Annotated in this window: 65 protein-coding genes and 3 tRNA genes (1 of these 68 running past the window's edge); 49 read left to right on the top strand and 19 right to left on the bottom strand. The window is 63.9% G+C overall.

Going from position 1 to position 53,252, the window contains the following annotated elements; translation table 11 throughout:
• On the top strand, positions 1-1,562 hold the 3' portion of the coding sequence (gene ppc, locus KBZ14_RS00345; protein ID WP_399219569.1) for a phosphoenolpyruvate carboxylase. Its footprint begins 1,369 nt before the window's first position; the window shows 1,562 of its 2,931 coding nt (coding positions 1,370-2,931); its start codon lies beyond the left edge, outside the window; its stop codon occupies positions 1,560-1,562.
• A gap of 16 nt (positions 1,563-1,578) precedes the next feature.
• Entirely contained in the window at positions 1,579-2,049 is a 471-nt protein-coding gene (locus KBZ14_RS00340) for an N-acetyltransferase (protein ID WP_255116297.1), read from the top strand.
• A gap of 62 nt (positions 2,050-2,111) precedes the next feature.
• Here the strand turns inward: KBZ14_RS00340 and KBZ14_RS00335 are convergent.
• Positions 2,112-2,185, bottom strand: a tRNA-Arg gene (locus tag KBZ14_RS00335).
• A 58-nt stretch (positions 2,186-2,243) separates the two neighbouring features.
• On the opposite strand from KBZ14_RS00335, the gene recF reads away from it, so the two are divergent.
• On the top strand, positions 2,244-3,353 hold the full coding sequence (gene recF / locus KBZ14_RS00330; protein ID WP_255116575.1) for a DNA replication/repair protein RecF: 1,110 nt from the start codon (positions 2,244-2,246) through the stop codon (positions 3,351-3,353).
• A gap of 26 nt (positions 3,354-3,379) precedes the next feature.
• Complete coding sequence (speD, locus tag KBZ14_RS00325; RefSeq protein ID WP_255116296.1) at positions 3,380-3,859, top strand: adenosylmethionine decarboxylase; 480 nt, start codon at positions 3,380-3,382, stop codon at positions 3,857-3,859.
• 56 nt (positions 3,860-3,915) lie between these two features.
• Here the strand turns inward: speD and larE are convergent, their stop codons facing one another.
• Positions 3,916-4,767, bottom strand: coding sequence for an ATP-dependent sacrificial sulfur transferase LarE (larE, locus tag KBZ14_RS00320; RefSeq protein ID WP_255116295.1), 852 nt, complete (start codon positions 4,765-4,767; stop codon positions 3,916-3,918).
• A gap of 75 nt (positions 4,768-4,842) precedes the next feature.
• On the opposite strand from larE, the gene KBZ14_RS00315 reads away from it, so the two are divergent.
• Positions 4,843-6,045 carry a cob(I)yrinic acid a,c-diamide adenosyltransferase gene (locus KBZ14_RS00315; RefSeq protein ID WP_255116294.1) on the top strand — a complete coding sequence of 401 codons (1,203 nt, stop codon included), beginning with the start codon at positions 4,843-4,845 and terminating at the stop codon, positions 6,043-6,045.
• Positions 6,046-6,057: 12 nt separating this feature from the next.
• Here KBZ14_RS00315 and moeB read toward each other — a convergent pair whose 3' ends face one another.
• Both moeB and KBZ14_RS00305 read right to left on the bottom strand, forming a co-directional pair.
• Entirely contained in the window at positions 6,058-7,230 is a 1,173-nt protein-coding gene (moeB, locus tag KBZ14_RS00310; protein ID WP_255116293.1) for a molybdopterin-synthase adenylyltransferase MoeB, read from the bottom strand.
• Positions 7,231-7,281: 51 nt separating this feature from the next.
• Positions 7,282-7,749, bottom strand: a complete 468-nt coding sequence (locus KBZ14_RS00305) for a M67 family metallopeptidase (protein WP_255116292.1) — start codon at positions 7,747-7,749, stop codon at positions 7,282-7,284.
• Positions 7,750-7,792: 43 nt separating this feature from the next.
• On the opposite strand from KBZ14_RS00305, the gene KBZ14_RS00300 reads away from it, so the two are divergent.
• A complete protein-coding gene (locus tag KBZ14_RS00300; RefSeq protein ID WP_255116291.1) occupies positions 7,793-8,158 on the top strand; it encodes a CAAD domain-containing protein in 366 nt (121 codons plus the stop codon).
• A gap of 43 nt (positions 8,159-8,201) precedes the next feature.
• On the opposite strand, the gene KBZ14_RS00295 is transcribed toward KBZ14_RS00300, so the two are convergent.
• Positions 8,202-9,086, bottom strand: a complete 885-nt coding sequence (locus tag KBZ14_RS00295) for a fructosamine kinase family protein (protein WP_255116290.1) — start codon at positions 9,084-9,086, stop codon at positions 8,202-8,204.
• A gap of 79 nt (positions 9,087-9,165) precedes the next feature.
• Between KBZ14_RS00295 and crtD the strand changes: the two genes are divergently transcribed.
• Positions 9,166-10,671: a C-3',4' desaturase CrtD gene (gene crtD, locus KBZ14_RS00290; RefSeq protein WP_255116289.1), complete on the top strand. Its 1,506-nt coding sequence runs from the start codon at positions 9,166-9,168 to the stop codon at positions 10,669-10,671.
• Here the strand turns inward: crtD and KBZ14_RS00285 are convergent.
• A complete protein-coding gene (locus KBZ14_RS00285; RefSeq protein WP_255116288.1) occupies positions 10,668-11,525 on the bottom strand; it encodes a prephenate/arogenate dehydrogenase in 858 nt (285 codons plus the stop codon). The genes crtD and KBZ14_RS00285 overlap by 4 nt on opposite strands.
• A gap of 41 nt (positions 11,526-11,566) precedes the next feature.
• Between KBZ14_RS00285 and KBZ14_RS00280 the strand changes: the two genes are divergently transcribed.
• The 3 genes from KBZ14_RS00280 to KBZ14_RS00270 all read left to right on the top strand — a co-directional run bounded on the left by KBZ14_RS00280 (position 11,567) and on the right by KBZ14_RS00270 (position 13,770).
• Positions 11,567-13,000, top strand: a complete 1,434-nt coding sequence (locus KBZ14_RS00280; RefSeq protein WP_255116287.1) for a helicase — start codon at positions 11,567-11,569, stop codon at positions 12,998-13,000.
• Positions 13,001-13,054: 54 nt separating this feature from the next.
• Positions 13,055-13,324, top strand: coding sequence for a DUF2839 domain-containing protein (locus KBZ14_RS00275; protein ID WP_255116286.1), 270 nt, complete (start codon positions 13,055-13,057; stop codon positions 13,322-13,324).
• Between the two features lie 104 nt (positions 13,325-13,428).
• Positions 13,429-13,770 (top strand): DUF1815 family protein, encoded by a 342-nt coding sequence (locus KBZ14_RS00270; protein ID WP_255116285.1) that lies wholly within the window; start codon positions 13,429-13,431, stop codon positions 13,768-13,770.
• A 102-nt stretch (positions 13,771-13,872) separates the two neighbouring features.
• Here KBZ14_RS00270 and recA read toward each other — a convergent pair whose 3' ends face one another.
• The 6 genes from recA to KBZ14_RS00240 all read right to left on the bottom strand — a co-directional run bounded on the left by recA (position 13,873) and on the right by KBZ14_RS00240 (position 19,392).
• A complete protein-coding gene (gene recA, locus KBZ14_RS00265; protein ID WP_255116284.1) occupies positions 13,873-15,072 on the bottom strand; it encodes a recombinase RecA in 1,200 nt (399 codons plus the stop codon).
• 158 nt (positions 15,073-15,230) lie between these two features.
• Positions 15,231-15,983 carry an HAD family hydrolase gene (locus tag KBZ14_RS00260; protein WP_255116283.1) on the bottom strand — a complete coding sequence of 251 codons (753 nt, stop codon included), beginning with the start codon at positions 15,981-15,983 and terminating at the stop codon, positions 15,231-15,233.
• 17 nt (positions 15,984-16,000) lie between these two features.
• Positions 16,001-16,072 (bottom strand) — tRNA-Gln (locus KBZ14_RS00255).
• Positions 16,073-16,194: 122 nt separating this feature from the next.
• Positions 16,195-17,916, bottom strand: a complete 1,722-nt coding sequence (locus KBZ14_RS00250; RefSeq protein WP_255116282.1) for an AAA family ATPase — start codon at positions 17,914-17,916, stop codon at positions 16,195-16,197.
• On the bottom strand, positions 17,916-18,944 hold the full coding sequence (locus KBZ14_RS00245; RefSeq protein WP_255116574.1) for a Light dependent period protein LdpA domain-containing protein: 1,029 nt from the start codon (positions 18,942-18,944) through the stop codon (positions 17,916-17,918). The genes KBZ14_RS00250 and KBZ14_RS00245 overlap by 1 nt, the downstream gene beginning before the upstream one ends.
• Positions 18,934-19,392, bottom strand: a complete 459-nt coding sequence (locus KBZ14_RS00240) for an NAD(P)H-quinone oxidoreductase subunit N (RefSeq protein WP_255116281.1) — start codon at positions 19,390-19,392, stop codon at positions 18,934-18,936. The genes KBZ14_RS00245 and KBZ14_RS00240 overlap by 11 nt, the downstream gene beginning before the upstream one ends.
• Before the next feature lie 408 nt (positions 19,393-19,800).
• On the opposite strand from KBZ14_RS00240, the gene rplC reads away from it, so the two are divergent.
• From rplC to prfA, 30 genes are all read left to right on the top strand, one after another.
• Positions 19,801-20,448 carry a 50S ribosomal protein L3 gene (gene rplC, locus KBZ14_RS00235; RefSeq protein WP_255116280.1) on the top strand — a complete coding sequence of 216 codons (648 nt, stop codon included), beginning with the start codon at positions 19,801-19,803 and terminating at the stop codon, positions 20,446-20,448.
• Positions 20,449-20,459: 11 nt separating this feature from the next.
• Positions 20,460-21,095 (top strand): 50S ribosomal protein L4, encoded by a 636-nt coding sequence (gene rplD / locus KBZ14_RS00230; protein ID WP_255116279.1) that lies wholly within the window; start codon positions 20,460-20,462, stop codon positions 21,093-21,095.
• Complete coding sequence (locus tag KBZ14_RS00225; RefSeq protein WP_255116278.1) at positions 21,088-21,390, top strand: 50S ribosomal protein L23; 303 nt, start codon at positions 21,088-21,090, stop codon at positions 21,388-21,390. Before rplD ends, KBZ14_RS00225 begins: the two co-directional genes overlap by 8 nt.
• 15 nt (positions 21,391-21,405) lie before the next feature.
• On the top strand, positions 21,406-22,269 hold the full coding sequence (rplB, locus tag KBZ14_RS00220; RefSeq protein WP_255116277.1) for a 50S ribosomal protein L2: 864 nt from the start codon (positions 21,406-21,408) through the stop codon (positions 22,267-22,269).
• A 35-nt stretch (positions 22,270-22,304) separates the two neighbouring features.
• Entirely contained in the window at positions 22,305-22,580 is a 276-nt protein-coding gene (gene rpsS, locus KBZ14_RS00215; RefSeq protein ID WP_094589712.1) for a 30S ribosomal protein S19, read from the top strand.
• 4 nt (positions 22,581-22,584) lie between these two features.
• Positions 22,585-22,944, top strand: a complete 360-nt coding sequence (gene rplV / locus KBZ14_RS00210) for a 50S ribosomal protein L22 (RefSeq protein WP_255116276.1) — start codon at positions 22,585-22,587, stop codon at positions 22,942-22,944.
• A gap of 19 nt (positions 22,945-22,963) precedes the next feature.
• Positions 22,964-23,692 carry a 30S ribosomal protein S3 gene (gene rpsC / locus KBZ14_RS00205; protein ID WP_255116275.1) on the top strand — a complete coding sequence of 243 codons (729 nt, stop codon included), beginning with the start codon at positions 22,964-22,966 and terminating at the stop codon, positions 23,690-23,692.
• 16 nt (positions 23,693-23,708) lie between these two features.
• Positions 23,709-24,149 (top strand): 50S ribosomal protein L16, encoded by a 441-nt coding sequence (gene rplP, locus KBZ14_RS00200; protein ID WP_255116274.1) that lies wholly within the window; start codon positions 23,709-23,711, stop codon positions 24,147-24,149.
• Positions 24,150-24,152: 3 nt separating this feature from the next.
• Positions 24,153-24,362 carry a 50S ribosomal protein L29 gene (gene rpmC, locus KBZ14_RS00195; protein WP_255116273.1) on the top strand — a complete coding sequence of 70 codons (210 nt, stop codon included), beginning with the start codon at positions 24,153-24,155 and terminating at the stop codon, positions 24,360-24,362.
• Between the two features lie 20 nt (positions 24,363-24,382).
• A complete protein-coding gene (rpsQ, locus tag KBZ14_RS00190) occupies positions 24,383-24,634 on the top strand; it encodes a 30S ribosomal protein S17 (RefSeq protein WP_255116272.1) in 252 nt (83 codons plus the stop codon).
• Positions 24,635-24,646: 12 nt separating this feature from the next.
• Positions 24,647-25,012, top strand: a complete 366-nt coding sequence (gene rplN, locus KBZ14_RS00185; RefSeq protein WP_048018117.1) for a 50S ribosomal protein L14 — start codon at positions 24,647-24,649, stop codon at positions 25,010-25,012.
• Position 25,013: 1 nt separating this feature from the next.
• Positions 25,014-25,370, top strand: coding sequence for a 50S ribosomal protein L24 (gene rplX / locus KBZ14_RS00180; protein WP_255116271.1), 357 nt, complete (start codon positions 25,014-25,016; stop codon positions 25,368-25,370).
• A 120-nt stretch (positions 25,371-25,490) separates the two neighbouring features.
• Positions 25,491-26,030 (top strand): 50S ribosomal protein L5, encoded by a 540-nt coding sequence (gene rplE, locus KBZ14_RS00175; protein ID WP_255116270.1) that lies wholly within the window; start codon positions 25,491-25,493, stop codon positions 26,028-26,030.
• 19 nt (positions 26,031-26,049) lie between these two features.
• On the top strand, positions 26,050-26,451 hold the full coding sequence (gene rpsH / locus KBZ14_RS00170; RefSeq protein WP_255116269.1) for a 30S ribosomal protein S8: 402 nt from the start codon (positions 26,050-26,052) through the stop codon (positions 26,449-26,451).
• 16 nt (positions 26,452-26,467) lie between these two features.
• Positions 26,468-27,007, top strand: coding sequence for a 50S ribosomal protein L6 (gene rplF / locus KBZ14_RS00165; protein ID WP_255116268.1), 540 nt, complete (start codon positions 26,468-26,470; stop codon positions 27,005-27,007).
• Between the two features lie 32 nt (positions 27,008-27,039).
• Positions 27,040-27,405, top strand: a complete 366-nt coding sequence (rplR, locus tag KBZ14_RS00160; RefSeq protein WP_255116267.1) for a 50S ribosomal protein L18 — start codon at positions 27,040-27,042, stop codon at positions 27,403-27,405.
• 14 nt (positions 27,406-27,419) lie between these two features.
• Positions 27,420-28,073, top strand: coding sequence for a 30S ribosomal protein S5 (rpsE, locus tag KBZ14_RS00155; RefSeq protein WP_255116266.1), 654 nt, complete (start codon positions 27,420-27,422; stop codon positions 28,071-28,073).
• Between the two features lie 8 nt (positions 28,074-28,081).
• Positions 28,082-28,534: a 50S ribosomal protein L15 gene (rplO, locus tag KBZ14_RS00150; protein WP_255116265.1), complete on the top strand. Its 453-nt coding sequence runs from the start codon at positions 28,082-28,084 to the stop codon at positions 28,532-28,534.
• Positions 28,535-28,653: 119 nt separating this feature from the next.
• Complete coding sequence (gene secY, locus KBZ14_RS00145) at positions 28,654-29,970, top strand: preprotein translocase subunit SecY (RefSeq protein ID WP_255116264.1); 1,317 nt, start codon at positions 28,654-28,656, stop codon at positions 29,968-29,970.
• Positions 29,971-30,044: 74 nt separating this feature from the next.
• On the top strand, positions 30,045-30,593 hold the full coding sequence (locus KBZ14_RS00140) for an adenylate kinase (protein WP_255116263.1): 549 nt from the start codon (positions 30,045-30,047) through the stop codon (positions 30,591-30,593).
• Positions 30,594-30,639: 46 nt separating this feature from the next.
• Positions 30,640-30,753, top strand: coding sequence for a 50S ribosomal protein L36 (gene rpmJ / locus KBZ14_RS00135; RefSeq protein WP_071800924.1), 114 nt, complete (start codon positions 30,640-30,642; stop codon positions 30,751-30,753).
• A 95-nt stretch (positions 30,754-30,848) separates the two neighbouring features.
• Positions 30,849-31,214 (top strand): 30S ribosomal protein S13, encoded by a 366-nt coding sequence (gene rpsM / locus KBZ14_RS00130; RefSeq protein WP_255116262.1) that lies wholly within the window; start codon positions 30,849-30,851, stop codon positions 31,212-31,214.
• Between the two features lie 132 nt (positions 31,215-31,346).
• Positions 31,347-31,739, top strand: coding sequence for a 30S ribosomal protein S11 (rpsK, locus tag KBZ14_RS00125; RefSeq protein WP_010311626.1), 393 nt, complete (start codon positions 31,347-31,349; stop codon positions 31,737-31,739).
• Between the two features lie 56 nt (positions 31,740-31,795).
• Entirely contained in the window at positions 31,796-32,734 is a 939-nt protein-coding gene (locus tag KBZ14_RS00120) for a DNA-directed RNA polymerase subunit alpha (protein ID WP_255116261.1), read from the top strand.
• Positions 32,735-32,789: 55 nt separating this feature from the next.
• Positions 32,790-33,140, top strand: a complete 351-nt coding sequence (rplQ, locus tag KBZ14_RS00115; protein ID WP_255116260.1) for a 50S ribosomal protein L17 — start codon at positions 32,790-32,792, stop codon at positions 33,138-33,140.
• A 71-nt stretch (positions 33,141-33,211) separates the two neighbouring features.
• Entirely contained in the window at positions 33,212-34,093 is an 882-nt protein-coding gene (gene truA / locus KBZ14_RS00110; RefSeq protein ID WP_255116259.1) for a tRNA pseudouridine(38-40) synthase TruA, read from the top strand.
• A 296-nt stretch (positions 34,094-34,389) separates the two neighbouring features.
• Entirely contained in the window at positions 34,390-34,842 is a 453-nt protein-coding gene (gene rplM / locus KBZ14_RS00105; RefSeq protein ID WP_255116573.1) for a 50S ribosomal protein L13, read from the top strand.
• Positions 34,839-35,240, top strand: a complete 402-nt coding sequence (rpsI, locus tag KBZ14_RS00100) for a 30S ribosomal protein S9 (protein ID WP_255116258.1) — start codon at positions 34,839-34,841, stop codon at positions 35,238-35,240. Before rplM ends, rpsI begins: the two co-directional genes overlap by 4 nt.
• Before the next feature lie 32 nt (positions 35,241-35,272).
• Positions 35,273-35,542 carry a 50S ribosomal protein L31 gene (gene rpmE / locus KBZ14_RS00095; protein WP_255116257.1) on the top strand — a complete coding sequence of 90 codons (270 nt, stop codon included), beginning with the start codon at positions 35,273-35,275 and terminating at the stop codon, positions 35,540-35,542.
• Between the two features lie 76 nt (positions 35,543-35,618).
• Positions 35,619-36,725: a peptide chain release factor 1 gene (prfA, locus tag KBZ14_RS00090; RefSeq protein ID WP_255116256.1), complete on the top strand. Its 1,107-nt coding sequence runs from the start codon at positions 35,619-35,621 to the stop codon at positions 36,723-36,725.
• On the opposite strand, the gene KBZ14_RS00085 is transcribed toward prfA, so the two are convergent.
• On the bottom strand, positions 36,722-37,231 hold the full coding sequence (locus tag KBZ14_RS00085; RefSeq protein ID WP_255116255.1) for an HNH endonuclease: 510 nt from the start codon (positions 37,229-37,231) through the stop codon (positions 36,722-36,724). The two genes, prfA and KBZ14_RS00085, sit on opposite strands and share 4 nt — an antisense overlap.
• Positions 37,232-37,319: 88 nt before the next feature.
• Here KBZ14_RS00085 and alr point away from each other — a divergent pair, with 88 nt between their 5' ends.
• The 5 genes from alr (at position 37,320) to KBZ14_RS00055 (ending at position 45,702) form a co-directional block, all read left to right on the top strand.
• On the top strand, positions 37,320-38,504 hold the full coding sequence (alr, locus tag KBZ14_RS00080; protein ID WP_255116254.1) for an alanine racemase: 1,185 nt from the start codon (positions 37,320-37,322) through the stop codon (positions 38,502-38,504).
• A gap of 18 nt (positions 38,505-38,522) precedes the next feature.
• A tRNA-Ser gene (locus KBZ14_RS00075) sits at positions 38,523-38,611 on the top strand.
• Positions 38,612-39,351: 740 nt separating this feature from the next.
• Positions 39,352-41,238 (top strand): class I SAM-dependent DNA methyltransferase, encoded by a 1,887-nt coding sequence (locus KBZ14_RS00065; protein ID WP_255116252.1) that lies wholly within the window; start codon positions 39,352-39,354, stop codon positions 41,236-41,238.
• Positions 41,228-42,511 carry a restriction endonuclease subunit S gene (locus tag KBZ14_RS00060; protein ID WP_255116251.1) on the top strand — a complete coding sequence of 428 codons (1,284 nt, stop codon included), beginning with the start codon at positions 41,228-41,230 and terminating at the stop codon, positions 42,509-42,511. Before KBZ14_RS00065 ends, KBZ14_RS00060 begins: the two co-directional genes overlap by 11 nt.
• Positions 42,511-45,702 carry a type I restriction endonuclease subunit R gene (locus KBZ14_RS00055; protein ID WP_255116250.1) on the top strand — a complete coding sequence of 1,064 codons (3,192 nt, stop codon included), beginning with the start codon at positions 42,511-42,513 and terminating at the stop codon, positions 45,700-45,702. Before KBZ14_RS00060 ends, KBZ14_RS00055 begins: the two co-directional genes overlap by 1 nt.
• Before the next feature lie 274 nt (positions 45,703-45,976).
• On the opposite strand, the gene KBZ14_RS15890 is transcribed toward KBZ14_RS00055, so the two are convergent.
• From KBZ14_RS15890 to KBZ14_RS00035, 4 genes are all read right to left on the bottom strand, one after another.
• The gene (locus tag KBZ14_RS15890) at positions 45,977-46,144 is read right to left on the bottom strand and encodes a helix-turn-helix domain-containing protein (RefSeq protein ID WP_399210585.1); all 168 of its coding nucleotides are present in this window, start codon (positions 46,142-46,144) and stop codon (positions 45,977-45,979) included.
• A gap of 1,028 nt (positions 46,145-47,172) precedes the next feature.
• Entirely contained in the window at positions 47,173-47,877 is a 705-nt protein-coding gene (locus KBZ14_RS00045; RefSeq protein WP_255116248.1) for a hypothetical protein, read from the bottom strand.
• A complete protein-coding gene (locus KBZ14_RS00040) occupies positions 47,874-48,125 on the bottom strand; it encodes a helix-turn-helix domain-containing protein (protein WP_255116247.1) in 252 nt (83 codons plus the stop codon). Before KBZ14_RS00040 ends, KBZ14_RS00045 begins: the two co-directional genes overlap by 4 nt.
• Positions 48,126-48,641: 516 nt before the next feature.
• Positions 48,642-49,574: a serine hydrolase gene (locus tag KBZ14_RS00035; RefSeq protein WP_255116246.1), complete on the bottom strand. Its 933-nt coding sequence runs from the start codon at positions 49,572-49,574 to the stop codon at positions 48,642-48,644.
• A 17-nt stretch (positions 49,575-49,591) separates the two neighbouring features.
• Between KBZ14_RS00035 and KBZ14_RS00030 the strand changes: the two genes are divergently transcribed.
• Both KBZ14_RS00030 and KBZ14_RS00025 read left to right on the top strand, forming a co-directional pair.
• Complete coding sequence (locus KBZ14_RS00030) at positions 49,592-50,338, top strand: C40 family peptidase (protein WP_255116245.1); 747 nt, start codon at positions 49,592-49,594, stop codon at positions 50,336-50,338.
• Between the two features lie 24 nt (positions 50,339-50,362).
• On the top strand, positions 50,363-51,334 hold the full coding sequence (locus KBZ14_RS00025; RefSeq protein WP_255116244.1) for a glycosyltransferase family 2 protein: 972 nt from the start codon (positions 50,363-50,365) through the stop codon (positions 51,332-51,334).
• Here the strand turns inward: KBZ14_RS00025 and KBZ14_RS00020 are convergent.
• A complete protein-coding gene (locus tag KBZ14_RS00020; RefSeq protein WP_255116243.1) occupies positions 51,292-51,762 on the bottom strand; it encodes a HEAT repeat domain-containing protein in 471 nt (156 codons plus the stop codon). The two genes, KBZ14_RS00025 and KBZ14_RS00020, sit on opposite strands and share 43 nt — an antisense overlap.
• A 119-nt stretch (positions 51,763-51,881) precedes the next feature.
• On the opposite strand from KBZ14_RS00020, the gene KBZ14_RS00015 reads away from it, so the two are divergent.
• Positions 51,882-51,998 carry a photosystem I reaction center subunit VIII gene (locus KBZ14_RS00015; RefSeq protein WP_010315023.1) on the top strand — a complete coding sequence of 39 codons (117 nt, stop codon included), beginning with the start codon at positions 51,882-51,884 and terminating at the stop codon, positions 51,996-51,998.
• A 42-nt stretch (positions 51,999-52,040) separates the two neighbouring features.
• Positions 52,041-52,532: a photosystem I reaction center subunit XI gene (locus KBZ14_RS00010; protein WP_255116242.1), complete on the top strand. Its 492-nt coding sequence runs from the start codon at positions 52,041-52,043 to the stop codon at positions 52,530-52,532.
• 93 nt (positions 52,533-52,625) lie between these two features.
• On the opposite strand, the gene KBZ14_RS00005 is transcribed toward KBZ14_RS00010, so the two are convergent.
• Positions 52,626-52,901 carry a hypothetical protein gene (locus KBZ14_RS00005; RefSeq protein WP_255116241.1) on the bottom strand — a complete coding sequence of 92 codons (276 nt, stop codon included), beginning with the start codon at positions 52,899-52,901 and terminating at the stop codon, positions 52,626-52,628.
• Between the last annotated feature and the right edge of the window lie 351 nt (positions 52,902-53,252).

Here is a 53,252-nt window from a genome sequence, read left to right as displayed (position 1 = left end):
ATAGTGATGCCCTCGATGAGCTGAGCCGCTATCTGCAGCTGTCCCAGCCCTACTCCGAGATGGATGAGGAGCAGAAGGTGCAGTGGTTGCTCACCGAGCTCAAGACCCGGAGGCCCCTGATTCCCCCTGCAGTGCAGTGGACGCCCGCCACGGCTGAAACCTTCGACGTGCTGCGCATGCTGCATCGCCTGCAGCAGGAGTTCGGAGGCCGCATCTGTCGCACCTATGTGATCTCCATGAGTCACACGGTGTCGGATCTGCTGGAGGTGCTCCTGCTGGCCAAGGAGGCCGGACTGGTGGATCCCATGGCCCAGCGTTCCGACCTACTGGTCGTGCCGTTATTTGAAACGGTGGAAGACCTCAAGGCCGCCCCAGCGGTGATGGAGCGGCTGTTCCAGGAGCCCTTTTACCGCCAGTTGCTGGTGAGCAGCAGCCCCACCAGCCGGCCCCTGCAGGAGCTGATGCTCGGGTACTCCGACAGCAACAAGGATTCCGGCTTCCTCTCCAGTAACTGGGAGATTCACCAGGCTCAGATCGCCCTGCAGCAGCTCGCCACCCGCCACGACGTTGCCCTGCGCATCTTCCACGGCCGTGGCGGTTCCGTGGGGCGTGGCGGTGGGCCTGCCTACCAGGCGATCTTGGCCCAGCCCAGCGGCACCCTCAGCGGTCGCATCAAGATCACGGAGCAGGGTGAGGTGCTGGCGTCCAAATATTCCCTGCCGGAGTTGGCGCTCTATAACCTGGAAACGGTTACCACGGCGGTGCTGCAGAACAGCCTGGTCACCAGCCATGTGGACGACACCCCCAGCTGGAACGAGCTGATGGTGCGGTTGGCGGCCCGCTCCCGCAGCCACTACCGGGCCCTGGTGCACGAGAACCCCGATCTGGTGGCCTTCTTCCAGCAGGTCACCCCGATTGAGGAGATCAGCAAGTTGCAGATCTCCAGCCGCCCGGCCAGGCGCAAGAGTGGCGCCAAGGATCTCTCCAGCCTGCGGGCGATTCCCTGGGTCTTCGGCTGGACCCAGAGCCGCTTCCTGTTGCCCAGCTGGTTCGGAGTGGGAGCCGCCCTGCAGGAAGAGGTGGACGCCGACCCCGGCCAACTGGAGCTGTTCCAGCGCTTGTACCAGCGCTGGCCCTTCTTCCGCATGCTCATCTCCAAGGTGGAGATGACCCTCTCCAAAGTGGATCTGGACCTGGCCCACCATTACGTGCAGTCGTTGGGACGGGCTGAATCGCGCGAGGCCTTTGAGCAGATCTTCGAGGTGATCGCCAAGGAGTTTGTGCTCACCCGTGATCTGGTGCTGGCGATCACCGGCCACCAGCGCTTGCTGGATGGTGATCCAGCCCTGCAACTCTCCGTGGAGTTGCGCAATCGCACAATCATTCCCCTGGGCTTCCTGCAGGTGGCTCTGCTGCGGCGCCTGCGGGATCAGAACCGCCAGCCCCCCATGAGTGAGGCCGCCGCCAGCGATGACGGGCGCACCTACAGCCGCAGTGAACTGTTGCGTGGTGCCCTGCTCACCATCAATGGCATTGCAGCCGGCATGCGGAACACGGGTTGAGGAGTTTTCTGGGCCCGTGCTGGATTCGCTCTTGATTCCCTTTCGCAGTCAGCCCCAGCCGCCGGTGTTGCCGGAGGGCTACAGCCTTGAGGCCGGGGCGCCCCCCGCAGCGGCGGAGCTCAATGGTCTGCTCGTGGCCTGCGGTGATCCCTCCCGCGGCTTTGAGCGGTTGGAGAAGGCTCTGGCCCGCAGTGCCTGGCAGCTCACCATGCGCAACAGCGCCGGTGCGTTGGTGGGATTTGTGCGGGCCACCAGTGATCTGGCCCTCAATGCCAACCTCTGGGACCTCAGCGTGCACCCCAGCGAAACCGAGCATGCGCAGCAACTGCTGCTCGTGCTGGTGCATGGTGCCCTCGGGCGTCTGCGGCGGGAGTTGCCCGGGTGCAGCATTTCGGTGGCCGCACCACCGGTGGCTCTGGAGGCCCTGCGGCGCCATGGCTTTGTTGTGGATCCCGGCGGCATCCGTGCCATGGGCCTGCGTCTCTAGTCCAGTGGGCTGGGCCTAGAGATCGGGAGGGTTGGCCTGCACCTTGCAGGACCTGAAGCTAACGAGCATGGAGGGACTCGAACCCCCGACATTCAGAACCGGAATCTGACGCTCTATCCAACTGAGCTACATGCCCGTGCAGGGATCGGATCCCTTCACGGGACTTACCTTACCCGTCAGACGGCCCCAGACCCATTCGGCTGCATCGCCTGGAGCTGCTGCACTTCCGCAACTATGGCCGGCTCAGCCTGAGCCTCGACGCGCCGCGGCTGTTGGTGATCGGCAGCAATGGCGAGGGCAAGTCGAACCTGTTGGAGGCCGTGGAGTTGCTGGGCAGCCTGCGCTCCCATCGCTGCAGCGCTGATCGGGATCTGATCCAGCAGGGGGAGCGCCAGGCCCTGATCGCTGCCGAGTGTGCGGATGGCGATCGGCTGGAGCTGGAGTTGCGTCGCCAGGGCGGTCGCCAGGCACGCCGCAACGGCAAGCTGCTAGAGCGACAGCACGAGTTGATTGGTCCGCTGCGCTGTGTGGGCTTCAGCGCCCTGGATCTCGAGCTGGTGCGGGGTGAGCCGGCCCTGCGGCGTCAGTGGCTGGATCGGGTGGTGCTGCAGCTGGAGCCCGTGTACGCCGAACTGCTCAGCCGTTACGGCCGCTTGCTGCGCCAGCGGGCCCAGCTGCTGCGGCGGGGCCTGGGCCAGGGGCATCTGGGGGATTTGCTGGAGGTCTTTGATCAGCAGATGGCCCTGGTGGGTACCCGTCTGCATCGCCGCCGCTTGCGGGCCCTCACGCGGCTGCAGCCCCTGGCGGCGACTTGGCAGGAACGGCTCAGTGGTGGCCGTGAGCAGCTGCACCTGCGCTACCAGCCTGGCAGCCTGCTGGAGGGGGAGGAGGCCGAAGGCCCCTGGCGAGAGGCTCTGCTGGAGCAGCTGCGGACCCAGCGCGACACGGAGCTGCGTCTGGGCCAGTGCACCGTGGGGCCCCACCGGGATGAAATTGCCCTGGAGATCGGCGAACAGCCGGCCCGGCGCTATGGCTCGGCGGGGCAGCAGCGCACCCTTGTGCTGGCGCTCAAGCTGGCGGAACTGAACCTGGTGCACCAGCTCTGGGGGGAACCGCCGCTGCTTCTGCTCGACGATGTGCTGGCCGAGTTGGACCCCACTCGCCAGCAGCTGTTGCTGGAGGCCGTGGGGGATGGGCACCAATGCCTCGTGAGCGCCACCCACCTGGGGGCCTTCAGCGGCGGCTGGCACGAATGTTCGCAGATGGTCACTGTGACAGCCGGTTCCATCAGCTCAGCCAGCTAGTGTTGTGGGCTGTTTGCCTGGATCTGATGACCCAAGCGGCCTGCCTCCACCCGAACCCGGGATGGACCGGAGCTGAGAGCACCTTCTCCAATAGCCCCCAAACACCCAGTGCCACCGAGATGGTGGGCAAACACTGCATTCTCGAGCTCTACAACTGCGATCCCGCCAAGCTCGACGACGAGGCTTTCCTCAGGAACGCCATCACCACCGCTGCAAAGCGTGCTGGCGCCACTCTCCTGAATCTGATCACCCACCGGTTTGACCCCCAGGGTGTGACGGGGCTGGCTCTATTGGCCGAATCCCATATCTCCATCCACACGTGGCCCGAGTCGGGTTACGCCGCTGTGGATGTGTTCACCTGTGGTGATCACACCATGCCGGAGCGCGCCTGCATTGTGCTGAGCGAAGAGCTCAATGCCGGCAACTACAAGCTCAAGAGCTTCCGGCGCGAAACCCCTGGTTCCGTGGCCGGTGCCGAACGGGAGCCGGTGTTGGCGGCGGCCTGAGCCGCTTTCTGCCGGTCTTGAGCCCCTCCGATCGGAGGGGCTTTTTTGTGCGCGGTTCAGGGAGCCAGGTCGCGGTTGAGTTTGCCGCTCACCAGTCCCTCCAGGTCGAGGCTCACGGCTGAAAAGCCCAGCTCGCGGAAGGTCTGCACCAGCTCCAGTCGCTCCACGCGCTGCAGCAGGGCCTCCACCTGATGGCTGGGCAGTTCGATGCGGGCCGTTTCCCCCTGGCTGCGCACGCGCAGCTCCTGGAACCCCTGCTGCCGCAACCAGGCCTCGGCGCCGGCGACCCGGTGCAGGCGCTGGGCATTGATGCTGTCGCCGTAGGGGAAGCGGGAGGCCAGGCAGGGCTGAGCGGGTTTGTCCCACCAGGGGAAGCCCAGGCTGCGGGAGATGGCCCGCACGCCTGCCTTGTCGATGCCCAGCTCCGCCAGCGGCGAGCCCACCCCGCGTTCGCGGGCGGCCTGGATGCCCGGCCGGTGGTCGCCTAGGTCGTCGCGGTTCACGCCGTCCACCACCTGGGTGGGCGGGGCTCCAGGGGCAAGGGTTTCCCGCGCCACCAGGGCCAGTAGCCCGTGCAGTTCGCGCTTGCAGGCGTAGCAGCGATCGTTGGGGTTGCTGCTGTAGGCGGGATCCTTCAACTCGGCCGTGGGAATCTCCCGGTGGCGGATGCCCATCCAGTCGGCCTGCAGGCGGGCTTCATCCAGCAGATGGGGGGCCAGGGCCGGCGAGACGCCGGTCACCGCCAGGGCGCGATCCCCCAGCTGCTCCGCGGCGATGGCCGCCACGAGGGCGCTGTCCACGCCGCCGGAGTAGGCCACCAGCACAGCGGGATAGCCAGCCATGTGGGCGCGGAGCCTGGCCAGGGCGTTCTCCAGCTCTGGCGGCAGGGCTTCAACGGCGCGATGCACGGGCCTCACCGGGCTGAAAGAGGGCACAGCACGGCCTGCGACCCTCGTTAGGATCCAACGGTAAGTGGCCCGGCTATGGCCCCGCAGGCAACCACCGCCAGTCGCAGCGGCACCGGCCGTGGCATCGGCATCCGTACCGCTGCGGATAGCAGTGAGCGGGCCCTCGGCCAGTTGCACGTCTACGACGGGGATGGCAAGGGCAAGAGCCAGGCGGCCCTGGGCGTGGTGCTGCGCACGATTGGCCTGGGCATCTGCGAGCAGAAGCGCACCCGGGTGCTGCTGCTGCGCTTCCTCAAGGGGCCCGGCCGCTCCTATGACGAGGACTCCGCCATCGAAGCCCTGCAGCAGGGTTTCCCGCACCTGATCGACCAGGTGCGCACAGGGCGTGGGGAGTTCTTCACGGCGGACGAGGCCACCCGCTTCGATCAACAGGAGGCACAGCGCGGCTGGGATATCGCCAAGGGCGCCATCGCCAGCGAGCTCTATTCGGTGGTGGTGCTCGATGAGCTCAACCCCGTGCTCGATCTGGGCCTGCTGGAGGCTGAGGAGGTGGTGCGCACCCTGGCGGCTAAGCCGCCGGGTATGGAGGTGATCGTGACTGGCCGCGGGGCTCCCCGCCAGTTGGTGCAGATCGCCGACCTGCATTCAGAGATGCGAGCCCACCGCCGCGATGACCGCCGCACCGCGGGCTTCGATCCCGACCTCGAGGCCGACCAGGCGCAAGGGCTGGAGGGGATCGAGATCTATACAGGGGAAGGCAAGGGCAAGAGCACCAGCGCCCTTGGCAAGGCCCTACAGGCCATCGGCCGCGGCATCAGCCAGGACAAGAGCCATCGGGTGCTGATCCTGCAATGGCTCAAGGGGGGCAGTGGTTACACCGAAGACGCCGCCATCGCCGCCCTGCGGGAGAGCTACCCCCACCTTGTGGATCACCTGCGTTCCGGGCGCGATGCGATCGTGTGGCGCGGTCAGCAGCAACCCATCGACTACGTGGAGGCGGAGCGCGCCTGGGAGATTGCCCGCGCTGCCATCTCCAGTGGGCTCTACAAGACCGTGATCCTCGATGAGCTCAATCCCACGGTGGATCTTGAGCTGCTGCCGGTGGAGCCGATCGTGCAGACCCTGCTGCGTAAACCGTCGGAAACCGAGGTGATCATCACCGGCCGCTGCAAGCACCAGCCGGCTTACTTCGACCTGGCCAGCGTGCACTCGGAGATGGTGTGCCACAAGCACTACGCCGAGCGCGGCGTGGATCTCAAGCGCGGGGTGGATTACTGAGGGCCGCAGCCCTCAGTACCGCGGCACGCTCGGATCCACCTCCTGGCTCCAGGCGTCGATGCCCCCGGCCACGTTGATGCCCTCGATTCCGGCCCGCTTGAGGGCGATCAAGGCCTTGGCGCTGCGGCCGCCCAGCTTGCAGTGGGCGTAGAGAGTTTTGCCCGACGCCAGCTGCTGGATGCGTTCCACGGCCGTGCCGTTCTCGATCTGGTCGAGGGGGATCAACACGGCGCCGGGGATCACGGCGATGTCCGCCTCGGGGGGGTTGCGCACGTCGATCAACACCAGGTCACTGGTGTCGCCATCCAGCAAGGTTTTGAGTTCGCTCACGCTGATGCTCTCCACGGCTCCGGCCTCCTCCTGGCCAGGGGCGGTGCCGCCCACGCCGCAGAACTCCTGGTAGTCGATCAGCTTGTCGATCACCGGCCGCTCGGGGTTGGGCCGCAGTTTCAGCTCCCGGAACTTCATGCCCAAGGCATCGAACAACAGCAGCCGGCCGCTGAGGGTGGTGCCGATGCCGGTGATGATCTTCACCGCCTCGGTGGCCTGGATCACGCCGATGATTCCGGGCAGTACGCCCACCACGCCCCCTTCGGCGCAGGAGGGCACCATGCCCGGTGGTGGCGGTTCGGGGAACAGGTCGCGGTAGTTGGGGCTTTCGGCATCCAGGTTGAACACCGTGGCCTGGCCCTCGAAGCGGAAGATCGAGCCGTACACGTTGGGCTTGCCCAGCAGCACGCAGGCGTCGTTCACCAGATAGCGGGTGGGGAAGTTGTCCGTGCCGTCGCAGACGATGTCGTATGGGCGGATGATCTCCAGGGCGTTCTCGCTGGTGAGGGCTGTCTCGTAGAGATCCACCTGGCAGTGGGGGTTGATCTCCAGGATGCGAGCCTTGGCCGATTCGATCTTCGGTTTGCCCACCCAGCTGGTGCCATGGATCACCTGGCGCTGCAGGTTGGAGTGATCCACCACATCGAAATCCACGATCCCCAGGCGGCCCACGCCGGCGGCGGCCAGGTAGAGCAGCAGGGGCGAGCCGAGGCCGCCGGTGCCTACACACAGCACGGAGGCCGCCTTGAGGCGCTTCTGTCCCTCCATGCCCACCTCGGGCAGGATCAGGTGGCGGGCAAAGCGGGCCACCTCATCGGGGCTCAGCTGAATACCACTGGTATCGAGGGGAAGCATGGGCCTCTGGGCGCTTTCCAGCTCCCTACTCTCCCAAATGCCCGGTCGGGTTCAGGCGTCCGCGCACACAACCAGTTGCAGCCGCCTGGCCTGGGGCTCTTCTCCCCCCTCCGCCGCAGCGATCCACCAGGCCCCAAAGGCCTGATCACCGTGGGCAAGTCCGCTGCGGATCAGCATCAGCGTGGGCCCCACGCAGAGCTGCAGATCGGTGGCCGAGGGCCTGGCGGCACTGCTGGGGTGGCTATGGGCCGCACCGATCACCTGGAGCTGCCGCTGGCGCGCCCATTTCTGGGCCAGCAGTTGCTCGCGTGGATCCAGGGCGAAGCGATGGCTCCGCTCGCTGGCCGGCTCCCAGCGGTTCAGACATGGCCACACCTGCGTGAGCTGCAGGTGGGCTGGAGCCTGGTGCCCCAGTAGCAGCGCGCAACCTTCTAGTGGGTGCGCCGCCTGAAACACCTGCTCCAGAACGATCAGGCAATGCCGATCAATGCGCAGGAGCTCTGGCCATGGGGCAGTCACCCGGATACCTTATGACCGCTGAACAATCAAGACCCCTGCCTCCATGACTGACGAGACCACCGATCTGAAGGAGCAGGTGAGCACCTCGACTGAGGAGGCCGGCGCCAGCTTCAGTGAGCGTTACAGCGACATCCTCGGAAAGGTGAACGAGACCCTCGACAAGGTCGACTGGAACCAGATGGGCCGCATCGGCAAAGGTGTTGGCGTGTTTGTGGCCGTGATCGTTGCCCAGGTGCTGATCAAGGGCGTGCTGGACACCATCAATCTGTTGCCCGTGGTGCCCGGCCTGCTGGAGCTGTTGGGCCTGGTGGTGGTGGGCCAGTGGAGCTGGCAGAACCTCACCACCAGCGACAAGCGCAATGCCGTGGTGAGCAAGGTGCAGACCCTGCGCAAGGAATACCTCGGCTGAGAGCCGGGCGCCTGCTCGGCCTGATCCGCCGGCTGCCCTCGCCTCAGGCGCTAGGTGGCCGGCGGATCAGCGTTTGGATGCACTGCTGCGCCTGATGCCAGTAGCCGCCGCCGAACAGGTTGGCGTGGTTGAGCAGGTGATACAGGTTGTAGAGGGTCACCCGCTCCCCGTGGCCTGGCTCCAGGGGCCATTCCGCCTGGTAACCGGCGAAGAAGGCCTCGGGATAGCCGCCGAACAGCCGGGCCATGGCCAGGTCCACCTCCCGATCGCCGCGATACACCGCCGGATCAAAGATGGCGCCGGTGTGTCCATGGGCCGTGAGCAGGGCGGCATTGCCGCTCCACAGGTCGCCGTGCACCAACATGGGCTGCACTTGGTGATTCTCCAGCCATGCCGGGACCCGCTCCAGCAGGGTGTCGGCGCCGGCCAGCCGGTGGCCTGAGCGCTCGGCCTGGGCCAGCTGAACCCCCAGGCGCTGCTCCGTGAAGAAGGTCCCCCAGCTTTCGCGCCAGTCATTGCGCTGGGGGCCGGCGCCAATGAAGTTGTCCGCCGTCCAGCCATAGGGCGCCGCAGGGTTGCCCGGTGCCGCAGACAAGCTGTTGCGGTGCAGCCGGGCTAGGCCCCTGCCGAGGCCAAGCCAGTCGGCTTCGCTGCAGGTGTGGGCGCCACGGGCCAGCGGGAGCCACTCCATCAGCAGGCAGGCCTGCCCATCCACGGGGCCCCAGTGCAGGGGGCGGGGGATGGTGAGTTCCCCACAGGCCGCGGCGGCCAGGGCACGCAGGCCGTCGGCCTCCGCCTCCAACACCGGCAGCAGGTCGGCGCGGTTGGTCTTGGCGAACAGCAGACCACCATCCACCAGCTGCAGCTGCCAGACGTTGTGGATGCAGCCCCCGCCCACGGGGGTGAGCTGCAGCACCGGCTGACCCACGAGGGCCTCAACCTAGGCGCTGAGCAGGGGCAGCCTCATCGCGTCACGGCAGCCGTGGTGGCACTGCCAGCATGCCGCCATGACCAGTCGCTGTGATGTGGCGGTGGTGGGGGCTGGCATTGCCGGACTCACCTCCGCAGCCCTCCTGGCCGCGGAGGGGCTGGATGTGGTGCTGCTGGAGGCCCACAGCCAGAGCGGCGGTTGTGCCGGCACCTTCCGGCGGGGCGCCTACACCTTTGACGTGGGGGCCACCCAGGTGGCGGGGTTTGAACCGGGGGGCATCCACCAGCGGCTGTTCCGCCATTTCGGGGTGCCGTTGCCACAGGCCGCACCCCTGGATCCGGGTTGCAGTGTGTGGCTGGCTGGCGAAACCACGCCCATCCGGCTCTGGCGAGACCCCGAGCGCTGGCAGGCCGAGCGCCTGCGCCAGTTCCCAGGTAGTGCTCGGTTCTGGGAGCTGTGTGCGGCCCTGCATCGCAGTAATTGGGCCTTTGCGGCCCGGGATCCTGTGCTGCCCCCCCGCACTGGCTGGGATCTGGCCCAGCTGCTGGGGGCCCTGAGACCCGGAACCCTGGCCAGCGGCCTGTTCATGACGGCCACGATCGCCGATCTGTTGCGGCTGAGTGGCGGCGGTGGGGATGGGCGCTTGCGGCGCTTCCTCGATCTGCAGCTCAAGCTCTATTCCCAGGAGCCCGCCGATCGCACCGCAGCTCTGTATGGCGCCACGGTGTTGGCCATGGCCCAGGCGCCGCTGGGCCTCTGGCACCTCCAGGGCTCGATGCAGCAGTTGAGCCAGGCCCTGGAGCTGGCCCTGGCCCAGGCCGGCGGCCAGCTGCGCTTGCGGCACCGGTTGGAGCGGCTGCAGTCCAACCCTCTGGGGGGCTGGAGCCTGGAGGGCGCCGGCCCGGCTCGGCGCCCCTTCCGGTTGCAGGCTGATGAGGTGGTGTGCACCCTGCCGCCCCAGGCTCTGCAGGGCTTGCTGGGTGCCGCCTTGCCCCGCGCCTACAGCCGCCGGATCGAGGCTTGCGGTGATCCATCCGGTGCCCTGGTGCTCTACGGCGCCGTGCCCCGGCAGCTGTTGCCCCCCGATCTGGGGCTGCATGCTCAGTTGGAGTGGCGGGATCCCGGCAACCTGTTCGTGTCGATCAGCGCCGAAGCCGATGGCCGGGCCCCGGCGGGGCAGGCCAGCCTGATCGCCAGCGTGTTCACCCCAGCCCGGCCCTGGTTCGGTCTGGAGGAAGCGGTCTATCAGCGGCGCAAACAGAAGGCCCTGGCTGGCATCCATGCCGGCCTCGAGGCGCTGCTGGGCCTGAGGCCTGAGCAGTTTCTGCACGCCGAGTTGGCTACCCCCCGGGGCTGGGCGGGCTGGACCGGCAGGCCGTTCGGCTTTGTCGGCGGACTGGGTCAGCACCCCAGCCGCTTTGGCCCCTTCGGCCTGGCCAGCCGCACGCCCGTGCCGGGGCTCTGGCTTTGCGGTGATGCCATCTATCCGGGAGAGGGCACCGCCGGGGTGAGCCTCTCGGCGTTGACGGCCTGCCGGCAGTTGCTGGCGCGGCGGGGGCATGCCCTGGAGATTGGGGCTTAGAGAAACTCTGGCCGCAGGGCCTGAGTGGCGGCGAGGGCCTGCTCCAGCTGCGGCCACTGTTCGCTCTGCACCAGGGCTTCCAGGCCATCCAGTTGCTGGCGGTAATGCCGCAGGGCCTGCAGCACGGCCTCGCGGTTGCAGCGGGCCATCAGGGTGCCCAGCTCCGGGTTGCCGCCACCGATGCGGCTGGTATCGGCAAAGCCGCTGGAGGCCAGGTGCCGCACTAGGGCACTGGCCCCAGCCGCCGCCCCACCCAGGGCGGCGGCCTCCACCAGGGCGGCACTCACCAGCACGGGCATATGGGAGATCAGGGCCACGGCCTGGTCGTGGGCGCTGGCCCCACAGGTGAGCCACTGGGCCCCTACGGCCTCGGCCAACTGCTGCACCGCCGAGAGGGCTGCGGGGTCGGTGCTGGCCTCCGGGGTGGCCACCCAGGGCCTCCCTTCAAACAGGCCGGGGAGGCCGGCCTCCACTCCAGCCTCAGCGGTGCCGGCCATGGGATGGCTGGCCACAAAGCGGGCTCGCTGGCGCCAGCGCTCCAGCACAGGAGCCTTCACGGAACCCACATCGGTCACCACCGCCTCCGCGGGCAGTGCCACCAGCAACGCCTCCGGGGGCTGGAGCAGTCGGTCCAGAGGCAGGGCCAGCACGATCAGGCCGCAGTCCTCGAGCACGGCGGGATCGGTGCTCACCACGGTGGCCAGCCCCCGCTCCCGGGCCCGTTCGGCGGTGGCGGGCCGGTGCACCAGGGCCTGCACCCTTGCTCCTCGCGCCATCAGATCCAGGCCCAGGGAGCCGCCGATCAGGCCGAGGCCCACGATCCCCACGGGACGCTCGCGCCACAGGCTGGTCATGGCTGAACAGTTCGCTGGAGCCAGCTTCCTACGATTTGCCGATGTTGGAAGCCCAGGCCCACCAACAGCTCAAGGCACTCCTCCGGCTGGAGGGGGAACCCCGCTGGCCGCATCACCTCACCTTGAGTCGGCTGGTGGCCCGCAGCTTGCGTCGCGCTGACCAGACCCTGGTGCGTCTGGATCCGGGCAGTGATCCCAGTTGGTTGCTGGGCCTGCTGGTGCCCCTGGCCTTGAACGAGCAGCCCGTGGCCTTGGTGGTGAGTGCGGGGTTGCGGCAGCGGTTGCTGCAGGTGGAACTGCCGCGTCTGCAGGCTGTTGGGCTGCAGTTGCCCTGTTGGGAAGGGCCCTTGGCGCCACCCTCAGCGCGGCTGTGGCTGCTGGACCACCAGGGCTTGGTGCGGGCCTGGCGCGAGGGGTTGCTGGAGCAGCGTCAGCTGGTGGTTCCGGAGGCGGAGCTGCTCGAGCCCTTGCTACGCACGGCTCTGGGGGTGGTGATCGACACGGAGCACTGGGAGCAGTTGCGCCGCAGCCTGCCCGGCGCTGCGTCCAGCCTGTTGCAGCTGCATGAGCGCCTCAGCCGCCGGCTGTTGGCACGTCCCTGTGGGCCGCTGCAGCAGGCGCCCATCACCCCGGAGGAGGAGGCGCCGCTGCGGCAGTTGCTGGCGGCGCTCGCCCCCCTGCCGGATCCCTGGCCCCGCTGGCTGGCCGCCGCCGGCGACGGCTGGACCAGTTGGGCCTGCATCAACCCCACCCTGTTGCAATGGCAGTGGCACCGGCAGCCGCTGGACCCCCTGGGGGTGATGGCCGGGCTGCTCCACCAGCGCGGGGCCGTGTTGGTGGGCCAGCTCCCGGAGACGGCCGGCCGCGGCATGGGTTTTGTGCCCCAGGTGGAGCTGAGCCTGGCGGATCCGCCCCTGCAGGATCCCCTGCCGCTCTATGCTCCGCCGGCCCAGCCCCTGCCCAACGCCCCCCACTACGGCGAGCACCTGCTGGCGCAATGCCGGCGCCTGGTGTTGGGCCAGGCCGGCCTCACGGTGGTGCTGCTCGACGACGATGGCCTGCGGCGTCAGCTGGTCAGTGGACTGGCCGCTGAGTTCGGCAGCCGCGTGGGTCACGAGCTCACGGCGCCGGAGAGCAATGGGGTGATCTGCTGCGGCTGGCGCTGGTGGCTCGACCACCAGCACCGCTTGCCGCTCCCCTGCCAACTGGTGGCGGCCACCCTGCCGATCGCCAGCCTCGAGGATCCGCTCACGGCCGCACGGGTCGCGGCCCTGCGGCTTCAGGGCCGCGACTGGTTCCGGGAGTTGCTCCTTCCGGAAGCTCTCGGGAGGCTCCAGCGGGCGGTGGCCGGCCTACGCCGCAACGGAGGGAGGCTTGCCGTGCTCGATGGCCGCATCAAGCGCCGGGGCTGGGGCCGCCAGGTGCTGGAGTCCCTGGAACCCTGGGTGGCTTTGCAACGGCTGTTGCCCAGCTGATGACTTGGTGGGATCGGGCCTTTAGCCTGACGCCCACCAGTTGAGAGAGGGTGCGTGGGAGAAGCCAAGCGCCGTGCAGAACAGGGTTTGCCGGCCCGGCCCAAGCCCGCGAAGTCCTCGGCGGCGAAGGGTGCTTCTTCCAGGCCAAAAGACACATCCCCCCGCATTGCGCCATGGCTGCCCCTCACGCAGCAGCAGGGTGAACAGTTCGTTCAGGTCACCACCCGGGGGGCCTGGATTGGCATCGCCGCCCTGGTGCTGTTTTGGGTCACGGTGCGGTTTTTGGGGCCTGCACTGGGCTGGTGGACCCTCGCCGACGGCTGATCCCCTGGGTGGGCGAAACCGCACACAGGCCACGCCGGAAGTATTTGTACTCACCGAACTCTGAAGAAAACCTTAGGATTGCCGTACTCCTCGCTCGAAGGCCGATGTTCGCGCGTCTCGCCGAGCACTACCGATCCGTTGTTGAAGACCTGGTGATGAGCCTGCGTGCTCTCGCCGATGGCTTGCAGCAGCAGGGAATTGCCGCCACCTGTTACGTCTGCGGCGATGGCCGCGATGGTCATGGCGCCTCCTTCGTGGCCGACCTTGGCGACGGTCACATGGTGCGTTTTCTGGTGTCCGACTACGGGATTAACTGGGTGGAATCCCGCAATGGCCATGAACTCGTGAAGCTCGAGGGTGCTGAGGCGATTCAAGAGCTCGAGCGGGTGGCCAAGGCGCTGCGTGAAGACGTGATCTCCACCGTTTCCCTCGCGAACCGCGCCTGACGCCCCTGTCCACGCCTCTGGCACTCGATGAACAAGCCCCCGGCAGAAGCTTGCCGGGGGCTTGTTGTTTGGCCGTGGCCAAACCTTGCGGCGGTGGCTGGCTTAGCCGGCGGTAGGGAGGGCTTCGTCGCTTGTGCTGGCAGCTGTGGCGGAGCCAGCGGCAGCCAGTTTGGCGGCGGCAGCTGCCACCGGCTTGAGAGAGTCGCTGGCTTCACTCAGCTTCTGGCGCACCTGCACTTCGATCACCTCTTTCTGGGCGGGGTTCTGCTCCAGCCAGGTGATGGTGTTGTCGCGGCCCTGGCCGATGTTGTCGCCCTCGTAGCTGTACCAGGCGCCTTTGCGCACCACCACGCCGTTCTCCTCGGCGAGATCCAAGAGGCAGCCCAGGGTGCTGATGCCCCGGCCGAACAAAATGTCGAATTCGGCGATGCGGAAGGGGGGGGCCACCTTGTTCTTGGCCACCTTCACCTTGGCGCGGATGCCGTATTCCTCGGTGCCGCGCTTGAGGGTTTGGATGCGCCGGATGTCCAGGCGCACGGAGGCATAGAACTTCAGGGCGTTGCCGCCCGTGGTGGTTTCGGGATTGCCGTAGGTCACGCCGATCTTCTGGCGCAGTTGGTTCAGGAAAATCACCGTGCAGCCCGATTTGCCGATGTTGCCGGTGATCTTGCGCATGGCCTGGCTCATCAGGCGGGCCTGGCTGCCCACGGCCAGGTCGCCCATTTCGCCCTCGATCTCGGCGCGGGGAGTGAGGGCGGCCACGGAGTCCACCACCACGATGTCCACGGCGGCCGAGCGCACCAGCTGATCCACGATCTCCAGGGCCATCTCGCCGGTATCCGGCTGCGACACCAGCAGGTTCTCGATGTCCACGCCCAGGGCGGCCGCATACACCGGATCCAGGGCGTGCTCCGCATCCACAAAGGCGGCCACGCCACCGCGGCGTTGCACCTCGGCGATGGCGTGCAGGGTCAAGGTGGTTTTGCCGGAGCTCTCAGGCCCATACACCTCCACCACGCGGCCTTTTGGATAGCCACCACCCAGTGCCAGATCGAGGGTGAGCGCCCCGGTGGGGGTGGTTTCGATCCGCATGCGGGAGGCATCCCCCAGGCGCATGATCGAGCCCTTGCCGAAGTTGCGCTCGATCTGGTTCAGCACCAGGCCCAGGGCCTTGTCACGTTCGGCGGCCGCGCGGGCATCGCTGGCGGCGCTGACACGGGCGGCTTTGGGGTCGGAACTTTTGGGATCCGAGTTCTTGAGATCAGAGTTCTTGAGATCCGAGGTCTTGTCGTCGGCGGGCATGTCTACGAAATCAGTGGGGGAACAGGCCGCGGATCAGGGGCCGGCGGAGGCCGGTGGCCATCCTCTGCGACCTCACAGGATGAAGTGCCACCACACGTGCCATCCGTTCGACCGGGATCCGTTAACGGCATCCTGTAGTACAGGCGTACCCTAGCGGATCAGGGCCAGTCGGCCAAGGGGGCGTCGAATTGCTCTGGGGTGAGCAGTTCGACGCCATCCGGCAGTCCCTCGCGGTCTCTGGGGCCCAGGTACCCCCAGGACGCCAGGAAGCAGCGCACGGCCTCTAGGCCAGGTGTTCGGCGCACGGTCTCCAGGGTGGGCCGCCGGTCTTCGATGAACCACAGGGGCTGTCCCTGGTCCTGGCTGAGTTGCAGCAGCACACTGGCTTTGCTGCCCTGCTCGTGGCCGAACACCGCCAGGGGTTCCAGGTCGAAGGCCCTCAGCAGCTCCCGGGCAAAGGAGGCCCCCTTGGTGGTGAGTACCAGCCAGGAGCTGCCCTCGCCCTCCAGGCGCCGCAGCCGCTCCGGCACGCCTGGGTAGGCGCAGTGCAGGGCCAGCCAGGCGGCGGGGTTGTCCTGCAAGGCCCCATGGCGCAGGGTTTCCAGGGCTGTTTGCAGCGTTGCGGGCTCTAGGGCCCAGTGCTCCAAGGCCGCGGCAGTGCGGCCGTCGTAGTCCGCCAGATAGCAAGCCAGGTCCAGATCCGGGCGGGAGAGCTCCAGGGCCACCAGCACCATTTCCCAGCCCTTGTGGATCAGCGGTCGGAGCTGGCTGAAGGCCTCTGGCGCCTCGAGGGGAAGCTCCGCCCCCGGGTGCAGGCTTTGGGCGGCGCTGCGGGCACTCCACCAATATTCCGGCATGCCGTCTACGAGGACGCCGTCGAAGTCGAACACCAGCAAGGGGCGGGACTTCACACAGAAATGGCTTTGAACTGGGCCGCTAGGATTCGAACCTAGGAATGGCGGGACCAAAACCCGCTGCCTTACCACTTGGCGACGGCCCAACGCGCTGTGGGGCGAGATCAACCGGAGCTGATCAGCGCGACGCCTGAACGTCGCAACCCGGAGCACTCAGATAGTTACCCACAGCGGGGCGACCTTCGTCAATCGGGCAGCCGAATTGCGCTCAGGGCGGGAAGATCCGCAGCCGCTGCTGGGGGCCGCTACCAAACACCGCAGAGCGCAGCCGGTAGCGGGCCGCCAGTTCCGCCTGCATCTGCCGTACGCCCTCCTGGCGGGGCAGCAACTCCACCGGCCGCCCCTGGGGTAACACCACCTGCTCCACCGCCAGACGGCACTCCTCTAGGGCTCCATGGGCGTCGTCCTGAGCGGCCGATGGAGCCGCAGGTGAGGGGCTGGTGCCGCCTTGCCGCTGCAGCAGCCGTTCCAGGCCCCGTTGAATCTGGGGCAGGGTGTCGGCTTTGATCACCAAGATCGGCACCCCACTGGCCTGGGCTCGCCGCCGCACCTCGGGATCGCGCCCCAGTTGCTGGCGAATGGACAGCACGGCATCCGCTTCCTCCACCAGCGGCACCTGCTGCACCGGCAGTCGCCGGCTGCGCACGGCCTGCTCCACCAGCTGTTCGCTCACCCCCGCGCAATAGAGCTGCAGGGGGCGGGCGTCACTCACCGCAGCCGTATCCCCCAAGGCAGAACATCCCTCCAGGTCGGAGTGCTGGCTGCCCTGGGGGTCGGGCAAGGGCACTGGCGCCAGGGGGGTGAATCTGGGCCGGCTTGGGGGTGGCAGCGGGGCGGGTGAGGGCAGGGCCTTGGGGGCTACCGGCGGAGGGGCTTCCCGCAGCTGGAGCTCGCCGTTGGCATCCAGTTCTCGCACCTGGGGACGGGGCAGCTGCCCCCGCAGCAGCAGATCCACGGTGCGGGCCACGTCCCGGTGCACCAGCCAGCGGTGGCGGCTGTGCATCTCCACCGCCAGCGGGAAGGTGGGTTCTGCAGCCCTTTCCAGCACGGTCTTCTGGGTGCGCCTCCGCCGGGCTTCCTCGTCGCCGAGGGTCACCGACTCAATGCCCCCCACCAGATCGCTGAGGGTGGGGTTCTTCACCAGGTTGGCCAGCTCGTTGCCGTGGGCGGTGGCCACGAGCATCACGCCCCGCTCGGCGATGGTGCGAGCCGCCTGGGCCTCCAGTTCTGTACCGATCTCATCGATCACGATGACCTCGGGCATGTGGTTTTCCACTGCTTCAATCATCACTTGGTGCTGCAGCTCCGGCCGGGCCACCTGCATGCGCCGTGCGCGCCCGATCGCCGGATGCGGGATGTCGCCATCGCCGGCAATCTCGTTGCTTGTGTCGATCACCACCACCCGCTTGTCCAGGTCGTCGGCCAGCACTCGGGCGATTTCGCGCAGGGCGGTGGTTTTGCCCACGCCGGGTCGGCCCATCAGCAACAGCGACTCGCCGCTGTCCATCAGGTCGCGCACCATGGCCACGGTGCCAAACACGGCACGGCCCACCCGGCAGGTGAGGCCCACTACAGCGCCGGTGCGATTGCGGATGGCGCTGATGCGGTGCAGGGTTCGCTCGATGCCGGCGCGGTTGTCGCCGCCGAAGGCCCCCAGGTTCTGCACCACCGCGGCCAGGTCGGCCCGCTCCACCACGGCCTCCCCCAGCGCCACGGCTCTGCCGGGGTAGCGGGCCTCGGGTACCCGGCCCAGATCGAGCACCACCTCCAGCAGCTGTTCGCGGGCCTCGGCGGGAGCGAGGGCCTGGCCCACCGCAGCGGGCAGCACCTCCAGGAGCCGGTCGAGGTCGTCGGTGATCCGCTGGGGCGTGATTGCTGCTGGCGAAGCCGACACGGGCGATGGTGTTTCTTGGACTGGCGTTCTAGCCATCAACGGCGTTGCCAGGGCGTGATCAGCTCCTGGGCGAGGGTCAGCGCCTCCTGCCAGAGCAGCGGCTGCTCCCGCAGGTGGGCTCCGTTGGTGTCTGCCTGTACCAGTAGCGGTTGCAGCAGGCTGCGGGCCATACCGCCGAAGGCCACGCCGGCCGCCCCGCTGTTCGCCGGTAGGCGCTGCAGCGTGCTGGCGTTGGTGCCCCCCGCCAGTTGCAGGGGGCCAGGCGGGGCCCAGGGGCGCAGGTCCGCCAGCAGGGCCACCGCCGCGCGGGCGGTGCCGGCGCCCACATCGCCGCTCATGGGCCGCCCATCCAGCTGCCAGAGGGGGCGGAAACCGGCACCGCGCACCAGAGCAAAGCGTTGCCACAGTTCTGCCGCCAGCTGGCGGGCACTCAGCTGGTCGTTGCTGTCGCCAGCCGCCTTGGCCATGGCGCCCCGCTCCAGACCGCAGCTCACCGCCAGCCGCCGCAGGGCTACGCCGCTGGCCTGCACCTGGGAGAGTCGCTCGGCAAAGGCCTCCAGTCGGCCCGGTTGGGTGTGGATCTCAATCGCATCGGGCTGCAGGTCGGCCAGGAGGGGCGGCACCGCTGCTGCCGTGAGCAGGTGCTGGTGCTCGTCAATCAGCCCTAGGGGGCAGGCGGGTAGGCAGCGGCCGCAGCCGTAGCAGCGCTCTTCACGCACACCTCCCGTGGTGCCGATGGCCAGGGCCGGGCAGACCCGTTGGCAGGGCCGGGGGCAGTCCGGCGGGCATTGGCTTGGATCGAACCGGGCCTTGCGGAAGTGGGGGTCGTCGCCGTCGCTGAGGCTCACCATTAACCAGGGGAGCGGGGCTCCCCTGGTCTCAGCCCAGGCCATGCCGCGGCGCGCTGCGGCCACGACGGCCCGGTCGGCGGCCACGTCAATGCAGTGCACCCCCGCCAGCGCATAGATGGCGCATAGGTCCTCGATGGCGGTGAGGTCCTGGTTGCTGGCGCCGCAGATCAACTTGACCCAGCGCCCCTCGGCCAGGGCCTGCTCAGCCGACAAGTTGCTGAAGCGGTTGCCAGCGCAGGGCGCGGGCTCCACCCATTTCCACCACGATTTTCAGCCGGGGTTCCCGCCGGGTGAGATCCACCAGCGCGCTCAGCTCGGCATTGGAGAGCACCTGACCCTCCAGCAACCACAACAGCACCGGGGCGTTGCCTTCAAACAGGTGCCCCAGCTGCGGCATGGCCATCTGCACCTCGCCAACGGCGGCCCCGCGGCCCACGCTCTGGTGGCCGAGGTGTGGAGGGCGCACGCCGTGCAATTGGAGCAGGAAGGCCTCCGGATCGCCCAGGCCCCGGGCGGAAGTCATCTGGGCGCGATAGCCCGCAGCCCGCAACCGGCGCAGCAAGCGGGTCTCGGCACCGCCTTCCAGGGGGGCAAAGAGAGCCAGGGCGCCTGCCCGCTCGAGCTCCTGGCGAAAACCGCGGCCGGTGAGCAGCAGGGGCATGCGGACTGGAAAGCGCTCACGCAAGTCTGGCAGCTGACTCCGGCATTAGGGGGTGAGGCGTTGCGGTAACATCGACCACTGTGCTTCTGCAACTGTGCCCGTCCGCTAGCCGGGCCTCCAGCGCAATGCACCAGGTCGCCAGTGGTGGCGACCTTCCCCGGCCAGTGCGGTCTCCCTTCTTTTGAAAGGAATCACCGCCGGGAAACTGTTCCGCGCACCCCTCAAAAGGTCCGGTCGAGCAAGTCCCAGCCCGCTGTTTCGCCGCTGCTAGCCCAACCAAGTCGTCTCCCTGGTGCCGGGTCCAACCGACCTGGCCCATAGCAACGATTCGGTCTCGACTGCGCAATGCGATTCAGCTACACCACCCCTGTCGTGGGTGGTGGTCCTGCTGGCGTTTCTCCCCTCCTTATGTCCATCGGCATTCTTGGGAAGAAACTGGGCATGTCCCAGTTCTTCGACGACGAAGGCAGATCCATCCCGGTCACCGTGATCGAGGCGGGTCCCTGCCGTATCACCCAACTCAAAACCGACAGCACCGACGGTTACACCGCGGTTCAGCTGGGCTTTGGCGAGATTCGCGAGAAGCTCGTCAACAAGCCGGCCAAGGGTCACCTGGCCAAGTCCGGCAGCGAGCCCCTGCGCCACCTGAAGGAATACCGCGTCGACAGCGTCGACGGTCTGGAACTCGGCAGCGATGTCACCGTGGCTGCCTTTGAGGCGGGCCAGAAGGTCGATGTGAGCGGCGACACCATCGGTCGTGGTTTCGCTGGTCTTCAGAAGCGCCACGGCTTCAGCCGCGGCCCCATGACCCACGGTTCGAAGAACCACCGCGAGCCCGGTTCGATCGGCGCCGGTACCACCCCCGGTCGCGTCTATCCCGGTAAGCGCATGGCTGGCCGTTACGGCGGCAAGCAGATCACCACCCGTGGTCTCGTGATCCTGAAAGTGGATGCCGAGCGCAACCTGCTGGTGGTGAAAGGCTCGGTGCCCGGCAAGCCCGGCGCCCTGCTGAACATCCTCCCCGCCCAGCGGGTGGGCTTCAAAGCCGCGAACTGAGGAGGTAGGACATGGCTAACTGTGTTGTTCGCGATTGGCAGGGAAAGGAAGCTGGTACGGCTGCCCTCGACCTGAAAGTCGCCAAGGAAAGTTCCGCTAACGACCTGGTGCATCGCGCCGTGGTGCGTCAGCTCGCCCATGCCCGTCAGGGCACGGCCAGCACCCTCACCCGTGCCGAAGTGGCCGGTGGTGGTCGCAAGCCCTACAAGCAGAAAGGCACCGGCCGCGCCCGTCAGGGTTCGATCCGTACGCCCCTGCGCCCGGGTGGTGGTGTGGTGTTCGGGCCCAAGCCCCGCACCTACAACCTGGCGATGAACCGCAAGGAGCGTCGTCTGGCACTGCGCACTGCGCTGATGAGCCGCACTGCCGACATCACGGTCGTGAAGGGCTTCGCCGCGGGCCTGGAAACCCCAAAAACCAAGGAAATTATCGCCGCCCTGGGTCGTTTCGGCATTGCCGATGGCACCAAGGTGCTGGTGGTGCTGGATGCCCCCAGTGAGGTGGTGCGCCGCTCTGTGCGCAACCTTGAAAAGGTCAAGCTGATCGCCGCTGATCAGCTCAACGTGTTTGATCTGCTCCACGCCAACTCCCTGGTGGTGAGCGAGGAAGCACTCGCGAAGATTCAGGAGGTCTACGGCGATGGCTGAGCGTTTCACAGGACGGCTTGCGGACGTGATCCGTCGGCCGTTGATCACCGAGAAGGCCACCCGGGCCATTGAGCAGAACCAGTACACCTTCGAGGTGGATCACCGGGCTGCCAAACCCGACATCAAGGCCGCCGTTGAACAACTGTTCGACGTGAAGGTCGTCGGCATCAGCACCATGAACCCCCCGCGCCGTACGCGTCGCGTGGGCCGTTTCGCCGGCAAGCGTGCCCAGGTGAAGAAGGCCGTGGTGCGGCTGGCCGATGGCAGCGCCATCCAGCTCTTCCCTGAAGCCTGAGGGGTCTGAAGAATCATGGGAATCCGTAAGTACCGCCCTATTACCCCCGGCACCCGCACTCGGGTCGCCAGCGACTTCGCTGAAGTCACCGGCCGTGGCCGCGAGCGGGGCTTGGTTGTCGCTAAGCACCAGCGCAAGGGCCGCAACAACCGCGGTGTGATCACCTGCCGTCACCGCGGCGGTGGCCACAAGCGCCTCTACCGCCTGGTGGACTTCCGTCGCGACAAGCACGGCGTGGCCGCCAAGGTGGCTGCCATCCACTACGACCCGCACCGCAACGCCCGCCTGGCGCTGCTCTTCTACGCCGATGGCGAGAAGCGCTACATCTTGGCTCCGGCTGGGGTGGCCGTGGGCACCACCGTGGTATCGGGCCCTGAAGCTCCGATCGAGAACGGCAACGCCCTGCCCCTCTCGGCCATCCCCCTCGGTTCCAGCGTTCACTGCGTGGAGCTGTACGCCGGCCGGGGCGGCCAGATGGTGCGTACCGCCGGTGCCAGCGCCCAGGTGATGGCCAAGGAAGGCGATTACGTCGCCCTGAAGCTGCCCTCCACCGAGGTGCGTCTGGTGCGTCGTGAGTGCTATGCCACCCTCGGCGAAGTGGGCAACTCCGAAGTTCGCAACACGAGCCTCGGTAAGGCCGGCCGTCGCCGTTGGCTGGGCCGTCGCCCTCAGGTGCGAGGCAGCGTGATGAACCCCTGCGACCACCCCCACGGTGGTGGCGAGGGCCGCGCTCCGATTGGCCGTTCTGGCCCTGTTACCCCCTGGGGCAAGCCGGCCCTGGGTCTCAAGACCCGTAAGCGGAACAAACCCAGCAATCGGTTTGTGCTCCGGAAACGTCGCCGCACCTCCAAGCGGAGCCGTGGCGGACGCGATTCCTGATCAACCTCACCGCTTTGCTGTTCGTTTAAACCGCTATGGGACGTTCACTCAAAAAAGGACCGTTTGTTGCCGACAGCCTTCTGCGGAAGGTTGAGAAGCAGAACGCCGCCGACGACAAGTCCGTGATCAAAACCTGGTCCCGGGCTTCCACGATCCTGCCGATGATGATCGGCCACACCATTGCCGTTCACAACGGCAAGGCCCATGTGCCCGTCTATGTGACGGAGCAGATGGTGGGTCACAAGCTCGGGGAATTCGCGCCGACCCGCAACTTCCGGGGCCACATCAAGGACAAGAAAGGAGGCCGCTGAAGTCATGGCAAACACCCCGAATTCCACAACCCAGGCCTTGGCCCACGGTCGCTATATCCGCGGTTCCGTGTCCAAGGTGCGCCGGGTGCTCGATCAGATCCGCGGTCGCTCTTATCGCGATGCGCTGATCATGCTCGAGTTCATGCCCTACCGCTCCACTGGCCCCATCACCAAGGTGTTGCGGTCGGCTGTGGCCAACGCCGAGAACAACCTGGGTCTCGATCCTGCCTCTCTGGTGATCTCTTCCGCCACGGCGGATATGGGTCCCTCGATGAAGCGCTTCCGTCCCCGCGCCCAGGGTCGCGCCTACGCGATCAAAAAACAGACCTGCCACATCAGCATTGCTGTGGCTCCTTCCGCCTGACCCCCGAGGACACCGACCGATGGGACACAAGATCCATCCAACCGGCCTGCGCCTGGGGATCACCCAGGAGCACCGCTCGCGTTGGTACGCCCCCAGCAAGACCTATCCGACCCTCCTTCAGGAGGATGACCGGATTCGCAAATTCATCCACAAGAAGTACAGCGCCGCTGGTATCAGCGACGTCCTGATTGCCCGCAAGGCCGATCAGCTTGAGGTGGAGCTCAAAACCGCTCGCCCCGGTGTGCTCGTTGGCCGCCAGGGCAGCGGCATCGAGGAACTGCGTGCCGGTATTCAGAAAACCCTCGGCGATACCGGCCGTCAGGTGCGCATCAACGTGGTGGAAGTTGAGCGTGTCGACGCTGACGCTTACCTGCTGGCCGAATACATCGCCCAGCAACTTGAAAAGCGCGTGGCCTTCCGCCGCGTGCTGCGCATGACCATCCAGCGCGCCCAGCGCGCCGGTGTTCTGGGCCTCAAGATCCAGGTGAGTGGTCGCCTCAACGGCGCCGAGATCGCCCGTACCGAATGGACCCGTGAAGGCCGTGTGCCCCTGCACACCCTCCGCGCCGACATCGACTACGCCACCAAGGTTGCCTCAACCACCTACGGGGTGCTGGGCATCAAGGTGTGGGTGTTTAAGGGCGAAGTGCTTCCTGGCCAACAGGACAAGGTGCCCGTGGGTGCGGCACCCAAGCGCCGCGCTAGCCGTCGGCCCCAACAGTTCGAAGACCGTTCGAACGAAGAGTGATCAGGAGGCCTGAACCATGCTGAGTCCAAAACGCGTCAAATTCCGCAAGCAGCAGCGCGGCCGCATGCGCGGCATCGCTACCCGGGGCAACACCATTGCCTTCGGTGACTTTGCGCTCCAGGCCCAGGAATGCGGGTGGATCACCTCCCGTCAGATCGAAGCCTGTCGCCGTGCCATGACCCGCTATGTCAAGCGGGGTGGAAAGATCTGGATCCGGATCTTCCCCGACAAGCCGGTCACCATGCGTCCTGCTGAAACCCGTATGGGTTCCGGTAAGGGCAACCCGGAATTCTGGGTGGCGGTGATCAAGCCCGGCCGCATTCTCTTTGAGATGGGTGGTGCCGACATCACCCCCGAAATCGCCAAAGAGGCCATGCGCCTGGCGCAGTACAAGCTGCCCCTGAAAACCAAGTTCCTGGCCCTGGCGGATCAGGAAGCTGCCCCCGTGGAGTCCTGAACCATGGCCCGTCCCGACATCGCCGAGGTGCGCAAGCTCTCTGACGGCGACATCAACACGCAGATCGACGGCACCCGCCGCGAACTGTTCACCCTCCGCTTCGAGCAGGCCACCCGCCGTCTCGAGAATCCGCACCGCTTCAAGGCCGCCCGCATCAAGCTGGCCCAGCTGCTGACGGTGCAAACGGAGCGCCAGCGCTCCACCGCGTCCTGATCCCCCAAGGAGAACCAGTCATGGCACTCAAGGAAAGGGTCGGCACCGTCGTCAGCGACAAGATGGACAAGACCGTGGTGGTCGCGGTGGAAAACCGCTTCCCCCACCCCATCTATCAAAAGACGGTCAGCCGCACCAAGCGCTACAAGGCCCACGACGAAGCCAACGCCTGCAAAGTGGGCGATCGCGTTCGTATCACCGAAACCCGTCCCCTCAGTCGCACCAAGCGCTGGGCTGTGGCCGAGGTTCTGTCCAACACCAGCGCTAGCTGAGGAAATCTCCCGATGATTCAACAGGAAACTTTCCTCAACGTCGCTGACAACAGCGGCGCCAAGCGTATTCAGTGCATTCGTGTGCTGGGCACGAACCGTCGCTACGCCCACGTGGGTGACGTCATCGTGGCTGCCGTCAAGGACGCCATGCCCAACATGGGCGTCAAGAAGTCCGATGTGGTGAAGGCCGTGGTGGTTCGCACCAAGGCCACCCTGCGCCGCGACACCGGCAACTCGATCCGGTTTGACGACAACGCTGCCGTGATCCTCGGCAATGACAACAACCCCAAGGGCACCCGCGTCTTCGGTCCCGTTGCCCGCGAACTGCGTGAGCGGAACTTCACCAAGATTGTGTCCCTCGCACCGGAGGTGATCTGAGATGGCCACTGCCACCCCCAAAGCCAAGGCCCAGGTGCGCATCAAGATGCGCATCAAGCAGGGCGACACCGTTCAGGTGATCAGCGGTAAGGACAAAGGCAAGACCGGTGAGGTCCTGCGTACCCTTCCCTACGAGAACCGTGTGGTGGTGCAGGGCATCAACCTGCGCACCCGCCACGTGAAGCCCACCCAGGAAGGTGAATCCGGTCGCATCGTGACCGAAGAGACCTCCCTGCACGCCTCCAACGTGATGCTGTACTCCACCGATAAAAAGGTGGCCAGCCGCGTGGAGATCGTGGTGGAGAAGGACGGCACCAAGAAGCGCCGCCTCAAGAAGACCGGCGAGATTCTCGACTGATTCGTGCTCTGGCCCCGGTGCGGTGTTGCACCGAGGCGGCACGCCTACATCTCTCGTTCACACCCCCTGTCCCTGTCCGCCTTCTGACAACGCCCAGAAGCGCAACCCCTTCCCCCCGTCATGTCCCTCAAACAGAGCTATCGGGAGAAGATCCAGCCCAAGCTGCTCAAGGATCTCAATCTCTCGAACATTCACGAAGTCCCCAAGGTGGTGAAAGTCACCGTCAACCGGGGCCTCGGTGAAGCCGCCCAAAACGCCAAGGCCCTGGAAGCCTCCATCCAAGAACTGGCCGTGATCACCGGCCAGAAGGTGTTGGTCACCCGTGCCAAGAAGGCCATTGCCGGCTTCAAGATCCGTCAGGGCATGCCGATCGGCGTTGCTGTCACCCTTCGTGGTGACCGGATGTACGCCTTCCTCGAGCGTCTGATTCACCTGGCACTGCCCCGCATCCGCGACTTCCGCGGTGTGAGTGCAAAGAGCTTCGACGGCCGGGGGAACTACACCCTTGGGATTCGGGAACAGATCATCTTCCCCGAGATCTCCTTCGACAAGATCGACGCCATCCGGGGCATGGACATCACCATCGTGACCAGCGCCCGTAACGACGAAGAGGGCCGGGCCCTCCTCCGCGAGATGGGAATGCCGTTCCGCAGCAACTGAGCCCTCTTCGGACCCGACCATGGCTAATCACGACCCGATTTCCGACATGCTCACCCGCATTCGCAATGCGAGTGAGAAACGTCACCAGTCCACCAAGGTGCCTGCTTCCCGCATGGCTCGCAGCATCGCCAAGGTGCTGCAGCAGGAGGGCTTCATTGCCGAAATCACCGAAGAAGGTGAAGGCGTCGAGAAGCATCTCGTGCTCGAGCTGAAATACAGCGGCAAGCATCGCCAGCCCACCATCCGCACCGTGCAGCGCGTCAGCAAGCCCGGTCTGCGGATTTACAAGAACACCCGTCAGCTGCCCAAAGTTCTGGGTGGTCTGGGTGTTGCCATCATCTCCACTTCCAAGGGTGTGATGAGCGACCGTGACGCCCGTAAACAGGGCGTCGGCGGTGAAGTGCTCTGCTACGTCTACTGATCAGGGAGGTTGATCCATGTCTCGTATTGGTAAAGCGCCGATTCCCGTTCCGGGCGGCGTCACCGTCAGCCTCAATGGTCTTGACGTCACGGTGAAGGGCCCCAAGGGGCAACTCAGCCGCACCCTCCCTGAAGGTGTCACCATCGCCCAGGACGGCAACAGCCTTGTGGTGAGCCCCGCCAGCGACAACCGTCGCTCGCGCGAGCGCCATGGCCTGTGCCGCACCCTGGTGGCCAACATGGTGGAGGGCGTCAGCCAGGGTTTCACCCGCAAGCTTGAGATCGTCGGCGTGGGCTACCGCGCTGCCCTTCAGGGCACGAAGCTGGTGGTCTCTGCTGGCTACAGCCACCAGGTGGAGATGGTGCCCCCCGCTGGCGTCACCTTCGCCGTGGATGGCAACACCACCGTGCTGGTGTCCGGTGCCGACAAGGAAGTTGTGGGCAACGAAGCTGCCAAGGTGCGTGCCATTCGTCCGCCTGAGCCCTACAAGGGCAAGGGCATCAAGTACGAGGGCGAACGCATCCTGCGCAAGGCCGGTAAGACCGGTAAGAAATGAGGTCTGCCTAAGCGTCGTTACCCTGTACTGCCATGTCCACCGTCTCCCGCAAACAGCAGACCCAGAAGCGTCACCGCCGCCTGCGTCGCCATCTCTCTGGCACCGCCGTGCGTCCGCGCCTGGCTGTGTTCCGCTCCAACAATCACATTTACGCCCAGGTCATCGACGACGATGCCCAGAACACTCTGTGTTCTGCCTCGACCCTCGATAAAGATCTGCGCACCAGCGTCACGGCTGGTGCTACCTGCGATGCCTCCGTGGCCGTGGGTGCACTGGTCGCCAAGCGTGCCCTCGCCAAGGGCATTCAACAGGTGGTCTTCGATCGCGGCGGCAACCTGTACCACGGCCGTGTCAAGGCCCTGGCTGACGCCGCCCGGGAAGCGGGCCTTCAGTTCTGACCCCTGCTCTCACCATGACCGAAACCAACGACCAAGTTCAATCCAGCGATATCCCGGCGGCGTCCGATGTCCCTGCGGCGGCCGAAGGCCAGCAGGAACGTCGTGGCGGCGGCGGCCGGGGTGATGGCAAGGGTGACCGCCGTGGCGGTGGCCGTGGCCGCGACAACCGCCGTGGTCAGGAGCGCGACTCCGAATGGCAGGAGCGCGTGGTTCAGATCCGCCGCGTTTCCAAAACCGTGAAAGGCGGTAAGAAGATGAGCTTCCGGGCCATCGTTGTTGTCGGCAACGAGAAGGGCCAGGTGGGCGTGGGTGTCGGCAAGGCCGGCGATGTGATCGGTGCGGTCCGCAAGGGCGTGGCCGATGGCAAGAAGCACCTGGTGAAGGTGCCCCTCACCCGCCATTCCTCGATTCCCACCATTGGCAACGGTCGTGACGGCGCCGCCAGCGTGCTGATCCGTCCCGCTGCCCCTGGTACCGGTGTGATCGCGGGCGGTTCCATCCGCACGGTGCTCGAGCTCGCCGGCATCAAGAACGTGTTGGCCAAGCGCCTCGGTTCCAAGACCCCCCTGAACAACGCCCGTGCCGCCATGGATGCCCTGGCCGGCCTGCGCACCCACAAGGAGACCGCCAAGGAGCGTGGCATCTCCCTTGAGCAGATCTACTCCTGAGGCCCGCCATGACGTCGCTCAATCTCCAGTCCCTCGCCCCCCAGAAGGGGTCCCGTCGTCGCAAGCTCCGTAAGGGTCGCGGCATTGCCGCTGGCCAGGGCGCCAGCTGCGGTTTCGGTATGCGCGGCCAGAAGTCCCGCTCGGGTCGTCCCACCCGGCCGGGCTTCGAGGGTGGCCAGATGCCCCTCTACCGCCGGGTGCCGAAGCTCAAGCACTTCACCCTGATCAACCCCAAGAACTACACGGTGATCAACGTCGCCAAGCTTGCCGACCTCAAGGCCGGTAGCACGGTGAACATTGACACCCTGGTCAAGGATGGTCTGGTCACCAGCCCTAAGCACCCCCTCAAGGTGCTGGGCAACGGTGATCTGAAGGTGAAGCTCACCGTTCAGGCCGCCGCGTTCACCGCCAGCGCCCGCGAGAAGATCGAAGCCGCTGGTGGCACCTGCGAAGAGATCTGAACGGACGGCTTGAAGCCCCCATTCCCCTTTACCCATTAGGGTCAGAGCCGTCTGTCAGTGCCATCAGGGCCTGCAGGCGGCTTTTTTAGTCCGGGTTCCTGCCCTCTCCATCGTTCGCCATGCTCGTCAGCCGGGGCCGCAACCCCAGTGCCGGTGAAATCGTCAGCCAGCTGATCCAGGCCAAGGATCTGCGCAACCGGGTGTTGATCACCCTGGGCCTGCTGCTGTTGGTTCGCCTTGGCATCTACATCCCGGTGCCCGGTATCGACCGGGTGGCCTTCCAAGACTTCATTGCTCGCGGCGGTCAGCTGATCGGCTTCCTCGACATCTTCACGGGTGGCGGCATCTCCACTCTCGGGGTGTTTGGTCTGGGGATCCTGCCCTTCATCAATGCCTCGATCATCCTGCAGCTGCTCACCTCGGCCCTGCCTCCGCTCGAGGATCTGCAGAAGAACGAGGGCGAGGCCGGCCGGCGCAAGATCGCCCAGTACACCCGCTATGTGGCCCTTGGTTGGGGCATCCTCCAGAGCGTGGTGTTCGCTCTGATCCTGCGTCCCTACGCCATTGCCGGCACTTCCGATCTGGTGTTTGTCATCCAGACCGCCGTGGCCCTGGTGACCGGCTCGATGGTGGTGATGTGGATCAGTGAGGTGATCACGGAACGGGGCATCGGCCAGGGTGCGTCCCTGGTGATTTACCTGAACATCGTGGCTACCTTGCCCCGGGCCCTGGGTTCCACCATCGAGCTGGCCCAGAGCGGCGATCGCAGCACCGTGGGTGGGATCGTGGTGCTTGTGCTCGTGTTCCTGATCACGATTGTGGGCATCGTGTGCGTGGAGGAAGGCAACCGCCGGATTCCCATCGTGAGTGCCAAGCGCCAGGTGGGCGGTGCCAACCTGGCAGCCCGCCAGAGCTACCTTCCGCTCAAGCTCAATGCCGGCGGCGTGATGCCCATCATCTTCGCCTCGGCCGTGGTGTTCCTGCCGCTCACCATCGCCAACATGACCAAGTCCCCCTGGCTGATCCAGGTGGCGGGTTACATCAGTCCCAACAGCAGCACCCCCTGGGTCTATGCCCTGTTGTTCTTTGGGCTGATCATCGGCTTCTCCTTCTTCTACGCCTCGCTCACGGTGAATCCCGTGGACATCGCCACCACCTTGAAGCGTTCCGGTGTTGCCATCCCCGGGGTTCGTCCCGGTTCAGCCACGGCGAACTATCTGGGCAGTGTTCAGAACCGACTCACCCTGCTGGGGGCGCTGTTCCTCGGTGCTGTGGCGATCATCCCCTCGGCTGTCGAGTCGTCCACCCAGGTGAAAACCTTCCAGGGCCTTGGCGCCACCTCGCTGCTGATTCTTGTGGGTGTGGCCATCCAGACCGCCAAGCAACTGCAGACCGCTGTGATCTCCCAGCGCTACGAGGGCATGGTGCGGCAGTGATGCCGCCCCGGTGAGCCCGGCCTCTGCGGTTTTCGTTTCTTTTTCTCCCAACGCTCAAACTCCCCTTCCCCGCCATGAAGCAGCGTCTCCTCTTCCTCGGCCCCCCAGGTGCCGGTAAGGGCACCCAGGCCCAACGCCTGGCGGAGGCCAAGGGGCTGCTCCACCTCTCCACCGGCGATTTGTTGCGGGCGGAAGTGGCGGCTGGTTCCGAGCTGGGCAAGGAGGCGGAATCAGTGATGGCCCGCGGCGAGCTGGTGAGCGATGCGCTGGTGCTGGCCATTGTGCGCAGTCGCCTCCTGGCCCACAGCGGCGGCTGGCTGCTGGATGGTTTCCCCCGCAATGTGGTCCAGGCCGATGCCCTCGCCCAGCTGCTCGAGGAGCTCGGCCAACAGATCGAGTTGGTGGTGCTGATGGAGCTCGACGACGCCGCACTGATCGAGCGTTTGCTCTCCCGCGGCCGGGCCGATGACAACGAGCAGGTGATTCGCCACCGCCTGCAGGTGTATCGCGAGCAGACCGCCCCGCTGATCGCCTACTACCGCGAGCGGGACCTGCTGCAGCCGGTGGAAGCGGCCGGCACGGTCGACGCCATTGCCGAGCGGATCGCTGCGCTGCTCGGTTGACTCGTGTGGTAAGTTCGTCGTTTGGAAATTCGGAGAGACCGCTCCCATGAAGGTGCGTGCCTCGGTCAAGAAAATGTGCGACAAGTGCCGGGTGATTCGTCGCCACGGCCGGGTGATGGTGATCTGCTCCAACCCCAAGCACAAGCAGCGCCAGGGTTGATCCCCGGCGGAGCCTTGTCCTCGGTCCGCTCGCGGACCAACCCCTAACCCGCCCAGGCTGCTCTGGGCACCCTTGCTCAACCGAACGTTTTTTCTGTGGCTCGGATTGCCGGCGTCGACATTCCTCGTGACAAGAGGATCGAGATTGCTCTCACCTACGTGTATGGGATTGGCCTGACCACGGCCAAGAAGATCCTGGCCAAGACCGGCGTCAACCCCGACACCCGCGTCAAGGACCTCGAGGACGCCGACGTGCAGAAGCTGCGCGGCGCCACCGAGGGCTTCACTCTCGAGGGCGACCTGCGCCGTCAGGAGGGCATGGCCCTCAAGCGCCTGCAGGACATCGGCTGTGTCCGTGGCCGTCGCCACCGTGCCGGCCTGCCCGTGCGTGGTCAGCGCACCCGCACCAACGCCCGCACCCGCCGCGGCGCCCGTAAGACCGTTGCCGGTAAGAAGAAGTAAGGCGCTCACGCCCCTTCTCGGCCTCCAGGCTCATTTCGCTCCTGCCGACTGGTCGTCATCTCGACCGGCGTCACCAGGACGACCTCCAGTTCAGTTCCCCGATTACCTCCCTGCTCCTGCAGGGCATCTGCCATGGCCAAGCCCGCCAAGAAATCCGGCGCAAAGAAGACGAAGCGCAATGTGCCCAACGGTGTTGCGCACATTCAGAGCACCTTTAACAACACCATCGTGTCGATCACCGATACGGCTGGTGAAGTGATCTCCTGGAGCTCCGCTGGTGCCAGCGGCTTCAAGGGTGCCCGCAAAGGTACGCCGTTCGCCGCTCAGACCGCCGCCGAGGCTGCAGCCCGCCGCGCTCTCGAGCAGGGCATGCGCCAGATCGAAGTGCTCGTGCGTGGGCCTGGCTCTGGCCGTGAGACGGCCATTCGTGCCCTGCAGGTGGCCGGTCTGGAGATCACCCTGATCCGCGACGTCACTCCCCTGCCCCACAACGGTTGCCGCCGTTCCAAGCGTCGCCGGGTCTGATCCGACGCGTTGCTTAGCCCCAGGGGGGCTCATCCATACCTTCTGAGCTTCAGACCGTGTTGCAGTACCAGATCGATCGGGTTGAACACCAGGTCGCCGACGACCGCTCCCAGTTGGGTGTGTTCGTGATCGGCCCCCTCGAGCGGGGCCAGGCGATCACCCTGGGCAACTCCCTGCGTCGCGTGCTGATGGGCGCCCTTGAGGGCAGCGCCATCACCGCTGTTCGCATCGCCGGGGTCAACCACGAATACGCCACCGTTCCCGGTGTGCGTGAGGACGTCCTTGACATCCTGCTGAACTGCAAGGACATCCCCGTCAGCAGCCGCACTCGCGAGCTGGAGATCGGTCGTCTGGTGGTGAACGGTCCCGCCACCGTCACCGCTTCCGACCTGCAGTTTTCCTCCCAGGTTCAGGTGATCGATGGTGATCGTCCGATCGCCACGATCGCTGAGGGCCACAGCCTCGAGCTCGAAGTTCACGTGGAGCGTGGCGTGGGCTACCGCCCCGTGGATCGCCGCACCGAAGACACCAGTGCCATCGACCTTCTCCAGATCGATGCCGTGTTCATGCCCGTGCGTCGGGTGAACTACAGCGTTGATGAAACCGCTGTGGGCGAAGGCGGTTCCGCCCGCGAGCGCCTGCGCCTGGAAATTCAAACCGATGGTTCCGTCACTCCCGACGACGCCATGGCTCAGGCAGCCAACCAGCTGATTGCGCTGTTCCAGCCCCTGGCCAGCCTCACCATGGTGGATGAGCCCGGCCTCGAGCCCGAGCCCTCCGCCGAGGCTCAGATTCCCCTCGAAGAGCTCAATCTCTCCGTACGGGCCTACAACTGCCTCAAGCGTGCCCAGGTCAACTCCGTGTCTGACCTCATGGGCTTCAGCTACGAGGATCTGCTGGAGATCAAGAACTTCGGGTCCAAGTCGGCCGATGAAGTGATCGAGGCCCTCGAGCGCATCGGTATCTCCCTGCCCCAGAGCCGCACCAGCGCCTGATTGCGGGCGATCTGACAGCACCGAATTTCTCCGACCTCCCCCTTTCTTTCCTGCCATGCGCCACCAGTGCCGAGTCCCCCAGCTGGGACGCCCCGCCGACCAACGCAAAGCCCTGTTGCGTGCCCTCACCACGCAGCTGATCCGTGAGGGTCGTCTCACCACCACCAAGGCCCGCGCCAAGGCCCTGCGCGATGAGGCCGAGCGCATGATCACCCTCGCCAAGGAGGGCAGCCTCGCCGCCCGCCGCCGGGCCATCGGCTACATCTACGACAAGCAACTGGTGCACGCCCTGTTCGACAAGGCCCAAGAGCGCTACGGCGATCGCAACGGCGGTTACACCCGCATCATCCGCACGGTGCCCCGCCGCGGCGACAACGCCGAGATGGCCATCATCGAGCTCGTCTGAGCTTCTGTCAGACCGCTGACGGTCCACACTTCTCTGCCGCGGTGGACCGACAGTCCAGCGCGGCTTTTTTCATGCGTCATCAGCTGAGCTCTTCCCCCGATCTAGCGGATCCTGCCGTGCGTCTTCGCCGCATCGCTCTCTGTCTGCAGTACGAGGGCAGCTCGTTCTGCGGCTGGCAGCGGCAGCCCCGTGATCCCAGTGTTCAGGAAACACTCGAGGCGGCGATCGCCCAGCTGGATGGCCATCGGCCGGCCATGGCGGTGGCCGCAGGCCGCACGGACAGCGGCGTGCATGCGGCGGGCCAGGTGGTTCACTTTGACGCGGCCGGCCCCATACCTGCCCAGCGCTGGCCGGCGGCCCTCAATGGACGTCTGCCCCCCACGATCCGTGTGCGTGCCGCCGCTGAGGTGCCTGCCGATTGGCATGCCTGCTTCAGCGCTGTCTATCGGCGCTATCGCTACACCCTTTACAACGCCTGCATCCCCAACCTCTTCCTGGCCCCGTGGAGCTGGCACCGCTATCAGCGGCGTCTCGACGACCAGCTGATGGATCGGGCCCTGGCAGATCTGCTGGGCGAGCATGACTTTGCCGCCTTTGAGCGGGCGGGCAGCAGCCGCAGCCATTCCCGTACCACCGTGCAGGAGGCGAGCCTGGTGCGTCGCGGCGATGTGGTGGAGGTGGAGATCCAGGCCAGCGGCTTTCTCTACGGCATGGTGCGGCTGCTGATGGGGCAGCTGGTGGCCATCGGCGAGGGTCGCCTCAGCCTTGAGGCCTTTCAACGCCGCTGGCGCAGCCAGGCCCGTGAGGAGGTGAAGGAGGCCGCGCCGCCCCAGGGCCTGTGCCTGTTGCGGGTGGGCTATCCCTCGGAGGTGTTTCCCAGGGCTGCCTGGTACGATAGCCAACCGCGGTATTTGCTGGAGAGCTCTGATGCTCCGCCTGCTGCACCGGACTAAGTCCCAGGGCTTCTCTCCGGTTTCGCAGGCTTTCAGATCTCTCCGCTGAAGGGGCTTCGCTCCATCAGCTGACCGGTCCTTGGTCTTGTCCCTACGGGGACCTTGCCAGCTCCAGGTCTCCGGCGTCCATGTCCTTCCTTGCTTGCCTCCCGGGGCGTTCAGCAGGTGAAGAGGTAGGGTCGCTAAACGAGCTTCTGGCTCCCGAGTGATCGGGTGCCCTGCCGTTCCCTCTGTCCAGCCCCGTCGGTGCAGCTCCCTGCTCGATGGCGCGCTACCCGATCCGGCCCGCCGGCGCGATGAACAAGACTCTCGTCCCCCCTCAGGATTCCTCCACTCGCCAGTGGTATCTGGTCGATGCGGAGAACCAGACCCTCGGCCGCCTTGCCAGTGAGGTGGCTTCGGTGCTACGGGGTAAGAACAACCCCAACTTCGCTCCCCACATTGACGCCGGCGACTTCGTCGTGGTGATCAATGCCGACAAGGTGAAGGTGAGCGGCAACAAGTTCACCGAGAAGGTTTACCGCCGTCATTCCGGCCGTCCCGGCGGCATGAAGACCGAGAGCTTCGCGGCTCTGCAGGCTCGTCTGCCAGAGCGGATCATTGAGAAGGCTGTGAAGGGCATGCTCCCCCACAACGCTCTCGGCCGCCAGCTCTTCCGCAAGCTCAAGGTGTACAAGGGTGCTGAGCACCCCCATACCGCCCAACAGCCCAAGGCCCTCGCGCTCGATCCCGCCGCTTCCGCCCAATGAGCACCAACAAAGTCGTCTACTGGGGAACCGGCCGTCGCAAGACCGCCGTCGCCCGTGTCCGCGTTGTTCCCGGCACCGGTTCCGTCACCATCAACGGTCGTCCCGGCGATAACTACCTCAACTACAACCCCGTTTACCTGGCTGCCGTCAAGGCTCCCCTGAAGACCCTGGGTCTGGCTGGTGAGTACGACCTCCTGGTCAACGTGCGTGGTGGTGGCCTCACCGGCCAGGCTGACGCCATCAAGCAAGGCGCAGCCCGGGCCCTCTGCGATCTGTCCCCCGACAACCGCAAGCCCCTCAAGACCGAAGGCCACCTCAGCCGCGACCCCCGCGCCAAAGAGCGTCGCAAGTACGGCCTGAAGAAAGCCCGTAAGGCTCCTCAGTTCTCCAAGCGCTGATCTCTTCCTTTCGTATTCAGCCGAGTCTCGTCATGCCCAAGGCCGACATTCATCCCACCTGGTATCCCGATGCCAAGGTGATCTGCAATGGAGAGGTGGTGATGACCACCGGCTCCACTAGCCCCGAGCTTCACGTGGATGTGTGGAGCGGCAACCACCCCTTCTATACCGGCACCCAGAAAATCCTCGACACCGAGGGTCGTGTGGACCGTTTCATGCGCAAGTACGGCATGGCTGGTGCGTCCGATGCTCCTCAGGAGACGAAGACGGAAGCCAAGTCCGAAGCCGCTGCGCAAGCCTGATTTCCATCCGTTGCACAACGGATTCACCGCAGGGCCGGATGCTCCAGGGCATCCGGCTTTTTGCTGACCTGCTGCCATGGATGCTTCTTTCCTGAGTGAGCGGCTGGAGACGGCCCGTCGCACCTTCGAGACCCTGGAGCGGCAATTGGCCGACCCCGATGTGGCGGCTAACCCCAGCCAGCTGGAGCCGATTGCCCGCGAGCGCGCGCGGCTGGAGCCTCTCGTGAACGGCTACGCCGAACTTCAGAGCCTTCAGCGTCAGGAGCGGGAGGCGCGTGAGTTGCTCAAGCAGAGCCGTGGCGACCTGGAGATGGAGGCGCTCGCCCAGGACGAGCTCAGCGTGCTCGGCCAGAGCCTGGCCCAGTTGGAGGAGCAGCTCACCCTGGCGCTGTTGCCCCGCGACCCGCGGGATGAGCGCAGCGTGATGCTGGAAATCCGCGCCGGTGCCGGCGGTGATGAGGCTGCCATCTGGGCCGGGGATCTAGCCCGCATGTATGAGCGGTACGCCCAGAGTGTGGGCTGGAAGGTGCAGCCGGTGAGCGCCTCCGAGGCGGAGCTTGGTGGCTACAAGGAGCTGATCCTGGCGATTCAGGGCGATGGGGTCTTCAGCCAGCTCAAGTACGAGGCGGGGGTGCACCGGGTGCAGCGGGTGCCCGCCACGGAGTCCCAGGGGCGGGTGCATACCTCCACGGCCACGGTGGCGGTGATGCCGGAAGCCGATCCGGTGGAGGTGCAGATCGACCCCACCGAGATCGAGATCAGCACGGCCCGTTCCGGTGGGGCGGGCGGCCAGAACGTGAACAAGGTGGAAACGGCCGTGGACCTCCTGCACAAACCCACGGGCATCCGCGTGTTCTGCACCCAGGAGCGGTCCCAGCTGCAGAACCGCGAGCGGGCCATGGAGATCCTCCGGGCCAAGCTCTATGAGCGTGAACTGGCCGAGGCCAATGCCAAAGAGCGTTCGGCCCGTTTGGCCCAGGTGGGCAGCGGCGATCGCAGTGAAAAGATCCGCACCTATAACTACAAGGACAACCGCACCACCGATCACCGCTTGGGCCGCAACTTTTCGCTGGAGCCTGTGCTCCAGGGCCAGTTAGCGGAATTGATCGGCGCCTGTGTGTCAGCTGATCAGAGGCGCCAGCTCGAGGAGCTGGCGGAGCAGGCCTCCGGCAGCAACGGTTAGGCCGCGTCCCAGCTGCTCACATATTTGGCCCATTCGGCATGGCTGCCATGGGCCATCTGGCGACGGGCTTCGAACAGGGGGCCGCTCACCGGGCGCCGAGGCTGGCGTGCCAGCACCATGCCCGCTTCCCGGGGCGTGCGGTTGCCCTTATGCACGTTGCAGCGCAGGCAGGCCGTGGTCACGTTCTCCCAGGCATGGGCCCCTCCGCGGCTGCGGGGCATCACGTGATCAATGGAGAGGCGTTCGCTGAGGCTGCCGCAGTATTGACAGCAATGCCCGTCGCGATGGAACAGGTTGCGGCGGGTGAGCGGTAATGGCCGAAAGGGCACCCGGACGAACTGGCACAGGCGGATCACCGTGGGCCGTTGCAGGCCCGGCCGCAGACAGAGGGTGGGGTCGTGCTCCAGGCCTTCAGCCTTGCCCTTGAGCACCATCACCGTGGCCCTTCGCCAGCTGGTGATGTTCAGCGGCTCGTAGGAGGCGTTGAGAACGAGAACGTGGCCCATGCCAGCTCCAGCCCTGCGGGGCTGCAGGATTGGCAGCATGCTAGGGCGCATCTTGATTGGGATCTGCAGCCCCGCGTACCCTTTGCCGATGTCTCAAGTGTCGCCAGCCACCCCTGAGCTGCGGGCTCATCCGCGCCAGCGGGCCTGGGTGGAGGTGAGTGAAGCTGCGATTGCGGCCAATGCCACCGCCCTAAGGCGCTCTCTCAGCCCTGGTTGCGCCTTGATGGCTGTGGTGAAAGCCGATGGCTACGGTCACGGTGCTGTGCCCGTGGCACGGGCTGCCGCTGCCGGAGGTGCCAGCAGTTTCGGCGTGGCCACCCTCCAGGAGGGCCTCGAGCTCCGCCAGGCCGGCCTGGAGGCCCCCGTGTTGGTGCTGGGCAACCTCACCCAACCGGATGAACTGCGCACCTGTTTGCATTGGCAGCTGATGCCCACCCTCAGCGGCATGCGGGAGGCGCTGCTCTGTCAGAACATTGCCGCTGGTAGCGGCCGCACCATGGCCGTTCAGCTCAAGCTCGACACCGGTATGAGCCGGCTTGGGGCCGCTTGGGGGGATGGCCCCCGGCTCGTGGAGGCGATCGCCAAACTCGAATCAGTGCACCTGACCGGTGTGTATTCCCACCTGGCCGATGCCGATGCGCCGGACTTTGCTGACGGGGGCCTGACCGCGCAGCAGCAGCAGCGTTTTGAGGCCGTGCTAGCGGAGCTTCAGAACCAATCTCTGCCGTCTGGCTGCCGTCACCTCGCCAACTCCGCTGGCACCCTGCGTAGCCCCAGCCTGCATTTCGACATGGTGCGGGTGGGCTTGGCGCTCTATGGCCACCGGCCTGCGTCCCATCTGGGGGAAGGGCTGCCCCTGCGTCCGGCCATGCGGGTGCGGGCTCGGGTCTCGCTGATTCGGGAGGTGCCTGCGGGGGTGGGGGTTAGCTATGGCCATCGCTTCATCACCCAGCGCCCGAGTCGCCTGGCGGTGTTGGCCATCGGCTATGCCGACGGCGTGCCTCGCCTGCTCTCCAACCAGCTGCAGGTGCTGTTCGCGGGCCGGTCGGTGCCCCAGGTGGGCGCCATCACCATGGACCAGCTGGTGCTGGACGCCACCGACAGCCCCGATCTGGACGTGGGCAGTGTGGTGACCTTGCTGGGGGAGGACGAGGCTGGTGGCTGCATTGCCCCTGAGGCTTGGAGTGAGCCCTGCGGCACCATTCCCTGGGAAATCCTCTGCGGTTTTAAGCACCGCCTGCCGCGATTGGCCCTGGAGGGGCAGGGCGGCTGATAAACTGTGCAGGCCGCTGGAGAGGTGGCTGAGTGGTTGAAAGCGGCTCCCTGCTAAGGAGTTACAGGAGGCAACTTCTGTCGAGGGTTCGAATCCCTCCCTCTCCGTTTTAAGAAGGTTCTCGAAGGTCTCACGATCTCCCAGAACCCCGAGATCCCTTTCTGAAACAGGGTTTTTGTGCCCAGGCAGTCTCCCATTGTGTCATGGGGTCACGCGCATGTCTTGGGGGGATTTTTGGGGGAACCAGTGTCGCCCTATTCCCCCAGACCAACTGTGCCGCAAGCACTTACGGGCATTGTTGTGGGGGAAATCTCTGCTGGTTCCTTTGAGCGGGTTTCCTGCCAATTGCCTTAGCGCCTTTGCCCAGGGTTGGGGCAGCGGCGAAATTGTCTGCCGCGATCAGGAACCCTGATCAGATGGGGTGGCACCTCACCCCACCTCAGGACACCACCCACGCCTGACCTCCCGCCGAGCAACCCACCGAGCGCACCTCCGAGTTAGGTGCTCGCCCTGGGGAATCAGACCCTGGTGGATGGGGCAGGTGAGCACCGTGACGCAGTGCCTGCCGACCTCGTAGCGAAAGTGCTGGCGGGTCATGCAGACGGCACCAGAGCGGGCGGGTCTCAGGACATCCCCATCCAGGTAGTCCCACTCCTCAGCGGGAGGCATCGGCGCGGGAGACGACCACAAAGGCAGGGAAGGTACTCCTGTACTAGTCGCGGCGATGGGGTGGGGTCAAGGGTCGTCAACCAAGCGCACGGGTAGCGCCTGCAAGTTCCATGCGAGATCCGCATAACGGGCAAAACCCAGTGCTGTAGGCAAAAATGGGCGGAAGCGACCAGCGCCAGTGACCGACTCCGCGACCTTCAGCACACCCGAAGCAAGCGATGAAGACCTGGGGGATCTGCTGCTGGAGGTGCTCCCGCCCGATCGGAGCACGATGGGGAACCTCTCAGCACGGGAGGCACTAAGTCGGGTAGCAGAAAGGCAGATCAGCGAAAAGGAATACGAGGCGGTCAAGGAGAAGGCACTGACTCTGGGAATGATCCGCAAGGGGCAGGGGCGTGGTGGATCCGTGCGCCTGGCAGAAGGGATCCCTGGAGGCAGTCGCTACGAGGCACCCTCAGCACCAGCAGCAGGCAACAGTCGAGGCAGAGCGAAGAAGGAAGCACCCGCCAAGGATTTCAAGGCAGTGCTCTGGGCGAGTGCCGACAAACTTCGTGCCCAGATGGATGCGGCGGAATACAAGCATCTGGTTCTGGGTCTGATCTTCCTCAAATACATCTCAGACACGTTTGCCGCCCAACAAGGCAGGGTGCTTCTGATGGTCAGCGACCCAGACTCTGACAACTACGTGGGTGATGACCCTGCGGAGCACCAGGCATCGCTGGAAGACCGTGACTACTACACCCAGGAGAACGTGTTCTGGGTGCCTGCTGATGCCCGCTGGGAGTCGCTACGGGCACGGGCAAAGCAACCTGATATTGGTCAACTGATCGACAAGGCACTGGTTGCCATCGAGAACGAGAACCTTCCCTTGAGGGGAAAGTTGGATAAGCGGTTTGGTACTGCCCAACTGGAACCAGGGCGACTGGGTGAACTGGTGGATCTGATCTCCACCATTGGATTTGCTGACGACCAGCGATCAGGAGATGTGCTGGGTGAGGTCTACGAATACTTCCTGGGTCAGTTCGCCAGCGCAGAAGGCAAGAAGGGGGGTCAGTTCTATACACCTGCTCACGTCGTCAAAACGCTGGTTGCTGTGCTGGCACCACACAAGGGTCGGATCTATGACCCCTGCTGTGGGTCTGGCGGAATGTTCGTTCAGAGCGAGAAGTTCATCCAAGCGCACGGTGGCAAGCGTGATGACGCCTCGATCTATGGGCAGGAGAGCAACCCGACCACCTGGCGATTGGCAGCGATGAACCTGGCGATCCGTGGGTTTGCTGCTGATCTGGGTCAAGAACCCGCTGACACCTTTGCCAGAGACCAGTTCCCTGATCAGAAGTTCGACTACATCCTTGCCAACCCACCGTTCAACATTTCGGATTGGGGTGGGGAGAAATACGAGAGTGATCCACGCTGGGTTTATGGGAGACCACCAGTCGGCAATGCCAACTATGCGTGGTTACAACATATGCTCTGGAAACTTCGCCCTGGCGGTGAAGCAGGGGTAGTTCTCGCTAATGGATCAATGAGTTCTAACCAGAGCGGTGAGGGGCAGATTCGTGAGGCGATGGTTCGTGGCGATGTGGTGGAGGTGATGGTGGCGCTGCCAGCACAGTTGTTTCTAAACACTCAGATTCCTGTCTGCCTGTGGTTCTTGACGAATGACAAGACCCAGCGTGGTCGTGATCGTCGTGGAGAGACGCTGTTTATTGATGCCCGCCAGATGGGCACGATGAAGACCAGGGTTGAGCGAGTGTTGACCGATGAGGATATTGCCAAGATTGGAGACACCGTTCACGCTTGGCGTGGCGATGGTGAGGTGTCTGACGCTTATGAGAATGTCGCTGGTTTCTGCTACAACGCCAAGTTAGAAGAGATCGAGAAGAATTGTTTTGTGCTCACGCCTGGTCGCTACGTGGGAGCAGCAGATGTTGAAGATGATGGTGAGGCGTTTGATGAGAAGATGAAGCGCCTCACTGGATTGCTCAAGCAGCAGCAGGAAGAGGGAGCAAGGTTGGATCAGCAGATTGCTGAGAATATGAGGAGGTTGGGATATGAGTTCTGAATGGAAATACGTCCCGCTCGGCGACGTGTGCTCTCGCATAACATATGGATTCACAAATCCAATGCCAACCATCGATGGTGATGGGGCATATATGGTCACCGCAAAAGATATCAAGAATGGAAGAATCCAATATCAAACCGCCAGGAGAACGTCCTGGGATGCTTATCGAGGCAAGTTGACAGACAAGAGCAGACCAGTAAAGGGCGACTTGCTGCTTACCAAAGATGGAAGCATCGGGCGACTGGCACTCTGCGACAGAGGCGACATCTGTATTAACCAGTCAGTTGCTCTGCTCCAGAGCAACGGCAAAGGAGATTTTAGATATATCAAATACGTGCTGGAAGCACCCGAATATCAGCGACAGATGGAGGCAGGTTCCGACGGATCCACCATCAAGCATATTTACATTACAAGAGTAGACAAGATGATGATTCCTCTTCCTCCACGCAAAGAGCAGGAAGGCATTATTTCTATCCTCGGCACCCTTGACGACAAGATCGAGCTTAACCGAAAGACCAACGAAACGTTGGAGGCGATGGCAAAGGCGCTCTTCAAGTCGTGGTTTGTGGATTTTGATCCAGTAAGAGCGAAGGCAGAAGGTCGACCAACTGGATTGCCAGCAGAAATCAGTGACCTGTTCAGCGATTCATTTGAGGATTCGGAACTGGGTGAGATTCCGAGTGGGTGGCGGGTCGGATCAATATATGAAGTTTCGTCTGTGATTTACGGCGCACCCTTTTCCTCGTCGCTTTTCAACAGCAATGGCGAGGGTGTTCCAGTTGTACGAATCAGAGACCTCCCCACTGAAGCGCCTGCTGTTTTCACTACTGAGATCCATCCAAAAGGAACCCTAATAAAACCTGGCGACATTGTTGTGGGAATGGATGGCGAGTTCAGGGGATATCTATGGGGCGGCAATGAATGCTGGATGAACCAGAGGGTTTGTCAGTTCGTGCCCAAAACAAACGATCACTCCTGCTTCGTAATGGAGTCGATACGCAAACCGCTAATGGAGGTTGAAATGTCAGAGACGGCAACAACCGTGATCCATCTTGGCAAAGGAGATATTGATAGATTCAAGATTGTTATTCCCAGCCAGACCATCCTCGACTTATTTGGAGTGAAATCAAAACCTCTACTCGACACCATTGTAAGGAACAAGAAGGAGAGCAGATCTTTGACTCAACTGCGTGATACCTTGCTCCCCAAACTCATCTCAGGTGAAATCCGAATCCCTGCCGCTGAGCGAATGCTTGAGGAGGTCGGTGTCTAATGGCACTCATCACAGAAGACCATCTGGAGCAGCAGTGCCTTGAGTGGTTCCAGGAACTGGGATACGCCTATGCCTTTGCTCCCGACCTTGCCCCTGATGGCACTACGCCTGAACGCACAGACTTCAGGCAGGTCATCCTCACTGGTCGTCTGCGCTCAGCACTTCAGCGCCTGAACCCAGAAGTTCCAGTGAGCACCATTGAGTCAGCGGTGCTCCAACTGGCGAACCCAAACGTGCCTGGTCTTCTGGCATCCAACCGCAACTTCCACCGTTGGATGACCCAGGGGTTACCCATCACCTATATGGATGGGAACCAGCAGGTCGGCATTCGTCTCAAGGTCATCGGATTTGACGACCCTGCTTCCAATGACTGGTTGGTGCTGAACCAGTTGGCGATCCAGGGCACCAAGAACAACCGCCGCCCTGATGTGGTGGTCTACCTGAACGGTCTGCCGCTGGCGGTGATCGAACTGAAGAACCCTGCCGATGAGAAGGCAGACATCTGGGCGGCGTTCAACCAACTCCAGACCTACAAGCAAGACATCCCCGACCTGTTCACGCCCAATGTGCTGCTGGTGATCAGCGATGGCATCCAGGCACGGTTGGGTTCCTTGAGTGCTGATAAGGAGCGGTTCCAGCGTTGGCGCACGATCGAAGGGGAGAACCCCATTGATCCGCTGGGCAACCACCGTGACCTGGAGACCCTGGTGCAAGGGATCTTCGATAAGGGGCGACTGCTGGAGTTCGTTCGCTCCTTCTGCCTGTTTGAAGAAGACGGGCAGATCATCAAAAAGATCGCTGCCTACCACCAGTTCCACGCCGTCAGAGCAGCAGTGGAAAGCGTGGTCAAAGCAAGCAGACCCGATGGCGACAAGAAGGGTGGCGTCGTCTGGCACACCCAGGGCGCAGGCAAGAGCATTGAGATGGCGTGTCTGGCGGGCAAGTTGCTCACCGATCCACGCCTTGAGAACCCGACTCTGGTGATGGTCACGGATCGCCAAGACCTGGATGGGCAACTGTTCGGGGTGTTTGCTGGAGCAGGCGATCTGCTGGGTGAATCCCCCAAGCAGGCAGACAGTCGTCAGGAACTGAGGGATCTGCTGGGCAACCGACCCAGTGGCGGCATCATCTTCACCACGATTCAGAAGTTCGCCATCGAGGATGGAGAGGAGAAGTTCCCCGCTCTGACCGACCGCCACAACGTCGTGGTGATCTGCGATGAAGCGCACCGCACCCAATACGGGTTCAAAGGTCGCTTCGACACCAAGACAGGGGAGATCAAATACGGATTGGCAAAGGCATTGCGGGATGCCCTGCCCCAGGCAACGTTCCTTGCCTTTACGGGAACGCCCATCTCCCAAGACGACCGTGACACTCAGGCGGTCTTCGGGCACTACGTCTCCGTCTACGACATTCAGCAGGCAGTGGAAGACGGTGCCACGGTGCCGATCTACTACGAATCCCGCCTGGCAAAACTGGCACTCAAGGAACCACTGCTGCCCCAGGTGGATGAGCAGGTAGATGACCTCTTCTCAGATGAAGACGACATTCCTGCTGCCGAGCGGGCAAAGAGCAGGTGGGCAGCACTGGAAGCACTGGTGGGCGCTGAACCACGCCTGAAGCAGGTGGCGGCGGATCTGGTTGCCCACTTTGAGCAACGCTCACGCACCCAACCAGGCAAAGCGATGGTGGTGGCAATGAGCAGAGACATCTGTGCTCGCCTCTATGACGCCATCGTTGCTCTGCGACCTGACTGGCATGACGACGACCCGAAGAAAGGTGCCATCAAAGTCGTGATGACGGCATCGGCAGCAGATGAGCAATACCTCCAACCGCACCACACAACCAAGCAACAGAAGAAGGATCTGGAGAAACGGTTCAAGAATCCTGCCGACCCGCTCAAGATCGTGCTGGTGCGGGATATGTGGTTAACGGGGTTTGATGCTCCCTGTATGGCGACGATGTATGTGGATAAACCGATGAAGGGGGCGAACCTGGCGCAGGCGATTGCCCGAGTCAACAGGGTCTTCAAAGACAAACCAGGCGGTCTGGTGTGCGATTACATCGGCATCGCACCTCAACTCAAGGAAGCACTGGCGACCTACACGGCATCGAAAGGCAAGGGTGATCCAACGATTGACACCAGTGAGGCGCTGCGGATTCTCAAGGAGAAACTCCAGGTTGCCCGTGACCTGCTCCACCCCATCGACTGGAGTGGTTTCAGGGATCCCAAAACAGCAATGGCACTGCTGCCCAACTGCCTGGATCACATCCTTGAACTACAAGAAGGCAAAAAGCGTTATTGCGACACCGTGCTGGCGATGACCAAAGCATTTGCCCTGTGCGGAACCCTTGATGAAGCGATGGCACTCAACGATGAGGTGACCTTCCTTCAGGCGATCCGAGCACCACTGATCAAGGGTGATGGAGTGGGAGGTGATGGTGGTGCCCCCAAGAATGTTGATTTTCAGTTGCGCCAACTGCTCTCTGAGTCGCTGGTCGCAGATGGAATCGCTGATGTCTTCAAGGTCGCAGGTCTACAAAAGCCTGATCTCAGCATCCTGTCAGATCAGTTTCTGGCAGAGGTCAGCAAGATCCCCCAGAAGAATCTGGCGGTTGAACTGCTCCAACGGTTGCTAAGGGAAGAGGTTCAGACACGCTTCAAGACCAACGTGGTCAAGCAGAAGCGTTTCAGTGAACTGCTCCAGGCATCCCTGAACAAATATGCCAATCGCTCCATCGAAGCGGCACAGGTGATCGAGGAACTGATTGCGATGGCAAAGCAGTTCCGTGATGAGGCAGAGAAGGTAGAAGCGATGGGGTTGTCTGTTGCTGAGGTTGCCTTCTACGACGCCCTAGCGAATAACCAGTCAGCACAAGACCTGATGGGTGATGAGGTGCTGACGACGATGGCACGGGAATTGGCAGAAAAACTCAGGGGCAACCTCAGTATCGATTGGCAATACAAGGAAAACGTTCGGGCACGACTGCGAACAATGATCAAGGGATTGCTGAAACGCTATAAGTATCCGCCTGATCAGGAGGTGGCAGCGATTGAGTTGGTGCTCCAGCAGACAGAGATGATCTCTGAGGAATGGTCGAGAGAGGATCTTAGCAAGAAGATTCAGGAAGTGGTCGCTGACGCGCTTACCAACAATCTGGGCACTCAGCGTGAAGACATTGACAAATGAACAGCGCCCCTCAGCACATCGTATCGATCGCGGGAGCAAGACAAGGCGCGCTCTTACTCGAATGAACCCCTTGGAATAACGTCAATATTATTTTCGTCTAACCAGTTAACGAGAAGCGCGTAGAAACCATCGCTCAACTCGGGATCAAGTTGCAAGACGTCAAAGACCGACTCAACTGCCTCGTCGATCTGCTCCTCGCAGACATTGCAAACGACTTTCTCGTCGCCAGGCAGTTCTCCACTCATTTGCGCCGCTGGAATATGTTTAAAACTGATTATAGTTCGTCGACTGCCTCCAGTAAATCATCAATCCCGCAATCCAGCACAGTCACGATCTTGGATGCCAGATCCAGCGAGAGTGCTGACGCTGCCTTGTCGTCGTTTCTTACCAACCTCGTGATGGTCGTTACCGCCACCCCAGCAGCAATCGCCAAAGAGTTCATGGTGATGGATTTCTCCCCCGCCTCAGAGACTAACGATGGGGCCTGTCCACAAAAACCAGTCCACCTCAGTGTTGAGGGATCCATGCACCATGACGTTTGAGTCATGACAACTAGCCGCAGATGAGATGCAGGCCACAGCGGTCATAAAGCACAAAAGCCAGATGCTTCAAGCACATCTCACGCTTATCCGCTGCTGCCATGGAGAAACTGCAAACAGCAGATCCTGGCGACACAGTGACGACCATCTCTAGGGCTATGGGTTATCGATACGCCTCAAGCTTCACTGCACGACCGATGAGCGAGGGAGCGTTCAGGCAGTCACTGGAGCAGATCTGGGTGAAGGGGTCTTGGAGGTAGGCCTAGGGACGAGAGGGATCAAGACCAAGCAAAGAATCAGGTGCTAGACAGTTACCGTGTGTGATCGAGGATTTGAGAAATCAAGTTACTGAGGGACTGCCGCTCCTTGATCGAGCGTTCAACCAGGCGAGCAAAGGTTGGGAATGAAAGCGTAACTACGACCTGCTGAGTGACTTCGTCGTCTTCCGAAGAGGCTGAATCAGATGCGGCTGAGGTCTGGGGCACGATTTCTCAAGATGTCGATGTGATGGTCAGATTCTAAAGATGAAAAATTAGAGAGGAGAAGGTGTAGGGGGTGAATATGAGGCCAATATGCTATACAGTGAGGCGCGGCAAGATGGCTGAGCGAGAAAGCATTCAGGCGATCCTTGGCGTGGATCTTGCCCAACCGCCAGCAACCATTGAAGTTTTAGCTGTTGATGCGGCGAGGAAGAACGGGCGACAAGTGAGCCAGTCGAGCAGCTGCCAATCGCAGGGCGCAGATGGTCTATTCGCCCACAGTGTAAGGTGACAAAATCTCGTCCCCGTAGGCAAACTGGTGATCAGGCACCAAGTCTCTGTGACTGACTCGACGACCTTCGCCATGCCAGAAGCAGAAGACGAGGATCCAGGTGAAGACTTAGGCGGCCTCCGCAACCTGGCGGCATCACTGACCTGAAATAAAAATCTTGTTACTTATTTTGGACAAGAGCGACTGCTCTTGAAAGAGTTAATCCCATTGCATCATAAATAACGAGCCCGTGAAGAAGGATCAGGATTCTTGCCCGGGCAGATCTCCCTTTGATCCCACTGATAGAAGCAGAAAAAACAGAAGAAAAGGAGGCGATTAGATAGTCAATGGGGCGCGGATTTTCACTCTCGATATCGAGCCGGAATAATTGTCGCTGCTTTCTTCCGGCGCTTGTGTCCAGTCGCCAATAAATCCACCCCCAGACAAGAAGAGAGTAAGGGAGGAAGAAGAGCAGTTGGGTAATCAGGAGAAACCGCGAGGTCGTGAAATCGAATACCAGAATATTCAGGCCGATCAACTGAGTGGTCATCCTTGCAATAAAGTAGATCCCAAGGATATCGAGATACCTCCGCGACCACTGAGGTTTGCCTCTAGAGGCAAACAGGTAGGCAAGGGGTAGGACGACTAGGGGGATGGTTGCGTAGGAGAGGCGGCGAACGACAAAGAACTCGAACTCGGCAAAGAAGGCAGTTGCTCCATGAAGGGAAGAGAGAAACTCGGCATCGGAAACGAATGCCAAGTTCTCAAAGCACAGCAATGCAAAAACAAGAAGGAAGAACAGCTCTTCCCATCGATGAGAAAAATAGGAGAGTAGCGGCGAAATCAGTCCTGATTCCTTGTTTCTTTCTTCCAGGCGTTCGCTCACCGCTCAGCAACCTCTAGTAGATCCTCAATTCCACAATCCAGCACGGTCACGACCTTCCCCGCCAAATCCAGCGACAGTGCCGACGCTGCCTTGTCGTCGCTTCTCGCCAGGCGGGTGATGGTGGTTGCCGCCACTCCAGCAGCAACCGCCAACGAGTTCATCGTGATGGGTTTCTCGCCTGTCTCGGCACGTCGCAGATTTGCCTTGGCGATTGCCTTGGCCAGGGTTAGGCGAACTTGCTTTGCCATAACAGGCACGATACCTCAATCGCCCAGGGAATCACGGGTCATGCTAGGGGCGTGGTGCTTAGTGCCAGATGCTAAAGGGCGCCTGGTATTGCCTCAAGCAGGCAGAGCCCAAGAACAGCAGAGAGCGCCAGCAGGGAAGGGATGGCAGCCAGTGCGACCAGCGTGAGCAGGAGTCCGCTGATGCCGCTGCCGATGGTCGCCTCAGTAGCGCCGTCATGGTTCAGAACTGGGCATGATGACTTGGCCAGGATTCGATATGGACTTCTCGCACCCAGTCGCATCTTTGGCGGCATTTGTGTGACCGTGGCGAGTCAGGAAAAGCCGATGATTCGAGCTGGCCTTGATGGAATAACCGGCATTAGTGGCGCTAAGTGATCATCAGTAGATGGGCAAAGCGTCGTTGGCATTTGGGAGAACTTTTTGGGGATTCCCGCCCTCCGGCGTAGGCATCGATGTTCCCTGTTCCAGCGCGGTCTCTCTGAGAGTTGGGTGGAATGTTGGTCTGGCACTCCGCTCTCAGCTGGTGGGGGCCTCCACCAGCAGTGTCGTGAGCCCCGGCAGCAGGGCCTCGTCCTGGGCCCGTTCAGGGCCCTCGCTGAAGATCACCAGCACGCAGGGATGGTGGCCGGGGGGCTCCAGGTAGGCCGCATCGTGGCGGGCCTGACTCATCCAGCCGGCCTTGCTCCACAGCTGAGTGCCGTCGGGAACGCCCCCGCCGATGAAGCCATCCACCTGGTTCTCGGGATCCGCGGCCCGCGCGGCGGGATCCAGGGAGCGGGCCAGCAACTCCTGCATGCGGCCGCTGGCGGGGGGAGACACCATCGCTCCCGCCATCACGCCGTGCAGCACCCGGGCGGTCATGTCGGTACTGAGTCGGTTGCGGTTCTCGAGCTGCTCCCCATAGGACTGGCGCTCTCGCCCGTAGGGCCCATCGCCCCAGGTTTTCTGGCAGGCATTGCAGTGCAGCCATTCAGGCCAGCCCAGACCCGCATACCACTGGTTCACCAGTTGCCGCTGCAGGCTCCAGCGCTCTAGGGCCATGGGGGGCAGCTCCGGGCCGCTCTGGGTGCCGGTGAGCAGGTCGAGCACCATGCCGGTGGCGTCGTTGCTGGAGTCGCGGATCATGTCCGCCAGTGCCCTGCGCAGTTCAGGGCTGTCCGTGATCAACTGGCGCTGCAGCCAGGCTTCGGCCGCCACCAAATAGAAGAGCTTCACCACGCTGGCTGGGTAGCGGGGCTGCTCGCCGCCCCACGCCGCGCCGTGAACCGGGCGTGCCCAGAAGGCCTCGCCATCCTGGGCGGTGCTGGCGGTGCCCCGCAGGCTGCTGCCGTAGCGCAACCAGGTCACGGAGAGCTGCTCCCGCAGCCCCGGGCGCCCCTGGGCTTCCAGTTGGTCGATCGCATCGGAGAGGATCCGCTGCATCGGCCCATCCGGGCAGTAAAACCCCATCACAGCCCAAGGCGTTAATGGCGAGATTAGGCAGCCTGGCTCCGGGAACCCCTGCGGCTCTGGAGTTGTTGCAACCTGGCAGCCTCTGGCGGCTGACGGCCCCGATCAACCTCTACAGCCGCCCGTCCGGCAGCGGCCTGGCCACGCAGGCGGCTGCCGGCCGCTGCCTGGAGGTGCTGCAACCCGAGCAGGCGCCAGAGCACCGGCTATGGGTTCGCCTGCTCGAGGACGGCTATCCCGGCTGGATCGCGCCCGGCGACCTGCTTGGCCATGCCCGCGCGACGCCGCGACCACGACCCCAGCTGCTGGATGCCCAGACCATCGCCGCCCGGCTGCCGCGCGTGATGGCCTTTGCCGAGCGGGCGCGCCAGTGCGCCAACCACTATCTCTGGGGGGGAACTCTGGGCCCAGATTTCGACTGCTCCGGGTTTACCCAGAGCGCCTTTGCCTCGGCTGGCGTGTGGATCCCCCGGGATGCCTATCAGCAAGAGCGCTTCTGTCAGCCGGTGGCGGTGCGTCCCGGCACCTATGGCCTACTCCGGGCCGGAGATCTGCTCTTTTTCGGCCAACCCCAGCGCTGCAGTCATGTGGGCCTCTACCTCGGAGAGGGCCGCTACCTGCACAGCTCCGGCCGCGAGCACGGCCGTCATGGCCTGGGGATCGACAGCCTCGATCCCCAGGTTCTGCATCCCGTGAGCAGCCACTACCGGCGGGAGCTGCGCGGGGCTGGGCGGGTGATGCGCTGCTACGACGGCGTCGCATAGGTTGCAGGCATTCACAGGTGTCCGATGAGCGCGCCGCTCAGGCCCGAACTGTCCATCGTGGTGCCCCTCTACAACGAGGAGGAGAGCCTGCCGCTGCTGGTGGAACAGCTTTTGGCGTCACTGCGGCCCCTGGGACGCCCGTTTGAGCTGGTGCTGGTCGACGACGGATCGTCCGATGGCACAGCCAGCGTGCTGCGGGTCATGGCGGCTCAGACCCCTGAACTTGTCGCGATGGTGTTGCGTCGCAACTACGGGCAGACACCGGCCATGTCAGCCGGTTTTGATGCCAGCCGTGGGGATCTGATCGTGACGCTGGACGGCGATCTTCAGAACGATCCAGCCGATATCCCTATGTTGCTGGAGCAGCTTGAACAGGGCTACGACCTGGTGAGTGGCTGGCGTTATCAGCGCCAGGACGATGGCTTGAGTCGTCTGCTCCCTTCTCGATTGGCGAATCGACTGATTGCCAAGGTCACTGGAGTGCGCCTACACGACTACGGCTGTTCCCTCAAGGCCTATCGCCGGGAGCTAGTGGAGGACATCAGTCTTTACGGCGAGCTGCATCGCTTTTTGCCGGCCTTGGCCTTCATCGAGGGCGCACGGATCACCGAGGTGAAGGTGAACCACAAGGCCCGTCAGTTTGGCCAGAGCAAGTACGGGATTGATCGCACCTTCCGGGTGCTCATGGACCTGCTCACCGTGTGGTTCATGAAGCGGTTTCTGACCCGTCCGATGCACGTGTTCGGCTTTGGCGGCCTTGCCTCCATTGCGCTAGGCCTGGTGCTGGCCCTCTATCTTCTGGCCGAGAAGCTGCTGGCGAACGCCGATATCGGTAACCGGCCGCTGCTCCTGGTGGCCGTGCTGGCCATCGTGGCGGGCGTGCAGTTGTTCTGCTTTGGCCTGTTGGCTGAGCTGCAGATGCGCACCTATCACGAGAGCCAGGGGCGCCCGATCTATCGGGTGCGGGAAACATTGCGGGGCAGCGGAGCGTTCTGAGTGGGTTGCCTCGCCGCTGTGCTGCGGCCGCGGAAGGCCGCCATGGCCTCGGCGGCCAGGCTCACCACCGTGGTGTCGGCATCCTTCAGGCCTCTTCGGATCAGAGGTAACGCTGCCCGGTGGCCCCAGGCCCTGCAGGCCGCCATGGCCTGTTGGCGCTGATCACCACCAGCACGGAACTGCCTCTCCAGTTCGGCCAACAGTTGCTGGCGGCTGCGGGCATCCCGGGGCCAGTGGGGTGCTTCCTCCTCAGCGGGTTCTGGGCTGGGGCCGTCTGGCTCGGCTAGCACCAGCTCCATCTGGCTGCGGTTCAGGGCCGCCACCTGAGCGGTGTCGGTGGAGCTCAGCAACCTCGGCTTCGGCCGTCCCAGCAGCCAGCACACGGCGATCAGGGCGGCGAGTGCAGCACCGGAGAGGGCCTGGGTCATGGCTTGGCGGGTGGTCTGGGGGAGCGGTCTGAACTTTTATGTCGCCCACCAGGCTGCTGAACGGCAGTTTCGGAGGGGCTCCTTACAGTGCCGAACGGTAGCTGTATTGGCCCACGCTGATGACCGGAGACTTCGTCGCCGCCTGGATGCCCTCGGTGTTCGTGCCCCTTGTCGGGATCCTCGCTCCTGCGGTGGCCATGGCCCTGCTGTTCAACGTGATAGAAGCCCGCGACTGAGCAGTCGCCGCTTCCATCCAGCCAACCGACCCTCTTCCACCGATGACCGTGACCCCTGTCGCCGACCCCTGCGTCGGCAATCTGGCCACTCCCGTCAACAGCAGCTACTTCACCAGGGCATTCCTCAATGCCCTGCCGGCCTATCGCCCTTCCCTCTCCCCCAACCGTCGCGGTCTGGAAGTGGGGATGGCCCATGGCTTCTTCCTGTATGGCCCCTTTGCCATCACTGGTCCGCTGCGCCTCACTGAGTACGCCAGCACCGCCGGCCTGCTCGCTGCTGTTGGTCTGGTGTCCATCCTCACCGTGTGCCTGTCGATCTACGGCACCGCTGGTCTCGGCCCCAGCGTTCAGCCCGCTGACGCCACGATCGATAATCCCCCTGCCGACCTCTTCACCAAGGCCGGTTGGGCTGAGTTTGCCAGTGGCTTCTGGCTCGGCGGTTGCGGCGGTGCTGCCTTCGCCTGGTTCCTGGCTGGCACCACCATCGTGGCTCCCCTGGTGAAGATTGCCGGTGGCGTGTGGAGCGTGGGCTGAGGCTCAACACTCAACCATCTCAGCCCCGCTAACGCGGGGCTTTTTTTGTGGGTTGCCTGTGGTGCATGGCCTTCGAGGGCTGCGCAATGGTGATCAAGACAGTGCACCAGTGAGCAGCTGTTCCTCGATTTCCTCCGTGAGGCCCGTATCGGCGAAGTCGGAGGAGGGCGGGAAGTAGAGCTCCCGCAGCCATTCGATCAGGAGGCGACGGTCGCGCATGGCCATGGCGAGTGCCTCCAGGTCCAGTTTCACGGTGCCGTCGTAGAGGATCGACTGCTCCAGGTCCTCCAGCTCGATACAGATCGCCCGGTAGAGGCAGTATTCGCGGATGGTGAGATCCCGAATCGGCTTGCGTCGCCTGGTGGTCATGGTTGCGGCGCTGTTTGTTGAAAGTCTGAGGGCGCTCTGTTGGACTGGTCAGTGGTGATCATGATCTGCGGCATCGGGTGTGACGTGGCCCCTGGATATCGGTCCAGCGTGAATGAGAGTTCTCATCGGGCCAGGCTGGGCTGGGGACTCCACCATGAAACGAACCCGCCACACACCTGAGTAGGTCATCCGCAAGCTTTCGCCGATGTCTGCTGCGGCTCTAGGGAAGCTCTGGAAAACCCCAGCGATCCACGGGACAATGGTGCTGTGATCACAGGCCAGGACTGGATTGATGGGTGGCAAGCAGCTCGGCTTCTCGGACTACGAGCTGACGACGGCCAAAAAGCAGAC

This window comes from Synechococcus sp. HJ21-Hayes, assembly GCF_024345835.1.
Classification (GTDB): domain Bacteria; phylum Cyanobacteriota; class Cyanobacteriia; order PCC-6307; family Cyanobiaceae; genus Vulcanococcus.
Note: the sequence above shows the minus strand (reverse complement) of the source record. Positions and strands in the feature narration are given on the sequence as shown.

Bases quoted from the DNA above. Each gene is read 5' to 3' on its own strand.
- speD (WP_255116296.1), top strand. From the start codon at position 3,380: ATGACCCAAGCGGCCTGCCTCCACCCGAACCCGGGATGGACCGGAGCT.
- KBZ14_RS00315 (WP_255116294.1), top strand. From the start codon at position 4,843: ATGGCCCCGCAGGCAACCACCGCCAGTCGCAGCGGCACCGGCCGTGGC.
- moeB (WP_255116293.1), bottom strand. From the start codon at position 7,230: ATGCTTCCCCTCGATACCAGTGGTATTCAGCTGAGCCCCGATGAGGTG.
- KBZ14_RS00300 (WP_255116291.1), top strand. From the start codon at position 7,793: ATGACTGACGAGACCACCGATCTGAAGGAGCAGGTGAGCACCTCGACT.
- crtD (WP_255116289.1), top strand. From the start codon at position 9,166: ATGACCAGTCGCTGTGATGTGGCGGTGGTGGGGGCTGGCATTGCCGGA.
- KBZ14_RS00285 (WP_255116288.1), bottom strand. From the start codon at position 11,525: ATGACCAGCCTGTGGCGCGAGCGTCCCGTGGGGATCGTGGGCCTCGGC.
- KBZ14_RS00280 (WP_255116287.1), top strand. From the start codon at position 11,567: ATGTTGGAAGCCCAGGCCCACCAACAGCTCAAGGCACTCCTCCGGCTG.
- KBZ14_RS00270 (WP_255116285.1), top strand. From the start codon at position 13,429: ATGTTCGCGCGTCTCGCCGAGCACTACCGATCCGTTGTTGAAGACCTG.
- recA (WP_255116284.1), bottom strand. From the start codon at position 15,072: ATGCCCGCCGACGACAAGACCTCGGATCTCAAGAACTCTGATCTCAAG.
- KBZ14_RS00250 (WP_255116282.1), bottom strand. From the start codon at position 17,916: ATGGCTAGAACGCCAGTCCAAGAAACACCATCGCCCGTGTCGGCTTCG.
- KBZ14_RS00240 (WP_255116281.1), bottom strand. From the start codon at position 19,392: ATGCCCCTGCTGCTCACCGGCCGCGGTTTTCGCCAGGAGCTCGAGCGG.
- rplC (WP_255116280.1), top strand. From the start codon at position 19,801: ATGTCCATCGGCATTCTTGGGAAGAAACTGGGCATGTCCCAGTTCTTC.
- rplD (WP_255116279.1), top strand. From the start codon at position 20,460: ATGGCTAACTGTGTTGTTCGCGATTGGCAGGGAAAGGAAGCTGGTACG.
- KBZ14_RS00225 (WP_255116278.1), top strand. From the start codon at position 21,088: ATGGCTGAGCGTTTCACAGGACGGCTTGCGGACGTGATCCGTCGGCCG.
- rplB (WP_255116277.1), top strand. From the start codon at position 21,406: ATGGGAATCCGTAAGTACCGCCCTATTACCCCCGGCACCCGCACTCGG.
- rpsS (WP_094589712.1), top strand. From the start codon at position 22,305: ATGGGACGTTCACTCAAAAAAGGACCGTTTGTTGCCGACAGCCTTCTG.
- rplV (WP_255116276.1), top strand. From the start codon at position 22,585: ATGGCAAACACCCCGAATTCCACAACCCAGGCCTTGGCCCACGGTCGC.
- rpsC (WP_255116275.1), top strand. From the start codon at position 22,964: ATGGGACACAAGATCCATCCAACCGGCCTGCGCCTGGGGATCACCCAG.
- rplP (WP_255116274.1), top strand. From the start codon at position 23,709: ATGCTGAGTCCAAAACGCGTCAAATTCCGCAAGCAGCAGCGCGGCCGC.
- rpmC (WP_255116273.1), top strand. From the start codon at position 24,153: ATGGCCCGTCCCGACATCGCCGAGGTGCGCAAGCTCTCTGACGGCGAC.
- rpsQ (WP_255116272.1), top strand. From the start codon at position 24,383: ATGGCACTCAAGGAAAGGGTCGGCACCGTCGTCAGCGACAAGATGGAC.
- rplN (WP_048018117.1), top strand. From the start codon at position 24,647: ATGATTCAACAGGAAACTTTCCTCAACGTCGCTGACAACAGCGGCGCC.
- rplX (WP_255116271.1), top strand. From the start codon at position 25,014: ATGGCCACTGCCACCCCCAAAGCCAAGGCCCAGGTGCGCATCAAGATG.
- rplE (WP_255116270.1), top strand. From the start codon at position 25,491: ATGTCCCTCAAACAGAGCTATCGGGAGAAGATCCAGCCCAAGCTGCTC.
- rpsH (WP_255116269.1), top strand. From the start codon at position 26,050: ATGGCTAATCACGACCCGATTTCCGACATGCTCACCCGCATTCGCAAT.
- rplF (WP_255116268.1), top strand. From the start codon at position 26,468: ATGTCTCGTATTGGTAAAGCGCCGATTCCCGTTCCGGGCGGCGTCACC.
- rplR (WP_255116267.1), top strand. From the start codon at position 27,040: ATGTCCACCGTCTCCCGCAAACAGCAGACCCAGAAGCGTCACCGCCGC.
- rpsE (WP_255116266.1), top strand. From the start codon at position 27,420: ATGACCGAAACCAACGACCAAGTTCAATCCAGCGATATCCCGGCGGCG.
- rplO (WP_255116265.1), top strand. From the start codon at position 28,082: ATGACGTCGCTCAATCTCCAGTCCCTCGCCCCCCAGAAGGGGTCCCGT.
- secY (WP_255116264.1), top strand. From the start codon at position 28,654: ATGCTCGTCAGCCGGGGCCGCAACCCCAGTGCCGGTGAAATCGTCAGC.
- KBZ14_RS00140 (WP_255116263.1), top strand. From the start codon at position 30,045: ATGAAGCAGCGTCTCCTCTTCCTCGGCCCCCCAGGTGCCGGTAAGGGC.
- rpmJ (WP_071800924.1), top strand. From the start codon at position 30,640: ATGAAGGTGCGTGCCTCGGTCAAGAAAATGTGCGACAAGTGCCGGGTG.
- rpsK (WP_010311626.1), top strand. From the start codon at position 31,347: ATGGCCAAGCCCGCCAAGAAATCCGGCGCAAAGAAGACGAAGCGCAAT.
- rplQ (WP_255116260.1), top strand. From the start codon at position 32,790: ATGCGCCACCAGTGCCGAGTCCCCCAGCTGGGACGCCCCGCCGACCAA.
- truA (WP_255116259.1), top strand. From the start codon at position 33,212: ATGCGTCATCAGCTGAGCTCTTCCCCCGATCTAGCGGATCCTGCCGTG.
- rplM (WP_255116573.1), top strand. From the start codon at position 34,390: ATGAACAAGACTCTCGTCCCCCCTCAGGATTCCTCCACTCGCCAGTGG.
- rpsI (WP_255116258.1), top strand. From the start codon at position 34,839: ATGAGCACCAACAAAGTCGTCTACTGGGGAACCGGCCGTCGCAAGACC.
- rpmE (WP_255116257.1), top strand. From the start codon at position 35,273: ATGCCCAAGGCCGACATTCATCCCACCTGGTATCCCGATGCCAAGGTG.
- prfA (WP_255116256.1), top strand. From the start codon at position 35,619: ATGGATGCTTCTTTCCTGAGTGAGCGGCTGGAGACGGCCCGTCGCACC.
- KBZ14_RS00085 (WP_255116255.1), bottom strand. From the start codon at position 37,231: ATGGGCCACGTTCTCGTTCTCAACGCCTCCTACGAGCCGCTGAACATC.
- alr (WP_255116254.1), top strand. From the start codon at position 37,320: ATGTCTCAAGTGTCGCCAGCCACCCCTGAGCTGCGGGCTCATCCGCGC.
- KBZ14_RS00060 (WP_255116251.1), top strand. From the start codon at position 41,228: ATGAGTTCTGAATGGAAATACGTCCCGCTCGGCGACGTGTGCTCTCGC.
- KBZ14_RS00055 (WP_255116250.1), top strand. From the start codon at position 42,511: ATGGCACTCATCACAGAAGACCATCTGGAGCAGCAGTGCCTTGAGTGG.
- KBZ14_RS15890 (WP_399210585.1), bottom strand. From the start codon at position 46,144: ATGAACTCTTTGGCGATTGCTGCTGGGGTGGCGGTAACGACCATCACG.
- KBZ14_RS00040 (WP_255116247.1), bottom strand. From the start codon at position 48,125: ATGGCAAAGCAAGTTCGCCTAACCCTGGCCAAGGCAATCGCCAAGGCA.
- KBZ14_RS00035 (WP_255116246.1), bottom strand. From the start codon at position 49,574: ATGGGGTTTTACTGCCCGGATGGGCCGATGCAGCGGATCCTCTCCGAT.
- KBZ14_RS00030 (WP_255116245.1), top strand. From the start codon at position 49,592: ATGGCGAGATTAGGCAGCCTGGCTCCGGGAACCCCTGCGGCTCTGGAG.
- KBZ14_RS00025 (WP_255116244.1), top strand. From the start codon at position 50,363: ATGAGCGCGCCGCTCAGGCCCGAACTGTCCATCGTGGTGCCCCTCTAC.
- KBZ14_RS00020 (WP_255116243.1), bottom strand. From the start codon at position 51,762: ATGACCCAGGCCCTCTCCGGTGCTGCACTCGCCGCCCTGATCGCCGTG.
- KBZ14_RS00015 (WP_010315023.1), top strand. From the start codon at position 51,882: ATGACCGGAGACTTCGTCGCCGCCTGGATGCCCTCGGTGTTCGTGCCC.
- KBZ14_RS00010 (WP_255116242.1), top strand. From the start codon at position 52,041: ATGACCGTGACCCCTGTCGCCGACCCCTGCGTCGGCAATCTGGCCACT.
- KBZ14_RS00005 (WP_255116241.1), bottom strand. From the start codon at position 52,901: ATGACCACCAGGCGACGCAAGCCGATTCGGGATCTCACCATCCGCGAA.